General features: G+C 68.3%; 47 protein-coding genes and 1 tRNA gene (1 of these 48 running past the window's edge). 9 read left to right on the top strand and 39 right to left on the bottom strand.

The window, feature by feature from the left end; genetic code table 11:
* The 5 genes from P5P27_RS05935 to murA form a co-directional block, all read right to left on the bottom strand.
* Positions 1-771, bottom strand: the 5' portion of a protein-coding gene (locus P5P27_RS05935; RefSeq protein ID WP_062367568.1) for an iron-containing alcohol dehydrogenase. Its footprint begins 408 nt before the window's first position; 771 of the gene's 1,179 nt are visible here — the first part of the coding sequence; the start codon lies at positions 769-771; its stop codon lies off the left edge, out of view.
* A 35-nt stretch (positions 772-806) separates the two neighbouring features.
* On the bottom strand, positions 807-2,309 hold the full coding sequence (gene madC, locus P5P27_RS05930) for a MadC family VWA domain-containing protein (RefSeq protein WP_006896391.1): 1,503 nt from the start codon (positions 2,307-2,309) through the stop codon (positions 807-809).
* Positions 2,306-3,379 carry a MadB family AAA-type ATPase gene (locus P5P27_RS05925; RefSeq protein WP_081598107.1) on the bottom strand — a complete coding sequence of 358 codons (1,074 nt, stop codon included), beginning with the start codon at positions 3,377-3,379 and terminating at the stop codon, positions 2,306-2,308. The genes madC and P5P27_RS05925 overlap by 4 nt, the downstream gene beginning before the upstream one ends.
* Before the next feature lie 38 nt (positions 3,380-3,417).
* Entirely contained in the window at positions 3,418-4,689 is a 1,272-nt protein-coding gene (mdo, locus tag P5P27_RS05920; RefSeq protein WP_006896393.1) for an NDMA-dependent methanol dehydrogenase, read from the bottom strand.
* Positions 4,690-4,884: 195 nt separating this feature from the next.
* Entirely contained in the window at positions 4,885-6,141 is a 1,257-nt protein-coding gene (gene murA, locus P5P27_RS05915) for a UDP-N-acetylglucosamine 1-carboxyvinyltransferase (RefSeq protein WP_006896394.1), read from the bottom strand.
* Between the two features lie 37 nt (positions 6,142-6,178).
* Here murA and P5P27_RS05910 point away from each other — a divergent pair, with 37 nt between their 5' ends.
* Positions 6,179-6,769, top strand: coding sequence for a cob(I)yrinic acid a,c-diamide adenosyltransferase (locus P5P27_RS05910; RefSeq protein WP_006896395.1), 591 nt, complete (start codon positions 6,179-6,181; stop codon positions 6,767-6,769).
* Between the two features lie 20 nt (positions 6,770-6,789).
* Here P5P27_RS05910 and P5P27_RS05905 read toward each other — a convergent pair whose 3' ends face one another.
* The 16 genes from P5P27_RS05905 to rpmE all read right to left on the bottom strand — a co-directional run bounded on the left by P5P27_RS05905 (position 6,790) and on the right by rpmE (position 20,762).
* Positions 6,790-7,239 (bottom strand): DUF2550 domain-containing protein, encoded by a 450-nt coding sequence (locus P5P27_RS05905; protein WP_006896396.1) that lies wholly within the window; start codon positions 7,237-7,239, stop codon positions 6,790-6,792.
* A 136-nt stretch (positions 7,240-7,375) separates the two neighbouring features.
* Positions 7,376-7,753, bottom strand: coding sequence for a F0F1 ATP synthase subunit epsilon (locus P5P27_RS05900; RefSeq protein ID WP_006896397.1), 378 nt, complete (start codon positions 7,751-7,753; stop codon positions 7,376-7,378).
* Between the two features lie 9 nt (positions 7,754-7,762).
* On the bottom strand, positions 7,763-9,208 hold the full coding sequence (gene atpD, locus P5P27_RS05895; protein WP_006896398.1) for a F0F1 ATP synthase subunit beta: 1,446 nt from the start codon (positions 9,206-9,208) through the stop codon (positions 7,763-7,765).
* A gap of 38 nt (positions 9,209-9,246) precedes the next feature.
* Positions 9,247-10,200, bottom strand: coding sequence for a F0F1 ATP synthase subunit gamma (locus P5P27_RS05890; RefSeq protein WP_006896399.1), 954 nt, complete (start codon positions 10,198-10,200; stop codon positions 9,247-9,249).
* Position 10,201: 1 nt separating this feature from the next.
* Positions 10,202-11,836, bottom strand: a complete 1,635-nt coding sequence (atpA, locus tag P5P27_RS05885; RefSeq protein WP_278126855.1) for a F0F1 ATP synthase subunit alpha — start codon at positions 11,834-11,836, stop codon at positions 10,202-10,204.
* Positions 11,837-11,902: 66 nt separating this feature from the next.
* Positions 11,903-12,727, bottom strand: coding sequence for a F0F1 ATP synthase subunit delta (locus P5P27_RS05880; protein WP_006896401.1), 825 nt, complete (start codon positions 12,725-12,727; stop codon positions 11,903-11,905).
* Between the two features lie 124 nt (positions 12,728-12,851).
* Positions 12,852-13,406, bottom strand: coding sequence for a F0F1 ATP synthase subunit B (locus P5P27_RS05875; RefSeq protein ID WP_006896402.1), 555 nt, complete (start codon positions 13,404-13,406; stop codon positions 12,852-12,854).
* A gap of 14 nt (positions 13,407-13,420) precedes the next feature.
* Positions 13,421-13,663 (bottom strand): ATP synthase F0 subunit C, encoded by a 243-nt coding sequence (locus tag P5P27_RS05870; RefSeq protein ID WP_006896403.1) that lies wholly within the window; start codon positions 13,661-13,663, stop codon positions 13,421-13,423.
* 113 nt (positions 13,664-13,776) lie between these two features.
* Positions 13,777-14,505, bottom strand: coding sequence for a F0F1 ATP synthase subunit A (gene atpB, locus P5P27_RS05865; protein WP_231875735.1), 729 nt, complete (start codon positions 14,503-14,505; stop codon positions 13,777-13,779).
* 301 nt (positions 14,506-14,806) lie between these two features.
* Complete coding sequence (locus P5P27_RS05860) at positions 14,807-15,298, bottom strand: Cg1360 family ATP-synthase-associated protein (protein WP_278126852.1); 492 nt, start codon at positions 15,296-15,298, stop codon at positions 14,807-14,809.
* Between the two features lie 27 nt (positions 15,299-15,325).
* The gene (locus P5P27_RS05855; RefSeq protein ID WP_062367574.1) at positions 15,326-16,483 is read right to left on the bottom strand and encodes a glycosyltransferase family 4 protein; all 1,158 of its coding nucleotides are present in this window, start codon (positions 16,481-16,483) and stop codon (positions 15,326-15,328) included.
* Positions 16,484-16,485: 2 nt separating this feature from the next.
* Positions 16,486-17,709, bottom strand: a complete 1,224-nt coding sequence (locus P5P27_RS05850) for a serine hydroxymethyltransferase (protein ID WP_278126850.1) — start codon at positions 17,707-17,709, stop codon at positions 16,486-16,488.
* Complete coding sequence (locus P5P27_RS05845; protein ID WP_039867458.1) at positions 17,706-18,365, bottom strand: L-threonylcarbamoyladenylate synthase; 660 nt, start codon at positions 18,363-18,365, stop codon at positions 17,706-17,708. The genes P5P27_RS05850 and P5P27_RS05845 overlap by 4 nt, the downstream gene beginning before the upstream one ends.
* Positions 18,362-19,294, bottom strand: coding sequence for a peptide chain release factor N(5)-glutamine methyltransferase (prmC, locus tag P5P27_RS05840; RefSeq protein ID WP_278126848.1), 933 nt, complete (start codon positions 19,292-19,294; stop codon positions 18,362-18,364). The genes P5P27_RS05845 and prmC overlap by 4 nt, the downstream gene beginning before the upstream one ends.
* On the bottom strand, positions 19,291-20,364 hold the full coding sequence (prfA, locus tag P5P27_RS05835; protein ID WP_278126846.1) for a peptide chain release factor 1: 1,074 nt from the start codon (positions 20,362-20,364) through the stop codon (positions 19,291-19,293). The genes prmC and prfA overlap by 4 nt, the downstream gene beginning before the upstream one ends.
* 185 nt (positions 20,365-20,549) lie before the next feature.
* Complete coding sequence (gene rpmE / locus P5P27_RS05830; protein WP_006896411.1) at positions 20,550-20,762, bottom strand: 50S ribosomal protein L31; 213 nt, start codon at positions 20,760-20,762, stop codon at positions 20,550-20,552.
* A gap of 300 nt (positions 20,763-21,062) precedes the next feature.
* On the opposite strand from rpmE, the gene P5P27_RS05825 reads away from it, so the two are divergent.
* Positions 21,063-22,247, top strand: a complete 1,185-nt coding sequence (locus P5P27_RS05825; RefSeq protein ID WP_062367562.1) for a diflavin oxidoreductase — start codon at positions 21,063-21,065, stop codon at positions 22,245-22,247.
* A gap of 93 nt (positions 22,248-22,340) precedes the next feature.
* On the opposite strand, the gene rho is transcribed toward P5P27_RS05825, so the two are convergent.
* From rho to P5P27_RS05780, 9 genes are all read right to left on the bottom strand, one after another.
* A complete protein-coding gene (gene rho, locus P5P27_RS05820) occupies positions 22,341-24,284 on the bottom strand; it encodes a transcription termination factor Rho (protein ID WP_278127414.1) in 1,944 nt (647 codons plus the stop codon).
* Between the two features lie 212 nt (positions 24,285-24,496).
* Complete coding sequence (gene thrB, locus P5P27_RS05815) at positions 24,497-25,447, bottom strand: homoserine kinase (protein ID WP_039867429.1); 951 nt, start codon at positions 25,445-25,447, stop codon at positions 24,497-24,499.
* Positions 25,448-25,463: 16 nt separating this feature from the next.
* Complete coding sequence (gene thrC, locus P5P27_RS05810) at positions 25,464-26,549, bottom strand: threonine synthase (RefSeq protein WP_006896415.1); 1,086 nt, start codon at positions 26,547-26,549, stop codon at positions 25,464-25,466.
* A complete protein-coding gene (locus P5P27_RS05805) occupies positions 26,542-27,849 on the bottom strand; it encodes a homoserine dehydrogenase (RefSeq protein WP_222111053.1) in 1,308 nt (435 codons plus the stop codon). Before P5P27_RS05805 ends, thrC begins: the two co-directional genes overlap by 8 nt.
* Positions 27,846-29,270, bottom strand: coding sequence for a diaminopimelate decarboxylase (lysA, locus tag P5P27_RS05800; protein ID WP_197078091.1), 1,425 nt, complete (start codon positions 29,268-29,270; stop codon positions 27,846-27,848). Before lysA ends, P5P27_RS05805 begins: the two co-directional genes overlap by 4 nt.
* Entirely contained in the window at positions 29,267-30,919 is a 1,653-nt protein-coding gene (gene argS / locus P5P27_RS05795; RefSeq protein WP_006896418.1) for an arginine--tRNA ligase, read from the bottom strand. Before argS ends, lysA begins: the two co-directional genes overlap by 4 nt.
* Positions 30,920-31,016: 97 nt before the next feature.
* Positions 31,017-31,400: a VOC family protein gene (locus P5P27_RS05790; RefSeq protein ID WP_006896419.1), complete on the bottom strand. Its 384-nt coding sequence runs from the start codon at positions 31,398-31,400 to the stop codon at positions 31,017-31,019.
* 28 nt (positions 31,401-31,428) lie between these two features.
* Positions 31,429-32,139, bottom strand: coding sequence for a haloacid dehalogenase type II (locus tag P5P27_RS05785; protein ID WP_278126843.1), 711 nt, complete (start codon positions 32,137-32,139; stop codon positions 31,429-31,431).
* Positions 32,136-32,987 carry a shikimate 5-dehydrogenase gene (locus P5P27_RS05780; protein ID WP_278126842.1) on the bottom strand — a complete coding sequence of 284 codons (852 nt, stop codon included), beginning with the start codon at positions 32,985-32,987 and terminating at the stop codon, positions 32,136-32,138. Before P5P27_RS05780 ends, P5P27_RS05785 begins: the two co-directional genes overlap by 4 nt.
* A 302-nt stretch (positions 32,988-33,289) precedes the next feature.
* On the opposite strand from P5P27_RS05780, the gene P5P27_RS05775 reads away from it, so the two are divergent.
* Together P5P27_RS05775 and P5P27_RS05770 are read left to right on the top strand one after the other, a co-directional pair.
* Entirely contained in the window at positions 33,290-34,615 is a 1,326-nt protein-coding gene (locus P5P27_RS05775) for an NAD(P)-binding domain-containing protein (protein WP_423201252.1), read from the top strand.
* A 78-nt stretch (positions 34,616-34,693) separates the two neighbouring features.
* Positions 34,694-35,995, top strand: a complete 1,302-nt coding sequence (locus P5P27_RS05770) for a replication-associated recombination protein A (RefSeq protein ID WP_278126838.1) — start codon at positions 34,694-34,696, stop codon at positions 35,993-35,995.
* A 7-nt stretch (positions 35,996-36,002) separates the two neighbouring features.
* Here the strand turns inward: P5P27_RS05770 and acmB are convergent, their stop codons facing one another.
* The 6 genes from acmB to P5P27_RS05740 all read right to left on the bottom strand — a co-directional run bounded on the left by acmB (position 36,003) and on the right by P5P27_RS05740 (position 43,961).
* Positions 36,003-37,181 carry a methyl acetate hydrolase AcmB gene (acmB, locus tag P5P27_RS05765; protein ID WP_278126836.1) on the bottom strand — a complete coding sequence of 393 codons (1,179 nt, stop codon included), beginning with the start codon at positions 37,179-37,181 and terminating at the stop codon, positions 36,003-36,005.
* 136 nt (positions 37,182-37,317) lie between these two features.
* Positions 37,318-38,307: an AraC family transcriptional regulator gene (locus tag P5P27_RS05760; protein WP_278126834.1), complete on the bottom strand. Its 990-nt coding sequence runs from the start codon at positions 38,305-38,307 to the stop codon at positions 37,318-37,320.
* Between the two features lie 98 nt (positions 38,308-38,405).
* A tRNA-Arg gene (locus P5P27_RS05755) sits at positions 38,406-38,481 on the bottom strand.
* Positions 38,482-38,548: 67 nt separating this feature from the next.
* Positions 38,549-41,173: an AAA family ATPase gene (locus tag P5P27_RS05750; RefSeq protein ID WP_278126833.1), complete on the bottom strand. Its 2,625-nt coding sequence runs from the start codon at positions 41,171-41,173 to the stop codon at positions 38,549-38,551.
* Positions 41,170-42,459 (bottom strand): metallophosphoesterase family protein, encoded by a 1,290-nt coding sequence (locus tag P5P27_RS05745; RefSeq protein WP_278126832.1) that lies wholly within the window; start codon positions 42,457-42,459, stop codon positions 41,170-41,172. The genes P5P27_RS05750 and P5P27_RS05745 overlap by 4 nt, the downstream gene beginning before the upstream one ends.
* Positions 42,460-42,575: 116 nt before the next feature.
* Positions 42,576-43,961, bottom strand: coding sequence for a DHA2 family efflux MFS transporter permease subunit (locus P5P27_RS05740; protein ID WP_278127413.1), 1,386 nt, complete (start codon positions 43,959-43,961; stop codon positions 42,576-42,578).
* 314 nt (positions 43,962-44,275) lie between these two features.
* On the opposite strand from P5P27_RS05740, the gene P5P27_RS05735 reads away from it, so the two are divergent.
* From P5P27_RS05735 to P5P27_RS05725, 3 genes are all read left to right on the top strand, one after another.
* Positions 44,276-45,073 carry a hypothetical protein gene (locus tag P5P27_RS05735; RefSeq protein WP_006896431.1) on the top strand — a complete coding sequence of 266 codons (798 nt, stop codon included), beginning with the start codon at positions 44,276-44,278 and terminating at the stop codon, positions 45,071-45,073.
* Complete coding sequence (locus tag P5P27_RS05730; protein WP_278126830.1) at positions 45,070-48,888, top strand: ABC transporter ATP-binding protein; 3,819 nt, start codon at positions 45,070-45,072, stop codon at positions 48,886-48,888. The genes P5P27_RS05735 and P5P27_RS05730 overlap by 4 nt, the downstream gene beginning before the upstream one ends.
* Positions 48,889-49,117: 229 nt before the next feature.
* Positions 49,118-52,816 (top strand): multifunctional oxoglutarate decarboxylase/oxoglutarate dehydrogenase thiamine pyrophosphate-binding subunit/dihydrolipoyllysine-residue succinyltransferase subunit, encoded by a 3,699-nt coding sequence (locus tag P5P27_RS05725; RefSeq protein ID WP_006896433.1) that lies wholly within the window; start codon positions 49,118-49,120, stop codon positions 52,814-52,816.
* Positions 52,817-52,912: 96 nt separating this feature from the next.
* On the opposite strand, the gene P5P27_RS05720 is transcribed toward P5P27_RS05725, so the two are convergent.
* Positions 52,913-53,515 (bottom strand): TetR/AcrR family transcriptional regulator, encoded by a 603-nt coding sequence (locus P5P27_RS05720; protein ID WP_006896434.1) that lies wholly within the window; start codon positions 53,513-53,515, stop codon positions 52,913-52,915.
* A 78-nt stretch (positions 53,516-53,593) separates the two neighbouring features.
* Between P5P27_RS05720 and P5P27_RS05715 the strand changes: the two genes are divergently transcribed.
* Both P5P27_RS05715 and P5P27_RS05710 read left to right on the top strand, forming a co-directional pair.
* Positions 53,594-55,147: a flavin-containing monooxygenase gene (locus tag P5P27_RS05715; RefSeq protein ID WP_278126829.1), complete on the top strand. Its 1,554-nt coding sequence runs from the start codon at positions 53,594-53,596 to the stop codon at positions 55,145-55,147.
* A 55-nt stretch (positions 55,148-55,202) separates the two neighbouring features.
* On the top strand, positions 55,203-56,033 hold the full coding sequence (locus P5P27_RS05710) for an SDR family NAD(P)-dependent oxidoreductase (protein WP_278126827.1): 831 nt from the start codon (positions 55,203-55,205) through the stop codon (positions 56,031-56,033).
* A 78-nt stretch (positions 56,034-56,111) separates the two neighbouring features.
* On the opposite strand, the gene P5P27_RS05705 is transcribed toward P5P27_RS05710, so the two are convergent.
* Together P5P27_RS05705 and P5P27_RS05700 are read right to left on the bottom strand one after the other, a co-directional pair.
* A complete protein-coding gene (locus tag P5P27_RS05705; RefSeq protein WP_278126825.1) occupies positions 56,112-56,990 on the bottom strand; it encodes a glycine betaine ABC transporter substrate-binding protein in 879 nt (292 codons plus the stop codon).
* A gap of 22 nt (positions 56,991-57,012) precedes the next feature.
* Positions 57,013-57,630, bottom strand: coding sequence for a MarC family protein (locus P5P27_RS05700; RefSeq protein WP_039867436.1), 618 nt, complete (start codon positions 57,628-57,630; stop codon positions 57,013-57,015).
* Positions 57,631-57,671 lie beyond the last annotated feature (41 nt).

Raw genomic sequence — 57,671 nt, 5'->3', positions numbered from 1 at the left:
CGACGCCAGCGCCATCTCCTCGCCGGCTCCGGCGTCGCGCGGGTCGTCGACCAGCCGTTCCAGGTTATTCCACACTCCGCTGAGCGACTCGAGCGCGAGCGAGTCCGTGAGCCTACCGTGAGCCAGGGACACGTACGCCTCGACGCAATGGGTGAGCGTGTCCATCCCCGCCTGCGCGGTCACTTCCGGCGGTGCGGTGGTGAGCAGCGTCGGATCGATCACCGTCACATTCGGCACCAACGTGCGCCCGATGATGGTGACCTTGGTCCGCCGCTCGGGATCGTTGATGATGCAGAACTGAGAGACGTCGGCCCCGCTGCCGGCTGTGGTCGGCACTGCGACCAGCGGCGGCAGCGGCCGCACCGCACGGTCGATGCCCTCGTACTCGAGGATCACCCCGCCGTTCGACGCGAGCACGGCGACGCCCTTGGCCGTGTCGATCACCGATCCCCCTCCGAGGGCGATGAGGCCGTCGGCACCGTGTGCGCGATACGCGGCGAAGCCGTCGGCCACCTCGCCCGCCCGAGGGTTCGGCGTCACGTCCAGATACGACGCCGGACTCAGACCCTGGGCACGGAGGTCGTCGAGCAGTGCGCCGTACCAGGGCGCGGCCTCCAGGCGGCGGTCGGAGACCACCAGCGGTCGGCGGACCCCGAGCCCGGCGACGGCCACGGCGGCCTCCGGGAACGATCCGGGGCCGAGCACGATCTCCGGCGTGTGAAACTTCGCGACGCTGGTGGTGGCGCGCCGCGGCGCCCGGTCACCGTTCACCGATCACCTCCTGTTCGCCGGTGACGCTACCCCGCTCAGCGCAGCGCCGCGCCGAGTTCATCGCACCGGGTGAGGATCTCTTCACCGTCGCGCGCGCTCACGACACCGGCACAGTGTTCGGCGTAATCGCCTAGCGCACAACCGGTTTGGTTCCAGTATCGGGAGGGTTCCGGCGTCAGCCAGGCCACTCGGTAAGCGCGGCGCGCGATCTCGGCGAAGAGGTCCACCCGGGGATCGAAGGCGTTGCTCCGTCCGTCCCCGACCACCAGCACGCTGGTCCGCCGGGAGAGCAGGTCGCCGAAGCGGTCGAGCACGGCGGCCCAGGTGCGTCCGTAGTCGCTCGTCGCGGCGAGGTCGAGACCGTCGGCGGCCAGGACTGCCGCCAGAGCGTCGTCGGTGTCGGCGGCCCGCAGAGCCGGCGTCACAAGCACCGGATCGTCGACGAAGGCCATCACCTCGCATCGATCGCCGAAGCGGTGCAGGGTCTGAGCGAGCCGCAGGATGAAGCCGGCGACCGGGCGCACCGATAGGGAGACGTCCACGATCACCAACAGTCGCACCGGCCCGGGCACGGTCCGGCGTCGCCACAGGTCGACGGGAATCCCGTCGGTCGCGATCGCCGCGCGCATGGTGGCTCGCATGTCCAGACGGCCGGTGTCGGCGAGTCGGGGAACCCGTCTCGGAGCTCCTCGCATCCGCTGGACCAGCCGATGACAGGCCCGATCGAGATCGGCCTGGTCGCGGTGTTCGACGGCAGTCCCGGCCGGATCGGCCGCCACCGTCTCGATCCGCTCCGACAGTGCGTCGACGAACCGCGCGAGGGCTTCCTCCAGCGCCTCGCGCCGTTCGGCGCCGAGCCCGGCGACCTGGTCGCACGGACCGTCCTGCTCGTACGCCGTCCGGCCGTCACCCGCGCCGAGCGCGCGCAGCAGACTGGCCGCGTCGGCCAGCGACAGCGCGCCGCCCTGGACGCGCGCGGTGCTCGCGACCAGTTCTCCGACGTCCGCGGCAGCGGCGTGGTCGACATCGATCGTGTACGTCGCACCGCTGCTCACGTTGTCCGATTCGGTCGCGACCTGCAGTTCCTCGGTGCCGGACGAGACGGAGAAATCGTCGTCCTCGCGGTGCGAGCTCTCGCCCGTCCGTTCGGCGGCATCGGGATCGTCGATCATCAGATCGCCGATCTCCTCGGTGTGCTCGTCGGCACCGATCATCCGTCCGGCGCCGGTGAAGTCCTCGTCCCAGGCGACGTCGTCGGGCAGATCGTTGACGACGGTCCGCACCTTCGGCCGATCGGCGGCCGTCTCCTCGGGCCGGCCGAGACCGAAGTAGGTCGCGAACGCACGCTCGAACATCGGCTGCTCGTGCGAGTACTTCACGCTGGCGCACCGGAGCCCCGTCCGGAGGCGATCGAGATCGGCCGCTCCGACGATGTCCATCACACGCCGGATCTCGATCACCTCCGCGGGCGACGCCGGGAGGCCGTGGGCTCGCAGCGTGTGGCCGAAGGCCACGGCGAGACCGTCGAGCACGGTCATCGCCGCGCTCCGGCACCGGACCGGGCCCGGCCGGCACCGAAGGCGGTGGCGGTCCCCGAACCCGTCACGCCCGAACCCGCCGTCCCCGATCCGGCCTTCGCACCCGATCCGAGATCGGACGCGAGGAGCCGTCGCACCTGGTCGAGGTCGGTGCCGAACTTCACCAGCAACGACATCAACGCCGGGTCGCCGTCACCGGCTCGCCGATCACCCAGGAGTGCCGCGGCCCGCGCCGCGTCGATCACCTCGGCGATCGACGGACTCTTGCGGAGCGGGAGTTCGCGGAGCCGGCGCGCCAGATCGACGACGTCGGCGACCACCGCCTCGGGCACCCCGGGCGCCCGCACCGCCACGATGCGCTGCTCCCGCTCGGCCGTCGGGTACGACACCTGGAAGTGCAGACACCGCCGCTTGAGCGCGGGCGAGAGCTCCCGGGTGTCGTTGGAGGTGAGGATCACCCACGGCGCCGACCGCGCGACGAAGGTGCCGAGTTCGGGAACGGTCACCTGGCGTTCGGCGAGCACCTCCAGCATCACCGCCTCCATCGCCTCGTCCGTGCGGTCGATCTCGTCGACCAAGAGCACCGTCGGCGCCGTGGACATGATGGCCGCGAGGAGCGGACGCGGCACCAGGAAGTCCTCGGTGTACACGCCGACGTCGGTTCGCGCGAGCGCCGACGACGCGGCCGAGAGCGTCTCGTGGGCCGCCAGTTCGTCGCTGATGCGGTCACGGAGCATCTGCACGTGCAGCAGTTGGCGTGCGTAGTCCCACTCGTACAGCGCCCGCGCGTCGTCGAGGCCCTCGTAGCACTGGAGCCTGATGAGTTCCCGGCCCGACGCCGCGGCGAGGGCCTTCGCCAGCTCCGTCTTCCCGACGCCGGCCGGGCCCTCCAGCAGCAACGGACGGTCGAGCAGGGTCGCGAGGTGCAGCACCACCGCGAGGTCCGGCTCGATCAGATAACCCTGCGCCTCCAGCGACGCGGTCAGGTCGTCGACCGTCTCGAACTGCGCGATCGGTTCGCCGTCCCGCGGTTCGGCAGGCACAGGCTTCCTCGTCTTCGTCGTCTCCATCACGGCACGTATCTCCTCGTCCTGCTCGACCGTCGCGATCAGTAGCTTCCGGTCATCGCGTGGCGGATCATCGGAATCTGCGACTCGACCGTGCATTCGCGCGGATTGGCCGGCGTGCACCAGTCCTCCATCATGTGCTCGGAGATGGTGCGGATCATCTCGTCGGAGGTGTCGATCGACGAGCCGCGGCCTTCGTACTTGCCCGTGTTCATCCGGTTCTTCTGGTAGGTGTCGGGGTGCACCGAGCCGAAGTTGTCGGGAATGCCGAGGTCCTTCGACAGCCGGATCGCGGCCTCGACCGCGGCGTCGGCCGCCTGCACCGTCGTCATGTTGCGGGTGTCGACGCCCATCAGCGGAGCGATCTCGGCGAATCGCTCGTACCGCGCCGGCAGGTTGTACTCCCACACGCGCGGCAACGCGATCGCGTTGTTCAGTCCGTGATGCAGGTCGAAGTACGCGCTGACCGCATGCGACATCGAGTGGATCTGGCCGAGACCGCCCGAGTTGAACGCCTGGGCCGCGATGTACTGGGCGTGCATCATGCCGGTCCGTGCCTCCAGGTTGTGGGGGTCGTAGACGGCGGTGGGCAGGTGTTTCGCGATCAGCTCGATCGAGTACTTGGCGTTCCCCAGCGAGGGCGCGAAGTCCAGTCGCGAGACGTACGGCTCACTGGCGTGTGCGAGGACGTCGAAACCGCAGTACGCGGTGAACTCCTGCGGGCACGAGTAGTAGAGCAACGGATCGTCCATCGCCAGATCCACCAGGCAGGTGTCGTCGAAGGCCACCCACTTGTGCGGCTTGTCCATGTCGGAGGTGTCGGTGATGACGTACGCCCACGACGTCTCCGAACCCGTGCCCGCGGTGGTCGAGACCGCGATGTGCTTCGGGTTCTCCTTATTGGTGGCCTTGGAGAAGCCTTCGAACTCGTTGATGTTGCGGCCGTCGTGCGCGATCACCATTCGCGCGCCCTTCGCCGCATCGTGGCTCGAGCCGCCGCCGACCGAGATGATCCCGTCGCACTTCTCCGACTGGTAGCGAGCCGCGGCGTCCATCGCGTTGGTGTCCTTCGGGTTCGACTGCACCTCGTCGAACAGGACCACGTCGACGCCCTGGTACTCGATCTTCCCGGTCAGCTCCTCGATGATCCCGGAACCGCGCAGGCCGGTCGTCATCAACAGCACGCGGGTCATGCCGAGTTCCTTGGCTTCGACACCGAGCATGTCGTGCGCGCCGACGCCGAGCTTCGCCTTCGGGAACGGGTGGAACTCCTTGATCGGGAAGTCCCAGATCTGATTCAGCTCGATTGCCATGGGCTGGTCAACTCCTTCTGTCGGGGATGCGGTGCACCCCGTTGCCGAAACGGTCCCCACCAGCGTGTTCCCCGTCACATCATGGCGACAAGGGGCCCTGACCCGGCGCCGAGAGGATCAGCCCGAGCGGATGGGAGACGCACCTGGCCGTTCGGACAGGTTCTGCGTTGAAGGAGGGCGAACGACGAAGGGCGTTCAGCCGGAGACGCGCTCGATCTTGCCGCCGAGCGCGCTCAGCTGCTCTTCGAAGTTCGGGTACCCGCGGTCGATGTGCTCCACGTCGTGCACCTCGGTGACGCCGTCGGCGACCAGACCCGCCAGCACCAGACCGACGCCGGCACGGATGTCGGACGACCACACCGGCGCGCTCGAAAGCGTCTCGACACCGCGGATCACCGCGTGGTGCCCGTCGGTGCGGGCGTCGGCGCCGAGCCGCACCATCTCCTCGACGAACCGGAAGCGCGCCTCGAAGACGTTCTCGGTGATCATCGACATGCCCTCGGAGACGGCCGCCAGCCCGATCGCCATCGGCTGCATGTCGGTCGGGTAGCCCGGATACGGCAGCGTCGCGGTGTTCACCGCCACCGGCCGGCCTGCCTGCACCACGCGGAAACCGTCGTCGAACCGCTCCACCGTGGACCCCGCGTCTTCGAGCTTCTTCAACACGAGTCGGAGATGATCAGGGTCCACGCCGCGCACCCGGATGTCGCCGCGGGTCATCGCCGCAGCCACTCCCCAGGTTCCGGCGACGATCCGGTCGCCGACCACGTGGTGGCGGGTCGGGCTCAGCGACCGCACGCCGGTGACAGTGAGCGTGGGCGAGCCGACGCCGTCGATTCGGGCGCCCATCTGGATCAACATCTCACAGAGGTCGACGATCTCCGGTTCGCGAGCGGCGTTGTCGATGGTCGTGACGCCCTCGGCGAGCACGGCCGCCATCAGGATGTTCTCGGTGGCTCCCACCGAGGGGAACTCCAGCGCGACCGCCGCACCGGTGAGTTCCTCGGCCTCGGCGACCACGCAGCCGTGCTCGATCGCACTCTGTGCCCCCAGCGCGCGCAGTCCGGCCTGGTGCATGTCGAGCGGCCGGGAACCGATGGCGTCACCGCCCGGCAGGGCCACCACCGCCCGGCGTCGCCGGGCCATCAGCGGGCCCAGCACACAGACCGAGGCGCGGAACTGCTTCACCGCGTCGAAGTCCGCGTGGTACTCGGGCTCGGCGGGCACGTCGATCACCACCACGTCGCCGTCGATCATCACCTCGGCGCCGAGTCCGCGCAGCACGTCCGCCATCAGCGGGACGTCGGCGATCTCGGGCGCATTGGTCAGAACTGTGCGGCCCTCCGCGAGCAGTGCCGCCGCCATGAGCTTCAGAACGCTGTTCTTGGCTCCCCCAACCGTCACCTCTCCCGCCAGCCGTGCCCCACCAGTAACCAAGTAGCGATCACTCACGCACACAGCTTATCGCCGGACGCGTAGGTTGACAGACATGGCAGTCCATCTCACGCGCATCTACACCCGCACCGGCGACGACGGGACCACCGGTCTCTCCGACTTCTCACGAGTCCCGAAGACCGACTCCCGAGTGGTCGCGTACGCCGACTGCGATGAGGCCAACGCGGCCATCGGAGCCGCTCTCACGCTCGCCGCGGACGTCCCGCCCGATATCGCGGAGGTCCTGACCACGGTCCAGAACGACCTCTTCGACGCCGGGGCCGATCTCTCCACCCCGGTCGTCGACGATCCGAAGTATCCGCCGCTGCGGATCGAACCGGAGTACATCGACGCGCTCGAAGCCTGGTGCGACTCCTTCGGCGCCGAGCTCGCTCCCCTGGACTCGTTCATCCTCCCCGGCGGTACCGGGCTGTCGGCGCTTCTGCACCAGGCGCGGGTGGTGACCAGGCGAGCCGAGCGCTCCGCCTGGGCGGCGATCGCCGAACATCCCGACGATTCGTCCGTGCTTCCGGCCAAGTACCTCAACCGGCTCTCCGACCTGCTCTTCATCCTGGCACGGGTCAGCAACGTGCGCGCCGGGGTCGGCGACGTCAAGTGGGTTCCGGGAGGCGACCGGAAGCGGTGAGGAGCGGGGCGCGCCCGGTATCAGGCGGCCGGACGACGCCGCTTGGACCGCTTCGGGGCACGCGCCTCGATCCACGACTGGAAGGCCGTGGAGACCGCCGGGCTCATGCCGATTTCGTAGCGGCCACCGGCACCGGAGCGCCCTATCGACAGCTCGACGATGGCGAAGTCGGCGTCCATGATCTCCAGTTCGGTGCCGACCGGGGCTCGGCGTCCCACGATCTCGATCCGGCGGCGCGAGAGGCTGACGGTGGGGCCCGGACGCAGGGAACTGAGGCGGTAGTACGCGAGGGCGTCGTCGCCGTACTGCACCGACCCGTGCCGCCAGCCCTGATCGGCGTCGGCGGGCAGCGACCGCAGCAGCACCGGAGTCCCGGCGCGCCGGACCTCGATCAGCCGGTAGACGACGCCTGCGGCCACGAACAGGCCGGCCACGACGACGCCGACGATCACCCATACCCACATCGGCACCGCATCAACCTCCTCACATGCAGGTATACACGACCGCGGATGAGCCCTTCCTGAGACGACGACAGCCGCCCTGCAGAGCAGGACGGCTGTCGTCGTCTAAATCACATCTGCTGCGCGCAATGTCGCAGTCTCCCGGTCAGCCCACGGCTTCCGCGGCGCGGACCCGGGACTTGGCCCGGAGGAACTCCGCGCTGCCCTCGTCGGCCGACTCCAGCACCGAGCGCTCGGCGGCGACATCGATGTCGGAGGCGAACTGCGCGTGCTCGGCGAGCACGGTGACCGACTCGCCGGTCACCGACAGGAATCCGCCCTGCACCGCGAACGCGGTCCGGTTTCCACCGGACTCGGTCACGACGACGCAGCCGCCGGGAGCGAGCTCAGCCAGCATCGGAGCGTGGCTCGCGAGAATGCCGAGTTCGCCGACGGTGGTCTGAGCCACGAGGAACGTCGCGTCGCCGGAGTACAGTTCCGAGTCCGGCGAGACGACCTCGAGTCGGAAAGTCTTGTCAGCCATGAGCAGCGACTACTTTCCGGCGATCTTCTTGGCTGCAGCCTCGACGTCGTCGAGCCCGCCGCAGCTGTTGAAGGCCTGCTCGGGCAGGTGATCGAACTCGCCCTTGCACACGCGGTCGAAGGCCTCGATGGTGTCCGACAGCGGGACGACCGAACCCTTCTGGCCGGTGAACTTCTCGGCGACCAGGAAGTTCTGGCCGAGGAACTTCTGCAGGCGACGGGCGCGCGCGACCGTGACCTTGTCCTCTTCCGAGAGCTCGTCCATACCGAGGATCGCGATGATGTCCTGCAGCTCCTTGTACTTCTGCAGGATGCGCTTGACCTCGTTGGCGACGCGGAAGTGCTCGTCGCCCACGATCGAGGCCTCGAGGATTCGCGAGGTCGAGGTCAGCGGATCCACGGCCGGGTAGATACCCAGCTGCGAGATCGGGCGCGAGAGCTCGGTGGTGGCGTCGAGGTGCGCGAACGTGGTCGCCGGCGCGGGGTCGGTGTAGTCGTCCGCGGGGACGTAGATCGCCTGCAGCGAGGTGATCGAACGGCCCTTGGTCGAGGTGATGCGCTCCTGCAGCTCGCCCATCTCGTCGGCCAGCGTGGGCTGGTAACCCACAGCCGAAGGCATACGGCCGAGCAGGGTCGAGACCTCGGAACCGGCCTGGGTGAAACGGAAGATGTTGTCGATGAACAGCAGCACGTCCTGGTGCTGCACGTCGCGGAAGTACTCGGCCATGGTCAGGGCCGAGAGAGCGACGCGCATACGCGTGCCCGGCGGCTCGTCCATCTGGCCGAACACCAGCGCGGTGTCCTGAAGAACGCCCATCTCCTCCATCTCGAGGTGGAGGTCGGTGCCCTCACGCGTACGCTCGCCGACGCCCGCGAACACCGAGGTGCCCGAGAACTCGCGAGCGATACGGGTGATCATCTCCTGGATCAGAACGGTCTTGCCGACACCGGCGCCACCGAACAGACCGATCTTGCCGCCCTTGACGTACGGGGTCAGCAGGTCGATGACCTTGATGCCGGTCTCGAGGATCTCGGTCTTGCCCTCGAGCTGATCGAAGGCCGGCGGCTTGCGGTGGATACCCCACTGCTCGCCGTCGCGACCGGTGCCCGGCGCATCCAGGCAGTCGCCCAGCGCGTTGAAGACGTGGCCCTTGACGACGTCACCGACGGGAACCGAGATCGGCTTGCCGGTGTCGACGACGGCCGCACCGCGGACGAGGCCGTCGGTGGGCTGCATCGAGACGGTGCGGACGACGTTGTCGCCGAGGTGCTGAGCGACCTCGAGCGTCAGGGTCTTCGCGACCGCCGGAAGGGTGACCTCCGCGTGCAGGGCGTTGAACAGGGCGGGAATGGCGCCGCGCGGGAACTCGACATCGACGACGGGGCCGATCACCCGGGCGACACGACCGGCTGTCGCGGACGCGGCCCCCGGCGTATCAGTGACTGCTGCAGTCATTGTTCTTCACTTTCCTTCAGGTGTGTCTTGTGTCGCGATCAGTTCGCCAGCGCTTCGACGCCGCCGACGATCTCGCTGATTTCCTGGGTGATCTGCGCCTGACGGGCCGCGTTGGCCTGACGGGACAGGTTCCTCTCGAGCTCGGTCGCGTTGTCGGTCGCCGCCTTCATGGCGGTGCGACGTGCCGCATTCTCCGATGCCGCCGACTCGAGCAGCGCAGCGAAGATCCGCGATGCCACGTACTTCGGCAACAGCGCGTCGAGCAGTTCCTTGGCCTCGGGCTCGAACTCCACCTCGGCGCTCACCTCGGCGTTGGCGGAGTCCTCGAGGATGTCCTCCCCCATGTTCAACTGCTCGATCTCGAACTCGACGTCGATCGGCGCCATCCGGCGCACCACCGGCTTCTGCGTCAGCATCGACACGAAACGCGTGTAGACGATGTGCAGTTCGTCGACGCCCTCGATCTCGCCGCCCTCGGGCAGCGCCACCGACTCACCGGATCCGGCCAGGAAGGAGTCCACGAGATGGTGGACCGCGTCGGCGCTGTCGGAGAACTTCGGCTGCTGGGAGAACCCGGACCAGCCGGCGGCCACCGGACGGTCACGGAAGGTGTAGTACCCGATGCCCTTGCGGCCCATCACGTACACGACCGGTTCCTTGCCCTCGCTGCGGAGCAACGAGAGGAGTTCCTCGGTCTCCTTCAGCACGTTCGAGTTGTACCCGCCGCACTGACCGCTGTCGCTGGTGACGACCAGGACCGCGGCGCGGCGCGGGTTCTCCCGATCGACCAGCAGCGGGCTGTCCAGGGACGTGGAGGCGTTCGCCAGCGTCGTGACGACCCGGGTGATCTCCTGGGCGTAGGGACGGGCGGCAGCCACCCGTGCCTGAGCCTTGGTGATCCGCGAGGTCGCGATCAGCTCCTGCGCCTTCGTGATCTTCTTCGTCGATTGAATCGACTTGATCCGTGAGCGCAGCTCCCGAATGGTTGCCATGTTACTTCAGCTTCTTCGTCACTCGGATCGTCTCGGACTCGACGTCCTCGGACGCCAGCGGGTCGGCCTCGACCTCGACGACACGGCTGCCGTCAGAGGCGATGAAGCCGGCCTTGAAGTTGTTCGTGGCGGTCGCGAGCGCGGCCTTGTCCTCGTCGGTGAGCTTCTTGCCGCCGGCGATGTTGCTGTACACGCCGGAGGCGGTGTGCCGCAGATCGCCGAGGAGCTCGGCCTCGAAGCGACGGATGTCGGCCACCGGCACCGAGTCCATGAAGCCCTCGCCGCAGAGGTACAGCGAGACGATCTGGTCCTCGACGGCGACCGGGCTGTACTGATCCTGCTTGAGCAGTTCCACCCAGCGGGCACCGCGCTCGAGCTGTGCCTTCGACGCGGCGTCCAGGTCCGAGGCGAAGGCCGAGAAGGCCTCCAGCTCACGGAACTGCGCGAGTTCCAGACGCAGCGAGCCGGAGACGTCCTTCAGGCCCTTGGTCTGCGCGGCGCCACCGACACGGGAGACCGAGATACCGACGTTGATCGCCGGGCGGACGCCCTTGTTGAACAGGTCCGACTCGAGGAAGACCTGACCGTCGGTGATCGAGATGACGTTGGTCGGAATGAACGCCGAGACGTCGTTGGCCTTGGTCTCGATGATCGGCAGGCCGGTCATCGATCCGCCGCCGAGCTCGTCGGACAGCTTGGCGCAACGCTCCAGCAGGCGGGAGTGCAGGTAGAACACGTCACCGGGGTACGCCTCGCGGCCCGGCGGGCGGCGCAGCAGCAGCGAGATCGCACGGTAGGCCTCAGCCTGCTTCGACAGGTCGTCGAACACGATCAGGACGTGCTTGCCCTGGTACATCCAGTGCTGGCCGAGGGCCGAGCCGGTGTACGGTGCGAGCCACTTGAAGCCGGCCGAGTCGGACGCCGGAGCGGCGACGATGGTGGTGTACTCCATCGCGCCCGCCTCTTCGAGGGCGGTCTTGACGCCCGCGATGGTCGAGCCCTTCTGACCGATGGCGACGTAGATGCAGCGAACCTGCTTCTCCGGATCACCGGTGGCCCAGTTGGCCTTCTGGTTCAGGATGGCGTCGATGCAGAGCGCGGTCTTGCCGGTCTTGCGGTCGCCGATGACCAGCTGACGCTGGCCGCGGCCGATCGCGGTCATCGCGTCGACGGCCTTGATACCGGTGGCGAGGGACTCCTCGACCGGCTGACGCTCGAGGACGGTGGCTGCCTGCAGTTCGAGGACGCGGTCGCCCTCGGACTCGATGGCGCCCAGTCCGTCGATCGGCGAGCCCAGCGGGTCGATGACTCGGCCGAGGAACTTGTCGCCGACCGGGACCGACAGGACGTTGCCGGTGCGCTTGACTTCCTGGCCCTCTTCGATGTTCTCCGAGTCACCGAGGATGACGGCGCCGACCTCGTCCAGGTCGAGGTTCAGTGCGACGCCGCGGATGCCGCCGGGAAACTCCAGCAGCTCGTTGGCCATGGCACCCGGAAGGCCGCTGACGTGAGCGATGCCGTCGCCGGTGTCGGTGACGGTGCCGATCTCTTCTCGCGAGGCCTGGTTGCCCACGTCTTCGGTGTAACTTGCGATCGCGCTCCGAATTTCATCGGAGGAGATGGTCAACTCCGCCATGTTCCTGCTCTTCCTGGCTTTCTGGTTCTTGGTCTTGGGAATCGATTGTGGTGACGTGCGATGGTGTTACCGCAGGCCGCGACGCAGCGTCGCGATCTTGCCCGAGATGCTGCCGTCGATGCGTTCGTCACCGACACGCACCACGACGCCGCCGAGAAGCTCGGGATCGATGTCGACGTGCAGGGTGACGGGTGCCGAGTAGATCTCGGTGAGCTTGGCCGCGAGCGCGTTGCGCTGATCGCTCGACAGCTCGCCCGCGCTGGTGACGTAGGCGACCTTGCGGCCGTTGCTCGCCGCGGCGAGCTGCGACAGTTCGTCGACCGCGTCGCCGGGGAGCTCCTCGGTGGTCGCGACCGCGTTCACCGCCAGCCGCTCGGTGATGGTGTCCACCTTGCCGTCGATCAGCTTGCGCAGCAACGCGGTGCGATCGGCGGTGCTGCGTGCACGATCGGACAGTGCCTGCTCCAGAGCCGTGTCGCCCTTGATCACGCGTGCGAGGCGGAACAGCTCGTCTTCGACGGCATCGGACTTGCCCGCGTCCTTGGCAGCCAGCAGCAGAGCCTCTCGGCCCAGCCGGCGGAGGCCTTCGACGAGGTCGGCATCGCTCGACCACGCCCGCGCCGCCGTCGAGGAGACGATGGAACGGGTGGCGTCAGAGACCTTGCCGGTCAGGACCTTGTCGGCCACTGCCGCCCGGGTGTCGGGCGCAGTGCTCGAGTCGGCCAGCGCGATGCGCAGCGAGCGGTCACCACTGACGGCGTCGGACACCGACAGCAGTTCCTCGCCGACAGTCACCGCATCGGTGTCGGACGATGCGGAGGTTCCACGAAGGACGGTTTCCAGCTCAACGCGGGCCCCTTCGAGGGCTTCGCGGCTTGACGCTGCGTACATCTAGCTACATTCCTTGTCTAGGCGGACCCCGCCTGGGTGTCGGCTTGCCTCGGATGCGGCGGAGCGAGGGACGGAGATCTCTCCGACCCCCTCGCCGACCCGCACCATCGGTGTATCCATCGGATTACTTGGCGGTCTCGTTCGACACGCCGTCCAGCTCGGCGAGGAACCGGTCGACGGTTCCGGCCTGCTTGACGTCGTCCGACAGGGACGCACCGACCAGCTTCTCGGCCAGATCGACCGACAGCTTGCCGAGGTCACCGCGCAGTTCGGAGACGACCTGCTGACGCTGGGCGTCGAGCTGAGCCGCGCCGTTGGCGATGATCCGCTCGCTCTCGGTGGTTGCCTGAGCCTTCATGTCCGAGACGATCTGCGCACCCTGGGTGCGTGCCTCGTCGCGGATCGCCGCAGCCTCTTCACGAGCTCCTGCGAGCTGCTCGCGGTACGCCGCCAGCTGCTGAGCCGCTTCGGCCTGAGCCGCCTCGGCGCGGGCGATACCGCCCTCGATCGTGTCGTGACGCTCGTCGAGCACCTTGCGGTACCGCGGGATGACGAACTTCCAGAAGACGAAGAGGACGACGGCGAAGGCGACCAGCGACCAGGTGATGTCGTACCACTCGGGAAGGAGCGGGTTATGGCTCTCGCTCTCTTCGGCGAGAATCAGACTGGTGTTGATCATGTCGTGGTCTCGTATCAGAAGATGAAGCCGGCGACGATACCGATCAGCGCCAGAGCCTCAGAGAGTGCGATACCGAGGAACATGGTGGTGCGGATCTGACCGGCCAGCTCGGGCTGACGGGCGATACCCTCGATGGCCTTGCCGGCCACGATGCCGACGCCGATACCGGGGCCGATGGCAGCGAGGCCGTAGCCGATCGCGCCGAAGCCCTTACCCGTGATGGTTTCGTCGGCCAGAGTCTGGGCGATGTAGCTCATCTTTGCGATTCCCTTTCTTGGTGGCTCCCCACCCGGTCGGGCGAGCGAGTCAGTCTGTTTCGGTCCGGCGCTCGTGCCGGCCCGAAGTATTCAGTTGGTCAGGACGAGTCGTGTCAGTGCGCGTCTGCGTGGATCGACTGGTCGATGTAGACCGCGGTCAGCAGAGCGAAGATGTACGCCTGCAGCGCGATGACCAGAAGTTCGAAGAAGGTGAAGCCGACGGCGGCGACGAGCGAGCCCAGTCCGGCGACGCTCCAGATGCCGCTCTTGTCGATGATGAAGAACTGCGTCGCGGCGAAGAACAGCGCGAGCATGATGTGGCCGGACAGCATGTTGGCCATGAGTCGGACGGTCAGCGTGAACGGCCGCAGAATGAAGGTCGAGACGAACTCGATCGGAACCAGCAGGAAGTGGATCGGCAGCGGCACACCGGGGAGCACGATCGAGGATCGGATGAAGCCGAAGAAGCCGAACTTGGCGATGCCCACCCAGCAGTAGGTGATGTAGGCGACCGCCGCCATCACCAGCGGCATGCCGATGCGTGCGTTGGTGGAGATGTTCAGGAACGGGATGATCGAGGTCAAGTTCAGGAAGATCGTCGCGAAGAAGATCGAGGCGATTATCGGCAGGAACTTGCGGCCGTTCTGCTTGCCGAGGATCTCCTCGGCGATGTTGATGCGCACCCAGTCGATGAAGCTCTCACCGACGTTCTGAAGACCACTCGGGACGATCTTGGGGCTGCGCAGAGCGAGCGCGAAAAACGCCGCGACGAGCACCGCCACGACGACTCGGATCAGCATGAGCCGGTCCATTCCCCACCAGGTGTCTTCTCCGAACAGCATCGGGGGGTAGAAGTCATCCAGGGACGGTGCGTGGAACTCGGCTGCGAGGGTGGCGCTCAGCGTTCTCTCCCGTTCTCGGGCCCGCACAACTTCTCAGCCGGCGGGTTCCATCGTTCAGTGTGCGAGGTGCCGCAGTGCATTGAACTGCACATTGCCGCATCGACCCGCGGTGAGCAGACTAGCAAGTCAGGATGGTCAGCGACCAATCCGGGGCGACAATATCTGCATATCGTCCCGATGCAATCGTTCTACTATCAGTCGTAGTAGCTGGTCAGGCGACCCTTCGTGATACTCGTCACAATCAGACCTCCGAGTCGGCGTCCGGACCCACATAGGTCTGCCGTGTGGTCAACACTCCCCACAGTTCGCTGCCCAGAACCAGAACGATCGCGCCGATCAGCATGCTGACCAGCGCGCCTTTGCTGTAGAAGGTCATATCCTTCAGAAGCGCGGTCACAGCGATCACGATCACCACCTTGACGAGGTATCCACCCATGAGGGCCCCCATCACCACGCTCGGTGAGGCCTTCGCGGTGAGCAGGATGGTCAACACCGTGATGAGGATGAAGCCACCGCCGATCGCTGCGCCCACCAGCACGCCCCACAGTCCGGGGAGACCCTTCCAGGGCCACCAGATCAGCAGGCCCGCGACGAGCAGCGCCCCGAGTCCGTAGAGGCCGTACTTGAGGCCGGCCCGCAGCGGCGCGGTGGGATCGGTGGCCTCGTCCAGCGCCCCCGAGTCGATGCCGCTCGCGGCCGGTTCGGGTGATTGGTTCTCGTCATTGGTCGACACGAGAGACCAGGTTAGCCAGCCGCCCCGCTATCGGGCGAACCGGCGGCTCAACCGCGGAGCGAAGGTCGCCGCCAGCGCGATGACCAGACCACCGAAGAACAGCGGCATCACCACCTCGAGAGGCAGCAGGCTGCCCGCCGCCACGGAGAATGCCAGCACGCCGACCCACAGGTAGATCAGCAGCGCCACGCGTCGCTGCGAATGACCGAGTTCGAGCAACCGGTGGTGAAGGTGCATCTTGTCCGGCGTGTAGAACCCCACTCCGGCGCGAGTCCGCCGGATCACCGCCATGATCATGTCGAGCATCGGAATGAACATCACCGCCGCCACCAGGATCAGCGGCGAGAGCAGGGTGAACATATCCGCGGGGCCGTATGCGCTGCGGGCGACGCGGCCCGAGGCGCTCGTCGACGCGGCGGCGAGCATGAGTCCGATCAGCATGGCGCCCGAGTCGCCCATGAAGATCCGCGCCGGCGAGAAGTTGTGCGGCAGAAAGCCCAGGCACGCGCCGGCGAGAGCCACGGTGATCAGGGCCGGCGGGTAGTAACTCACGTCGCCGCCCTGGTCGTGGAGGAGTCCGAGGGAGAACAGGCAGATCGCACTGGCGGCGATGAGCCCGAGTCCGGCCGCGAGGCCGTCGAGTCCGTCGACGAAATTGATCGCGTTGATCGTGGTGACCGTGATGGCGACGGTGAGCAGGCCGGCCTGGAGCGGATCGAGGACCACCGTGCCGATGTCGGCGAACGGCACGTAGAGCAGGTACCAGCTGACGCCCATGATGACCAGGACGCCGGCGGCGGTGAGCTGTCCGACGAATTTGGTCAGCGCATCCAGGCCCCAGCGGTCGTCGATCACGCCGACGAGCACGATCACCAGTCCCGCGGTGATGACGGCCAGCATGTCGTGGGTGTACGAGAATCCGCGGTTCAAAGCGGGCAACTGTGCGGCCAGGCCGATCGCGCAGACGATGCCGATGTACATTCCGACACCGCCGAGCCGCGGCGTCGGGATCACATGGACGTCACGCTGCCGGGGCACGGCGACGGCGCCGAAGCGGACCGCACAGACCCGCACCAGCGAGGTCAGGAAGTACGTGATCCCCGCGGCGGTGAGGCCGACGAGCGCGAGTTCGCGCAAGGGCACGCCGGCACCGCCGCCGGACGACTCCAGCGCGTATCCGAGCACCGTCACCCCTCCCCCACGGCCGCCACGGCGGCGGTGATCGCCGCGCGGCGGGCCTCGTCGGATGGATCGGTCCGCATCGCCTCGAGCATGAGGTCGGCGATCTGCGGCATGTCCGCGGGCCGCAGTCCGTCGGCGGCAAGTACGGCCGTGCCGAAGCGGATGGCCGAGCCCTCGGAGACCGGCGCCTCGTCGAACGGGGTGACCGCCTTGTCGACGATGATCCGGCAGGCCGCCAGCCGCTTGGCCGCTTCCCGTCCGGTGATGCCGAGCGACGAGACCTCGATCACCGCCAGATGCGTGTCGGTGCCGCCCGAGACGGTGCGCAGCCCGCGCGCGCCCAGTTCGGTGGCCAGGGTGGCGGCGTCGTCCGCCACGTCGCGGGCATAGGCCGCGTACTCCGGGCGCAGGCACTCGCCGAACGCCACCGCCTTGGCCGCGATCGAGTGCATCGCCGGAGCGCCCTGCATGAACGGGTACACCGCCCGCGAGAGCGAGTCCTCGTGTTCGGACCTGGCGAGCAGCAGTCCGCCGCGCGGTCCGCGCATCACCTTGTTGGTGGCGACCGTCACCACGTCGGCGTACGGCACGGGCGAGTCGAGCACCCCGCCGACGGCGAGACCGGCCAGATGCGCCGCGTCGACCCAGAGGATGCAGTCGGCCTCGTCGGCGATGGTGCGCATCGCCGCGAAGTCCCACGACCGGGAGTAGGACGTACCGCCCGCGACGAGAATCCGCGGCCGGTGAATGAGGGCCAGATCCCGGATCTGGTCGTAGTCGATCCGCTCGTTGTCGCGGCGGACCTCGTAGTTCAGGACACTGAACCAGCGTCCCGACAGGTTCGCGCGCGAGCCGTGTGACTGGTGGCCGCCGTGCTTGAGGTTCAGGGAGAGCACCTGATCGCCCGGCTGCGAGAACGCGGCGTACACCGCGAAGTTCGCGAGCGCCCACGACAGCGGCTGGACGTTGACGTAATCGGCGCCGAACAGCGTGTGCGCGCGGCTGATCGCGAGCTGCTCGACCTCGTCGACCACCTCCGCTCCGCCGTGGTACCGGTGGCCGGGATAGCCCTCGGCGTACTTGTCCGCCAGAATCGATCCGACCGCGGCCCGCACCGCGGGGGTGGCCGTCGACTCCGCGGCCACCATCTGCAGGCTGCCGCGCCGGCGCGTCTCCTCGCGCCGAAGCAGTTCGGCGATCTCCGGATCACTCGCCAGCGGATCGGTCACGGCCGTCCCCGGAGCTCATCCGCGTCCACGTCGAGCACTTCGGCGATGTCCTCGGCGGTGATCGCGCCCTCACGCAGAATACGAGGGTCCGGGCCGGTGAGGTCGACGATCGTCGAGGCGACGGCATGGTCGGCCGGACCGCCGTCGAGATAGACCGACACCTTCTCCTGCAGCTGCTCGCGGGCCTGGTGCACCTGCACCGCGGGCGGATGGCCGGAGATATTGGCGCTGGAGACGGCCATCGGCCCGATCTCCCGCAGCAATTCGATCGCGACCGGATGCAGGGGCATGCGGATCATCACGCTGCCCGAGGTGTCGCCGAGATCCCAGGCGAGAGACGGGGCCTGCTCCACCACCAGGCTCAAACCGCCCGGCCAGAAGGCCTGCACCAGCTCACGGGCCTGCGGCGACACCGACCTGACTAGACCGTCCACGGTATGCCACGAGCCCACCAGGACCGGTACCGGCATGTCCCGCCCGCGGCCCTTCGCCGCCAGCAGCGACGCGACCGCTTCGCTGTCGAATGCGTCGCACCCGAGTCCGTAGACCGTGTCGGTCGGCATCACGATGAGCCGCCCGGCGCGCACGGCTCCCACCGCCGCCCGGATTCCGGCTTCCCGCTCGTCTGGATCACTGCAATCGAACACCGCGCTCACGTATTCCATCCTTCCACGCCGTCGGCCCCCGATCGCGCAGGGTCACCGACGGCTGCTCGTACAGCGGTCACGAACCGGGGTCGCCCGGCGAGGTCGTCATGGGTGCGGACGGCGGCGAACCCGCCGGTCGCCGTCAGCGCGTCGCGCACCAGATCGGCGGTCGTGTCGTCGTGCTCGACGGCCACAAATGCGCCCACTCGCAGAGCCGAGGCGAGGATCGGCGCCAGTTGATCGATCAGGTCCATTCCGCAGTCGCCGGAGAAGACCGCCTCGGGCGGATCATGCGCCACCTCCGGTGAGACCTCGGCGCCGGACGGAACGTACGGCGGGTTGCTCACGACGACGTGCGCCGAAGCCAGCAGGGGCGCGACCGCCGCGACATCGGTGACGTCGGCCCGCACCACGGCGACCCGTTCCGTGAGTCCGGTCGCCTCGAGGTTGCGTCGCAGATACGACAGCGCCCGCTCCGAGCGCTCGACGGCCGTCACCGTCGCGTCGGGTGCGCCGGCGGAGATCGCCAGGGCCAGCGCGCCGCTCCCGGAGCACAGGTCGACCACGCGGATCGGGTCGCCCGCACTCTCGCGGAGTTCGGCGATGCGGGCCAGCGCCCACTCCGCTAGCAACTCGGTCTCCGGCCGCGGAATGAAGACTCCCGGTCCCACCGTCAACTCCAGGCCCGCGAAGAATGCGCGAGAAGTGATGTGCTGCAAAGGAACCCGCGAGCAGCGTTGCTCCACGGCGGCAACGACGCGACTGCGCAGCTCGGCAGGCACCTCATCGACGAGAAGCAGCCGTCCGGGATCCACCCCGAGCATCTGCGCCACCAGTTCGGCGGCCTCGGCACCGGCCGAGTCGATCCCGGCCTCGGCCAGCCGCACCGCCGCCCACCGGCGCAGAGCGTTGGCCGAACCGCCTTCGGGTGCCGTCACTGCTGCAGGCGTGCCTGCTTGTCGGCGTCGACGAGCGCGTCGAGCAGCGCGTCCATCTCACCGTCGAGCACCGAGTCGAGGTTGTTGGCCTTGTAGCCGATCCGGTGGTCGGTGATGCGGTTCTCCGGGAAGTTGTACGTGCGGATCCGCTCCGAACGGTCCACGGTCCGGATCTGCGCCTGCCGGCCGGCGGCGGCCTCGGCCTCGGCCTCCTCCTCCGCCAGGGCCTTGAGCCGCGCCGCGAGCACCTGCATGGCACGGGCCTTGTTCTGCAACTGCGAGCGCTCGTTCTGACAGGTCACGACGATGTTCGTCGGCAGGTGCGTGATGCGGACCGCCGAGTCGGTGGTGTTGACGCCCTGACCGCCCTTCCCGGAACTGCGGTAGACGTCGATCCGGAGGTCGGACTCGTCGATGTGGATCTCCTGCACCTCGTCGGGCTCCGGGTAGATCAGCACCCCGGCGGCCGATGTGTGGATCCGGCCCTGGGACTCGGTGACCGGAACCCGCTGAACCCGGTGGACACCGCCCTCGAACTTCAGCCGCGACCACACACCGTCGCGGAGCGTCTCCCGCGCCTTGATCGACACGGTGGCCTCCTTGTAGCCGCCGAGATCGGACTCGGTGACGCCCAGGACCGTCGCCTTCCAGCCGCGCTTCTCGCAGTACTTCAGGTACATGCGGACGAGGTCGGAGGCGAACAGCGCCGACTCCTCGCCACCCGCTCCCGACTTGACCTCGAGCACGACGTCGTCGGAATCGTGTGGATCGCGGGGCGCCAGCAGGTCGGTCAGCGCGGCGTCTAACTCGGCGACGGTCGACTCGAGCGCCGGGATCTCCTCGGCGAATCCCGGATCTGCCTCGGCGAGTTCCCTGGCCGCCTCGAGGTCGTCGCGCGCGGCCGTGAGCTTGGTGTAGGTGGTCATCACGGGTGCGAGTTCGGCGAACCGTTTGCCCACGCGGCGCGCGTTGGCCGGATCGTCGTGCAACGACGGGTCGGACAACTGAGCCTGGAGTCCGGCGTGCTCGGCGAGGATGTCGTCGATCGCGGACGGTTCCTGCGTACTCACCTGATGATTCTCTTTCGTCCTAGGAGGCTCCACCCAGACACTCCGGCGCGGCGCGCCGCGGCAGACGGCGGCGTCGAACGACAGCGGGCGTTAACCGACGGTGGGCGTTAAACGACGGTGGGCATTAAACGACAGACGCCCGACTCGAGATCCGCTGGGATCTCTCGCCGGGCGCCGGATGCAAGCTACTTGACGCGCTTGCCGTAACGCTTCTCGAAGCGAGCCACACGACCGCCGGTATCGAGGATCTTCTGCTTGCCGGTGTAGAACGGGTGGCAGTTGGAGCAGACTTCCACGGTGATGTGGCCGCCCTTGGCGGTGCTGCGCGTGGTGAACTCATTGCCGCAACCGCAGTTGACGGTGGTCACCTCGTAGTCGGGATGGATTCCCTGCTTCATTGATGTCCCTTCATCATGGTCGCCGGGTCACCTCTGATTTTTCAGTGGTGTGAACCGGAACCGGACTGACCGAAGAATTATTCCACAACCCCGGTCACCCCGGCCAATCGCGCAGGTGCGAGGCCTGGCGGTCCTCCGGCGCGACAGCAGTCCGATCGCAGTGAGACCGGTCTCTCTTCCTGTCGGGCCGAACCGGAGCCGACCGCCGGACGGTCTACCCTCGTACTCGGACCGGCCCGGTCGAGGACGCCGTCCACCCCGCACCACGTCCCTGCGAGCCTCCGGGAGCACCGAGTACACATGACGACCGCGAATCCGACGAGTGATGCCGCAACCGCCCGCGCCTCGAAACGGCCTCGCTGGTCCCGCCGGAATCCGTACCCTGCGACCGTGGTGCGCAACAGCCTCCTGACGGCACCCGACAGCGACAAGGAGGTGCGCCACCTCGTACTCGACATCTCCGGCTCCGGGCTGGAGTACCTGCCGGGCGATGCCGTCAACGTCACCCCCGCCAACGAGCCGGCGCTGGTCGCCGCGATCGTCGACCGGCTCGGCGTTCCGGGCGACACGGTGATCACCGACCGCAAGGGTGAGCGGACGCTCACCAATGCACTCACACACGGTTTCGAGATCACCTCGGTCTCGCCGTACCTGCTCGATCACCTCGCGAACGCCCGCGGCGTCGGAGAGGTGGCCGACCTGCTGGCCGGCGACCGTGCCGCACTCGAAGAATGGTCGCGCGGCAGGGACGTCCTGGACCTGCTCAACCTGGACCCCACCTGGTTTCCGACGCCCGAGGCCTTCCTCGGCGAACTGCGCCCCCTCGCCGCCCGCACGTACTCGATCTCGTCGTCGCCTGCCGTCCACGAGGGAACCCTGCACCTGACGCCCGCCACCGTGCGACATTTCGCGACCGAGTTCTGGGGCGATGGCCGCGACCGCGGCGGCGCCGCGTCCACCTATCTCGCCGACCGCGTGGAACCCGGCGACACCGTGGGGATCTACGTGACGGCCAACAAGTCGTTCCGGCTGCCCGAGCCGGACACCGACATCATCATGGTGGGCCCGGGCACGGGCATCGCCCCGTTCCGTGCCTTTCTGCACGAGCGCCGCCAGGACAACGGCCGAGGACGCAACTGGCTGTTCCACGGTGCTCGACATCGCGACCAGGACTTCCTGTACCGCGACGAGATGTGGGCGATGGAAGCCGACGGGACCCTCCGGCTCGACGTCGCCTTCTCCCGCGAGCAGGACGAGAAGGTCTACGTCTCGCACCTCATGGGAGGACGGGGCGAAGAACTGTACAGCTGGATCCGCGACGGCGCGGTCCTCTACGTCTGCGGCGACGCCACCAAGATGGCACGCGACGTGGAGGAGACCCTGGTGGCGATCATTCGCGAGTACGGCGGCTTCGACGATGAGGGAGCACGCGCCGAACTCCAGCGGCTGCGCGAGTCGGGTCAGTACCGCCGCGACGTCTACTGACGCCGCACTCTCCCGAAACGCCCCTGTGCCGTACCCCGTGACCCGATTCGGGTCACGGAATACGGCACAGTGCACCACTCCGCGGTGGAGGCCTCAGTCGTTGTCGACGACGCTGGGCGCGTTCTTGCTCACCTGCATCAGGAACTCGACATTGCTCCGCGTCTTCTTGAGCTGCGCGACGAGCAGGTCGATCGCGGCCTGCGAGTCCAGTCCGGAGAGCAGACGGCGCAGTTTGTGGACGATGGCGAACTCATCCGGCGACAGCAGGAGCTCGTCCTTGCGCGTGCTCGACAGGTTGACGTCGACCGCGGGGAAGACGCGCCGCTCGGCGATCTTACGGTCGAGCTTCAGTTCGGCGTTGCCCGTGCCCTTGAACTCCTCGAAGATCACCGTGTCGCCCGTCGACCCGGTCTCGACCAGCGCCGAAGCGATGATCGTCAGCGATCCGCCGTTCTCGATGTTGCGCGCGGCACCGAGGAATCGCTTCGGCGGATACAGCGCCTGGGAGTCGACACCACCGGAGAGGATGCGGCCCGAGGCGGGCGATGCGTTGTTGTACGCGCGGCCGAGACGGGTGATCGAGTCGAGCAGCACGACGACGTCCATACCGTTCTCCACCAGCCGCTTGGCACGCTCGATCGCGAGCTCCGCGACGCTGGTGTGATCCGACGGCGGGCGGTCGAAGGTCGACGCGATGACCTCGCCCTTCACACTCCGCTGCATATCGGTGACTTCTTCGGGACGCTCGTCCACCAGCACCACCATCAGGTGGCATTCCGGATTGTTGGTGGTGATCGCGTTCGCGATGTCCTGCAGGATCGTCGTCTTACCGGCCTTCGGCGGGGAGACGATCAGCGCACGCTGCCCCTTGCCGATCGGCATGATCAGGTCGATGACGCGGGTGGAGATCCGTTCGGGCGTGGTCTCGAGCCGCAGTCGCTGATTCGGGTAGAGCGGAGTCAGCTTGGTGAAGTCGGGACGCTTGCGCGCCGAGTCGACGTCGGTGCCGTTGACGGTGTCCAGCCGCACCAGCGGATTGAACTTCTGCCGCTGGTTGTTGGGGTTCTCGCCCTCGCGCGGCACCTTCACGGCACCGGTGATCGCGTCACCGCGGCGCAGTCCGTTGCGGCGGACCATGTTCATCGATACGTAGACGTCGTTGGGTCCGGCCAGGTAGCCGGACGTCCGCACGAACGCGTAGTTGTCGAGCACGTCGAGGATGCCCGCCACCGGCGCGAGGACGTCGCCCTCGTTGACCTGGGGCTCCCCCGCGTTGCCGCCGTCGCGGTCGCGTCCGCGACGACGCTCGCGGAACCGGCGTCCGCGGCGACGACCACCGCCCTCGCCGTCGTCGTCATCGTTGTTGTTGCGGTTCTGGTTCTGACCGCCGCCCTGGTTGCCGCCCTGGCCCTGGTTGCCGCCCTGGTTCTTCTGACCCTGGTTCTGGTTCCCGCCCTGGTTCTGATTGCCCTGACCCGACTTATCGCCGCCGTCCTGGCTCTTGTCGCCCTGGTTCCGCTCTCCCCCGCGGTTCCGGTTGCGGTTGCGCCGGTTGCCGTCGCCGTCCTGCTCGCCGCGCTGCTGGGCGGGCTTCTCGTCGCGGCCCTGCTCGGTGTTGCGCTGCTCGGAGCCCTTCTGGTCGGAGCTCTTCTGGTCAGCGCTCTTGTGGTCAGAGCTGTCAGTCTCCGGAGCCTTCGCGGCCCGCGACGATCCATCATCGCCCGCAGCATCGGCGCCGCGCCGGGCGTTGCGCCGTCCCCCGGGCTGCTGATCGTTCGCGGCATGCTCGCCGGCCTGCGGCTTCTCCGGCGCAGACTTCGCTGCGTCGGACTTCTCTGCGTCGGACTTCTCTGCGTCGGACTTCTCTGCGGGCTTCTCTGCACGCTTGTCCGCTGCGGCCTTCTCTGCGCCCTCGGCGGAGCCTGCTCCGCCGTGCTGATGAGCCCTGATCACGTCGATCAGATCGCCCTTGCGCATTCCCGACGTGCCCTTGATGCCCAGCTCAGCAGCCAGACTGCGGAGTTCGGGCAGCAGCATGGCGGAAAGTCCGGTACGGGCCCGCTTGGGTGCCTGCACATCCGTTTCGGTCACGGAATTCCTTTCGTTCCCCGGCTTCAGATGCCGGGGGCCCCACCCAGAACACGGGTGGAGGAGCAAAAATTGTTGGTTCGCCGGACAATCGGGTGGAGATCAGACACGCCCTGGGTCCCGGTGAAGCACTCTCAGCGTACCACCGGGTAGCCGCTGCGTCAGGAGACCACCTCGACGCCGTCCGCCACCGCGACGGGGATCATCGCGAAACCCAGATCGGCGGCGAGGTCTGCCTCGTGCGTTCCGAGGGGACTCGTTCCCAGCACCAGAACCGAAGGCCCAGCACCCGATACGGTAGCGGCGTGTCCGCGTTCGCGCAATGAATGCACCAGGCGAGTCGTCTCTGGAAGCGCCTGTTCGCGATAGCCCTGGTGCAGACGGTCCTCGGTGGCGTCGATCAGCCAGGCGGGATCGGTGGTCAGTGCCACGACTCCCAGTGCCGCGCGGCTGACGTTGAAGACCGCGTCCGCTCGCGGCACCGCGTCGGGAAGCAGGCCGCGCGTGGTCTCGGTGGACGACTCGGTCTGCGGCACGAATACCGTGGCCACCACCGCCGGATGCAACTCCAACCGGCGGGCGTAGAACGACTCCTGACCGTGCGACCACGTCACCACCGCCGAGCCCAGCACGGACGCCGCCGCATTGTCGGGATGGCCTTCGAACTCACTGGAGAGCTGCACCAGCGCAGCGTCGTCGAGGGCCGGGCGCCGACCGTCGAGGGCCACCAGCGCCGACGCCGCCGCGAGTCCGCCCACCGCTGCCGCGGCCGACGACCCCAGCCCGCGCGAGTGCGGGATCGCGTTGCGGCATTCGAGGTGGAAACCGCCGACTGCGACGCCGGCGCTCTCGAACCCCCGGACCACCGCGCGCGCCACCAAGTGGCGCTCGTCGAGCGGAACCTGGTCGGCGGCTTCGCCGGTCACCGCGACGGTGATGCCGGTTCCGGTGACGGTGACCGCGACCTCGTCGTAGATCGCGAGGGCCATGCCGAGGCAATCGAACCCCGGACCCAGATTCGCACTCGACGCCGGGACCTTCACTCGGACCGAAAGCCCCTCGGGCAGAATGCATTCCGCGTCGGGATGCCCGATCAGCGCGTCGTTGGTCATCGCCGTTTCCACGTCGTCAGTTCACACCCAGCGCAGTCGCCACGGCGACGGGATCGACCTGGATCGCATCCACCTTCGGCATGCCGAGCAGCGCCGTGTCCGGGTCCTTCAAACCGTTGCCGGTCACGGTGCACACCACGGTCTCCCCCGGCTTCACCCAGCCCTCCTCGCGGCTCGCGAGCAGGCCGGCGACGCTGGCGGCCGAGGCCGGCTCCACGAAGACGCCTTCGCGTCCGGCGACCAGCTTGTACGCCTCGAGGATCTTCTCGTCGGTGGCCGCCCGGAACATGCCGCCCGACTCGTCCTTGGCGGCGACGGCCTGGTTCCAGCTGGCCGGCGAGCCGATGCGGATCGCGGTCGCGATGGTCTCCGGGTCGCTCACCGGGGCTCCGTTGACCAGCGGCGCGGCACCGGCGGCCTGGACGCCGAGCATGCGCGGCAGGGAGTCGATGATCCCGTCGGAGTGGTACTCGCGGTAACCCTTCCAGTACGCGGTGATGTTTCCCGCGTTACCGACCGGGAGTGCGTGCACGTCGGGGGCCTTGCCGAGGACGTCGACGATCTCGAACGACGCCGTCTTCTGGCCCTCGATGCGGGCCGGGTTCACCGAGTTGACCAGCTCGATCTCCGGGTAGTCGGCGGTCACCTTGCGCGCGAGCTCCAGACAGTCGTCGAAGTTGCCCTGCACCTGGATCACCTTCGCGCCGTGCATGACGGCCTGAGCGAGCTTGCCCATCGCGATCTTGCCCTCGGGGATCAGCACCGCACAGGTGATTCCCGCGCGCGTCGCATACGCCGCAGCCGACGCCGACGTGTTGCCGGTCGAGGCGCAGAGGACCGCCTTCTTGCCGTTGTTGACGGCATTGGTGACGGCCATCGTCATACCGCGGTCCTTGAACGACCCGGTGGGGTTGAGCCCCTCCACCTTGAGGTAGACCTCGCAGCCGGTGATCTCCGAGAGCACCGGAGCCGCCACCAGCGGCGTCGCGCCCTCCAGGAGGGTGACGATCTTCCAGTCGTCGCGCACCGGCATGCGGTCGCGGTAGGCCTCGATCAGGCCCGGCCATCCGCGGTGGACGGGCTGGTACTCGGCGTTAGTCATTGGTTCCCTCCAGACGGAGCACGCTGGACACCTTGATTACGGAGTCCATCTGTTCAAGTGCGGCAACGGTTTCCGACTGTGCGCGGTCGGAGGCGCGATGTGTGACGACGATCAGCCGGGCGTCGGTGCCCGCGCCCTCCTGGCGTACCGCGGCGATGCTGACGTCGCGCGCCGCGAACTCGCCCGCCACCTGCTGAAGGACTCCGGGCTTGTCGGCGACCTTCATCGAGACGTAGTAGCGCGTCGGGACCTCGTCGATCGACGCGATCGGCAGCGAGGCATACGTGGATTCCAGCGGACCGCGCCCGTGGTACACCCGGTTCCGGGCGGCCATCACCAGATCACCGAGCACCGCCGATGCGGTGGGTGCGCCGCCGGCGCCCTGACCGTAGAACATCAGGCGGCCGGCATTCTCCGCCTCCACGGCGACGGCGTTGAACGCGCCGTTGACGGTGGCGAGCGGGTGCTCCAACGGAACCAGCGCCGGGTAGACGCGGGCGGAGATCTTCTCCCCGTCGGCGGTCTGGATGCGCTCGCAGATGGCCAGGAGCTTCACCGTGCAGTCGAACTTCTTCGCCGCCTCGAGATCCTTCGAGGTGATCTTGGTGATCCCCTCGCGGTAGACGTCCGACGCGGTGACCCGGGAATGGAAGGCGATCGAGGCGAGAATCGCGGCCTTCGAAGCCGCGTCGTATCCTTCGACGTCCGCGGTGGGATCGGCCTCGGCGTAGCCCAGCCGGCCGGCCTCGGCGAGTACCTTGCCGTAGCCCGCGCCGGTCTCGTCCATCTCCGAGAGGATGTAGTTGGTGGTGCCGTTGACGATTCCGGCCACCCGATTCACCGAGTCGCCCGCGAGCGACTGGGTCAGCGGGCGGATCACCGGGATCGCGCCCGCGACCGCCGCTTCGAAGTACAGGTCGACCCGGTTGTCCTCGGCCGCCTTGGCCAGTTCGCCCGAGTGCGCGGCGATCAGCGCCTTGTTGGCGGTGACGACGGACTTGCCCGACTCCAGGGCGGTCTTGATGAGCGCGCGGGCCGGCTCGATGCCGCCGATCAGCTCGACCACCATGTCGACGTCGTCGCGGGCGACGAGGCTGTGCGGATCGTCGGTCAGCAACGCCGGATCGACGCCCTCGCGCGCTCGGGAGGCATCGCGCACCGCGACGCCCCGGAGCACGAGCGGCGCGCCGATCCGAGCCCGCAGGTCGGCGGCGTTCTCGGTCAGAATCCGAACGACCTCGGTGCCGACATTGCCCATGCCCAACACGGCCACGCCGATCGGACGGGATGATTCGCTCATTCCGGGTCCACCTCCAGGCTCAAGAAGTCCTCCACCGTCTCCCGCCTCAGCATGAGCCGGGACCGGCCGTCATTGACTGTCGCGACCGCCGCACGCGGCACCATGTTGTAGCGGCTCGACATGGAATAGCAGTAGGCGCCGGTGGCGCCCACCACGAGCAGATCGCCCGGGGCCAGGTCGTCCGGCAGCCAGCAGTCGCGGATAACGATATCGCCGCTCTCACAGTGCTTGCCCACCACCCGGCAGACGACGGCCTTCGCGTCCGAGACCCGCGAGGCGAGCCGGACGTCGTACTCGGCGTCGTAGAGCACCGTGCGGATGTTGTCGCTCATGCCGCCGTCGACCGAGACGTACCGGCGCACGGTGTTCCCGTCGAGTGCGACGTCCTTGACGGTTCCCACCCGGTACAGCGTCACGCCCGCCGGCCCCGCGATCCCGCGACCGGGTTCGACCGCGATGGTCGGCATCGGCAGGTTCAGCGCGGCCGACTCGCGGCGGACGATCTCCGCCAGCGCCTCGGCCAGCACACTGACCGGCGGCGGGTCGTCGCTCTCCAGGTATGAGATGCCGAGACCGCCGCCGAGGTCGAGCACCTTGAGCTGCGAGGTCTTCTCGACCCCGAACTCGGCGACGATGTCGGCGAGCAGGCCGATCACCCGGCGTGCGGCGAGCTCGAATCCGTCGATCTCGAAGATCTGCGAGCCGATGTGGCTGTGCAGCCCCACCAGACGCAGGTTGTCGGCGGCGAAGACCGCGCGAACCGCGTCGAGCGCCACACCGCCGGCGAGTGCGAAACCGAACTTCTGGTCCTCGTGCGCCGTCGAGATGAACTCGTGAGTGTGCGCCTCGACGCCCGGAGTCACCCGGACCAGCACGTCGGCGACCACTCCCCGTTCACCGGCGAGACGGTCCAGACGCTCGATCTCGATCATCGAGTCCAGGACGATGTCCCCGACACCGGCGTCGAGTGCCGCCGCCAGTTCGTCCTCGGCCTTGTTGTTGCCGTGCAGCGCGATGCGCTCGGCGGGGAATCCCGCGTGCAGCGCTACCGCCAGTTCGCCTCCGGAGCAGACGTCGAGCGAGAGGCCCTCGGACTCGATCCACTTCGCGACCTGCGAGGAGAGAAACGCCTTCGACGCGTAGTGCACGCGGCCGTACGGCCCGAACGCCCGCTGCATGTCGGCGCAGCGCGACCGGAAGTCCGCTTCGTCGTACACGAACAGCGGGGTGCCGTACTGCTCGGCGAGCCGGTCGACCCGGACTCCGCCGATCGTCACGACGCCGTCCTCGTCGCGGACGGTCCCGCGCGGGTAGACGTTCTCCGGGATACGGGAGAGCTCTTCGGGGCGGTTGGGGCGCTCCGCGAGATGCGGAGCGGCGAGGATCTCGGCGTGGCGGGGGCCGGCGGGGTGTGCCATCACATTCTCTCCGGAGCGCTGACGCCGACCAGCTCGAGGCCGTTGGCGAGGACTTGGCGGGTGGCTTCGCAGAGCGCGAGCCGGGCGGCGTGCACATCGCCCGCCTCCTCGTCGCCCTGCGGGAGGACGCGGCAGCGCGCGTAGAACCGGTGATAGGCACCGGCCAGCGACTCCAGGTAGCGGGAGACCCGATGCGGTTCGCGCAGTGCGGCGGCGGTGGCGACCACCTCGGAGAAGTCGCCGATGGTGCGGATCAGATCGCCCTCGGACTCGTCGTCGAGAAGCTCCAGACGCGCGGTGCTCGCCGACAACCCGAGCTCGGCCGCGTGACGGGCCAGCGCCGACAGCCGGGCATGCGCGTACTGCACGTAGTAGACCGGGTTGTCGGAGGACTGCTTGCGCAGCAGATCGAGGTCGATGTCGATGTTGACGTCGATCGACGAGCGGATGAGCGCGTAGCGGGCGGCGTCGACTCCGACCGCCTCGACGAGGTCGTCGAGGGTGATGACGGTTCCCGCGCGCTTGGACATCCGGACCGGCTGTCCGTCCCTCACCAGATTCACCATCTGCCCGATGAGGACCTCGACGGCTTCGGGGTCGTATCCCAGCGCGGCGGCCGCGGCCTTCAGCCGAACCACGTAGCCGTGATGGTCGGCGCCGAGCATGTAGATGAGGTGATTGGCGCCGCGGTCGTGCTTGTCCTTGAGGTAGGCGATGTCGCCGGCGATGTAGGCGGCGTTCCCGTCACTCTTGATGACGACGCGGTCCTTGTCGTCGCCGTAATTCGTCGACCGCAGCCACCAGGCGCCTTCGGCCTCGTACAGATTCCCGTTGGCCTTGAGCTCGTCGATCGCCTGCTCGACGAGGCCTCGATCGAACATCGAGTTCTCGTGCGTGTAGACGTCGAAATCGGTGCCGAACTCGTGCAGCGTCCGCTTGATGTGCGCGAACATGAGCTCCACGCCCTCGGCACGGAAGACCTCCCGCGCCTCCGCGACCGGCAGCTCGAGGACTCCGGGCGACTTCTCGACGACGGTCGCGGCGATCTCGTCGATGTACTCGCCGGCGTACCCGTCGTCGGGGGTCGGCTCGCCCTTGGCCGCGGCCAGCAGCGAGTTCGCGAACCGGTTGATCTGCTCGCCGTGGTCGTTGAAGTAGTACTCGCGCGTCACCTTCGCGCCGCGTGCGGTGAGCACGCGCCCGAGCGCGTCGCCCACCGCGGCCCAGCGTGTGCCTCCGAGGTGGATGGGGCCGGTGGGATTGGCGGACACGAACTCCAGGTTCACGTTCAGCGCCGAGAGCTCGTCACCGCGGCCGTACGCATCCCGCTGTGCGAGGACGGCGGCGACCGTCTGATTCTGTGCGGCCGCGGCCAAGCGCAGATTGACGAATCCGGGTCCGGCGACCTCCGCGGAGTCGATGCCGGGGTCGGTCGCGAACTCGTCGGCCAGCCACGTCGCCAGTTCGCGCGGATTGGCTCCCGCGCGCTTGCCCAGTTGCAGGGCGATGTTGGTGGCGTAATCGCCGTGCTCCGGGCTGCGCGGACGCTCCACGACCACGGTCTCCGGAATCAACGACGTATCGAGGTCATGAGCGTGGAAGACCTTCTGCGTCGCAGCGCGAAGCAGAGCAGCGAGTTCGGTGGGAGTCACGGGAACCTATCTTATTGTCCCAGGTGCGGTTCACGACAATCGGACCTCGGTGCCGGGAATCGGCGCTGTCCGAGGCCCCACCCGCCGGGCGAAGTGCTCAGGGCAGGTTCAGCTGCCAGGACACTCCGAATCGGTCGTTGACCCAGGCGAAGGCCTGCGAGAAGCCGTAGTCGCCGATCGGCATCAAGACCCCTCCGCCTTCGCCGAGAAGTGCGGCGAGACGCTCGAGCTCGGCGCGATCGTCGACGTCGACGAACAGCGAACTCGACGGGGTGAAATCGAAGGCGTGGCCGACGGCGCTGTCGCTGACCAGCACCCGCAGGCCGGCGAGATCGAGTTCGGCGAGCATGATGCCCTGGGCCGGGTCGGCGTGCGGCGTGGACGTGACCACGCGTCCGCCGGGGAATGCGGAGAGGTACAGGTCGATCGCGTCGGCGGCGACGGCCCCCTGGAACATGAGGAACGGACGGATCTGCGTCATGACGCGAGCGTAGTGGCGGTAGCGCGGTTCAGCAGCCGAGCAGGGTCGCGAGTTCGTCGATGCCGCGAACGTGGAAGCGATCGTCGGGGCAGTGCGCCTCCGGCTTGGGCTCCGGACCCCATTCCGCGGGCCGCTCCACATACGCCGTCTGCAGGCCGAATCCACGCGCCGCGGCGAGATCGGTCACGTGCGTCGCGACCATCAGGACCTCACCGGGATCCACCCGCATCAGCCGCGCGAGCCCGAGGTACACCTCACCGGACGGTTTGTAGTGGTGCCAGAGGTCCGAGCCGCCGATGAAGTCCCAGGGCAGACCCGCGGACTTGGCCATCTCGGTCAGGAGTGCCACGTTGCCGTTGCTCAGGGCGCAGATCGTGTACCTCTCCTTGAGGCGCCGGAGTCCCTCGGGCGAATCCGGCCACGCCGGGAGGACGTGCCACGCGTGCACCGCGGCGTCCAGCTTATCGGCACCGGCCCGGATTCCGTGCTCTTCGCGCAGCAGCCGGTCGAGTGCTTCGCGATGCAGATCGTCGAGCAGCGTCCAGTCCCGGCTCCCCTGTTCCACCTCGGCCAGTGCCGGCGCGTAGGTTCGTCGCCAGGAACGCGCCAGCGCCGAGGCGTCGATCTCCGGAAAGATCTGAGCCAGAACACGACTGACCCCGGTATGCCAGTCGGCCACCGTCCCGAAGGTGTCGAAGGCGATCACTTTCACCGAGGGCGCGCCGGTAGTCGAAGTCACCCGGTCAGTGTCGCATCGCCGGCACGTGAGTACTCGGACGCCTCCCGGATCTGTTCCGGCGTCGGCGTCACTCCGGTGTAGAGCGCGAACTGTGCCGCGGCCTGTCCGGCGATCACCGCGTCTCCGCTGATCGTCTCGAGTCCGCGGGCCCGCATCGCCCGCACCATCGGCGTGTCGGGCGGCATCGCCACCACGTCGAGACAACCGGTCGCCGCGTCGACGAGAGCCTCGTCGAACGGCAGCGCGTCGGCGTCCGGTCCCCCGGCCATGCCGATCGGCGTCGCGTTGACGAGAGTCGCGGGGGCGAGTCCCGCTGCGTTGACCGCATGCCGGTAGCCGTATCGCGCGGCGAGCACGGCACCGGCGGCCCGGTTGCGCGCGACCACGGTCACATCGGTGAAGCCGGTCGCACGCAGCGCCGCGACCACCGCCTTCGCCATTCCGCCGCTTCCGGCGACGGCCACCGGCGCGGTGCGATCGAAGCGCGAGGCGGCCAGCAGGTCGGCGACCGCCTGATAGTCGGTGTTGTACGCGTGGAGCACGCCGTCGTCGTTCACGATCGTGTTCACCGAGTCGATGGCCGCGGCCGACTCCTCCATAACGTCGATCAGGTCGATCACCGCCTCCTTGTACGGCATCGACACCCCGGCACCGCGGATCGGGAGGCCACGGATCCCGGTCACCGCCGAGGCGATGTCGGTCGGCGCGAAGGCCTTGTAGACGAAGTTCAGGCCCAACCGGTTGTAGAGATAGTTGTGGAAGCGGGTCCCGATGTCGGACGGCCGCGCCGCCAGCGAGACGCACAGCACGGTGTTTCGGTTGAGAGCGCGGGAATGCGGGGCGGTCATGGACCGACCGTAGCGGGCAGCCGGTGCCACGAGCCACCGAGCCGGCGACCGATTCGCTCTGAAGAATGCGAAACATGCAATTCTATCACGCCGCTGAAATCACTCCCGACGAGTTTGACATCGGTCGGACAATTCACCATCGTGACCCTTGGGACGACCATCGATCGTTTGACCACAGATGGGCCGGTACACGGCCCGGGACCGGCGGATTCCAACGACATCCCTCAGTCCAGTCTGGCGTGAAAGGTAAAATGTTGAATAGTGTGAAAAGAGTTGCGATCATCGGCGCGGGGCCCAGTGGAATGGCAGCCCTGCGCGCTTTCAAATCGGCGGAGAAGTCCGGCTCCGAGATCCCCGAAGTGGTCTGTTACGAGAAGCAGGACGACTGGGGTGGACAGTGGAACTTCACCTGGCGCACCGGAACCGACGGGTACGGCGAACCCGTGCATTCGAGCATGTACCGGAATCTGTGGTCCAACGGCCCCAAAGAGGCGCTCGAGTTCGCCGAGTACACATTCGACGAGCATTTCAACCGTCCGATCTCCTCTTATCCTCCTCGCGAAGTCCTCTGGGATTACATCAACGGCCGTGCCGTCCAGTCGGGTGTGAAAGAACTCGTCCGATTCGCTCACGTGGTGCGTCGGGTGGAATTCGACGATGAGACCGAACAGTTCACCGTCACCGTCGACGATCTGCGCGAGCATGTGACCTCCACCGAGGTCTTCGACGAAGTCATCGTCTCGACGGGTCATTTCTCATTTCCCAATGTCCCCGACATCGCGGGAATCGAAACCTTTCCCGGCGAGGTGATCCACGCGCACGAGTTCCGCGGCGCCGAGCGATTCGCCGGTCAGCGCCTGCTGCTCGTCGGGGGGTCGTACTCCGCCGAGGACATCGGCATCCAATCTCACAAGATGGGGGCCCGGCACGTGACGATGAGCTACCGGTCGCGGCCGCAGGGATTCGCGTGGCCCGACGGTGTCGACGAGAGACCGCAGATCGACCGGATCGACGGCGGTGTCGCCACCTTCATCGACGGCTCATCCGGAGAGTTCGACGCGATCATCCTCTGCACCGGGTACCTGCACCACTACCCGTTCCTCCCGGAGCATCTGCATCTGCGTTCGCCCAACAACCTCTACCCCGGCGGTCTCTACCGGGGCGTGACGTGGCAGGCGAACCCGCACCTGCACTACCTCGGCGCGCAGGATCAGTGGTTCACGTTCAACATGTTCGACGCGCAGGCCTGGTATGTACGGGACCTCATCCTCGGTCGAGCCCAGCTCCCGTCCGCCGATGAGCGTGCCGCGCACATGCGTCAGTGGGCCGATCGTTACCGCGGCGTCGAGGACGACGCCGCCGCGGTGCGTTTCCAGGCCGACTACATCCGCGATCTGATCGAGCAGACGGACTACCCGATGTTCGACCTCGACGAGGTGGTGCGGATCTTCCTCGAATGGAAGGCCGACAAGAAGCGGAACATCCTCACCTACCGGGATCAGGTGTACCCGTCGGTGATGACGGGAACGATGGCCGCCGTTCACCACACCCGCTGGATCGACGAGCTCGACGACTCCCGGGAGCGCTACCTCGAATCCCAACCCACGGCCGACCGTGTGACGAGCTGACGGCCACCGGCGCAGACGGCCGGATGTCGGAGGGCGCACCTACAATCGGGGCAGCATCCGCGCGACGAGGAGCACAGCGTGCAACAGCCGTCACTCTTCGAGCCCGACGACACCGGCCGTCCGCTCGCCGACCGAATGCGGCCTCGGTCGATCACGGAGGTGGTCGGGCAGGACCACCTCCTCGGCCCGGACGGAGCGATCGGCCAGATGGTCGCCGAGAAGCGGCTGGCGTCGATGATCGTGTGGGGTCCCCCGGGCTGCGGCAAGACGACGATCGCGCGGCTTCTCGCCGAACAGACCGACCTCGTCTTCGAACCGCTGTCGGCGACATTCGCGGGAGTCGCCGATCTGCGGAAGGTGTTCCGCGCGGCGGAGAAGCGCCGCGAGCTCGGCCGCGGCACCCTGCTGTTCGTCGACGAGGTGCATCGGTTCAACCGCGCGCAGCAGGACTCCTTCCTTCCCTACGTCGAAGACGGCACCGTCGTCCTGGTGGGCGCGACCACCGAGAACCCCAGCTTCGAGCTCAACGCCGCCCTGCTCTCCCGCTGCCGAGTCTTCGTTCTCAAACGACTCGAGGAGGCCGCGCTCGTCGAGTTGGTCGAACGAGCCGAGACTCTGACGGGACGGGAGCTGCCCCTCGACGGCGAGGCCCGGCAGGCGCTGATCGCGATGGCCGACGGCGACGGACGCTATCTGCTCAACCTCGTCGAGCAACTCGGCCACATCAGCACGCCGATCGGCGTCGACGAGTTGGTCCGGCTGGTGCAGCAGCGGGCTCCCCTGTACGACAAGTCGCAGGAAGGGCACTACAACCTGATCTCGGCCCTGCACAAGTCGATGCGCGGCTCCGACGCCGATGCCGGCTTGTACTGGCTGGCCCGGATGCTCGACGGCGGAGAGGATCCGCTCTACATCGCCCGGCGCATCGTGCGCTTCGCCGCCGAGGACGTGGGCATGGCCGATCCCCGGGCGCTCGCGCAGGCGCTGGCCGCGTGGGACACATACGAGCGGCTCGGCTCACCCGAAGGTGAGCTCGCCATCGCACAGGCGGTGGTGTACTTGGCCACCGCGCCGAAGTCGGTCGCCGTCTACCGGGGGTTCGGGGCGGCCCGGGCCCTCGCCCGGCGCACCGGATCGCTCATGCCGCCGAAGCACATTCTGAATGCGCCCACCGGATTGATGCGCGAGCTCGGCTACGGTGCCGGCTACCGCTACGACCCGGACACCGAGGACGGATTCTCCGGGGCCGACTACTTCCCCGAAGGCCTGGAGCACGAACCGCTGTACCGGCCGACGGCCAACGGTTTCGAAGCCTCCGTCCGCGAGCGCATCGCCGAATGGGACCGGTTGCGTCTCCGCCGCCGCGGCGAGGGACGGTGACCGCGCCTCAGCGGATCGAGCGGTACACCGCGGTCTCGAAGTCCAGGAAGGCGGCGACCGACGCGGGATCGGCGAACGGCAGCACTTGCGAGCCCCACATCCCGGCGACGTCCGCCTCCCTGTCGATCCAGTAGTAGAGGTTGGCCAGTCCGGCCCACGCGAGCGAGCCTGCCGACCGGCCCGTCGGTGCGGGCTCGTCGTTGACCATGAACGAGTAGGCCCACGACTTGGACTGCCCGGGGAAGAACTCCGCGTCGTGAGTCAGGGCCGGCGCCGACCCGACGAGCTTTCCGACCTTCAGCTCGCCCAGCCCGTTCCGGGATGCCGCCCGCACGGTCTCGGGCGCGAGCACCCGACCGCGCTCGCCCTCGCCGTCCCGCAACCACATCCGCAGGAAGCGGGTGTAGTCCGGGATCGTGGCGTACACCCCCTGTCCGCCCATGTCGACCTCCGGGTCCTGCGGAAGCACCAGGCCGGTGGCGACCAATGACCCGTCGTCGACGCGCTGGTGGACCTCCGCGCGACGATCCGCCATCGACCGGCTCATGACGAAGGCCGAATCGTCCATGCCGAGGGGCTCGAACATCCGCTCCCGCATCACCTGCGACAGCCGTTGTCTCCGAACGGCTTCCACCACCAGCCCGGCCCAGTCGATGTTGGTTCCGTATCCCCACCGAGTCCCGGGGTCGAAGAGCAGTGGCGAGGTGAGGCATTCGCGGGATGCGGTGAGAATGTCCGGCTGTCCCGTCGACTCGAGCAGGCGGGCGTACTCCGGTGAGAAGAAGGAGTACGACAGGCCCGCCGTGTGGAGCAGCAGCATCCGGGTGGTGATCTGCGTCGACGGTGCCCGCAGTCGCGGTGAGCCGTCCGGGGCGAAGCCCTCGAGCACCTGCAGCCGGCTGATGTCCGGTACATAGTCCGCAGCCGGGGCGTCGAGGTCGACCAGCGCCTCCTCCACGCATTGCAGCACGGCGGTGGACGTGAGCGCCTTGGTGCACGAGAAGATCGCGAATACCGTGTCGGCGGTCATCGGCCGACCGTCGTCCACGGACCGGACGCCCGCGGTGCCGAGGTAGGCGTCGCCGCCGCTGCGGGTGACGGTCGCGACGACGCCGGGCACGCGCTGGGCGTCGTCGGCGGAGGCGGCTCGGTTCAGAATGTCGTCGAGGCGAGTGAGGTCGGGCATCGGGATCTCCTGTGCAGCAGTTGATGACACCAGTGATCCTGGCCGGTGTTCACGGCCGGGTACGTCTGCGAACGGCAGGCACCGTCTCTGAGCGGCGACCTTCTCGTAGCGGAGACTCGTCCTTACCGGCGGCGGGTCACGACCGCGCGCGAGCGAGCGTCTCGGAGGGGTTCTCGCCGAACCTGCGTCGATAGGAGGCCGCGAAGACGCCGAGGTTCACATAGCCCCAGGCGTGGGCGGTCGCCGTCACCGACTCGACGCCGGAGCGCAGTTCGCGGTAGACGCCTTGGAGGCGCTGCTCGACGAGATAGGAGCGCACCGACGTTCCCAGATAGCGAGCGAATCCACCGCTCAGCGACCGCACGCTCACGCCCGCCGCGGCCGCGATCTCGGCCACCGTCGGCAGGTCGCGGGCGTGGGCGTCGATGAAGTGCGCCGCGGTGCGGACATAGCCCGGTGCCGCCACGGCGGGCCGACGTTCGAGGTCGACGGCGGCCCGCAGCGCCCAATCGTGCAGGAGTTGCGCGGCGATGAGCTCCTGCAGATGGAGCCCGATTCTGCCCGAGGCGACTGCCTCGGGCGAGATGGCCGCCGTACTCGTCGCATACCCGAGCAGATTCCACCACGGGCTCCCCGATCCGCCGATCACGGCGCCGCGGGACCACAGGGCGTCGTCGGGGACGTGGCCCCACCACTGCAGCGAGAGGTCGGCGAGCAGTCGGTGCGGCACCGTGAGATTGAGCTGCAGATGGTCGTCGTCGGCGGCGAGCCGGAAGTCGGTGCGGCTGCAGTCCGCGACGAACGTCTGCCCGGCCCCGAGTTCGGTCCCCTCGGCGCGCCCCACCCGGTGCCGCGTCCGTCCGCGCAGCGTGGTCAGAACCAGCACGTTGCCCGCTTCGGCGTCGAAGTCCCGCAGTGCCACCTCGGTGCCGTACCGGAAGTGAGTCATGGTGATCTCACCGACGTCGATCGAGAACATCGACGAGCAGGGCGACGTCGAACGGCCAGACGGCCGGACGTCGAACGACATGTACTTGTCGTCGGTCCACGCCGCGATCGCATCCCAGTCGGTCTCCGTCACGGACGAGAGGACACCGTTCGGGCGCGGATCGAGCTGTGTCGGCATGGTCGGTAGGCTACTGACACACTGCGACGTTCGGCAGGGATTCAGCAGGCCGGGCGAGGTCTGGGAAGACCGCTGAGAATGATCAGCGCTGACAGATCTGGTGCCCCCCGTAGGATTCGAACCTACGACCTTCTGCTCCGGAGGCAGACGCTCTATCCCCTGAGCTAGGGGGGCTCATCGGGCGAAAGCAACATTAGCGCACAGGGACCTCACCGCCCAACACCGGGGTCACCGCAGCGCGTCAGACGGCGATCAGCTTGGCTCCGGCCACTTCCCGGTACCGGTCGGGCGTGCAGGTCAGGACGATGATCTGCGCATCGCCACCCGCGGTGCCGAGCACATGGGCCATCGAGGCCAGGCGCGTCGGATCGGTGTAGCCGAGCGCATCGTCGAGGATCAACGGCACCCCGTCGGCCTTGTCGACCAGAGTGGCGCAGGCGAGCCGGGCGAGCAGACCGAGCTGCTCCTTGGCACCGCCCGAGAGCGAGTCGACGTCGACCGTGACGCCGTCGAGGGTGCGGGTGGCGATGACGAAGTCGTCGTCGATGTGGAACGACACGCCGGAGCCGAAGACCGGGGCAGCCAGCTCCTCCAGACGCTCGGCGAATGGATCCACGTACCGCGCGCGGCTCTCGTTGCGCTTGCGCTGCAGCGTCTCGTGCAGCACACGCGCTCCTGCGGCGCGCTCTCGGACGCGTTGCAGGTGCGCCTGCGCGGCGTCGTTCGCCGCGACCGCCTCCGACAGTTCATCGAGACGTCCGTCGCTTCGGCACACCTCGAGTCTGGTCGACAGCTCGGTCTGGATTCGCTTCTGCTCCGACACCTGCCTGCGCAGCCGGTCCTGCGCGGCCTCGGCCTGCGCGAGCTTCTCGCGCAAACCGTTCAGATCCAGCTGCTCGAGGCGCTGCGTCAGCCGAGCCAGATCCGCCTCCGCGTCGTCGACCTCGGCCGCGTGCTCACGGACCCGCTCCGCGAGCGTTTCGTCGGACGCCGCGGCGGCGGAGTCGCTGAGCTCGGACTCCAGCGCGGCCGACTCTTCGGCGATGCGGACGCCGGTCTCCTCCAGCGCCGATGCCCGCGACTCGTACTCACGCACCGCTGCCAGCCGCGCCTGCCGTGCTCGGTCGGCTTCCGCGGCGAGATCGGACGCGTCACGCTCGATCCGCCGGAGCTCGGCGAGGTCGGCGTGAGCGCGCTCTCCCTCGTGCCCGTTGCCTGCGTCTGCTCCCGCCTGCTGAGTGAGGCGAGACAGCAGGTCCAGGCGCTGCCGTTCGAGGTCCTCCGCCTCGGCTCCGCCGAGCTCACGCGCCAGGGCACGCTCGGTGTCCTGAATCCGCCGAAGGATCTCCGCTCGTCGCGCGGCCGCCGATGCGACGAGCGACAGTTCGGCTACTCCGCACCGGCGACGAAGCTCTGCGGCCCGCTCGCGGAGCGTCTCCAGTTCTGCGGCCGGCTCGGCGGAATCGGCGCCCGGCCGGACCTCGACGCGCACCGATCCCGGCACCTCCACGACTGTGGGCCGCGCCGCCGAGACCTGCGCACCGTCCGCCGCCGTCTCACCGTCGAGGAGGACCTCGTCCGCGCCCAGGCGAGTGATCGTGACCGTGGGTGCGGCCGCGTCGAGCCGAGCCGCGGTGGCGGCGAGATCGCGCTCGAGTGCGGCGGCGAGCCGGACGTCGTCCTCGCTCACCGGGACGGCCGCGGCTTCGGCACGCGCCGACGCCAATTCCGATCGCAGCCGCCGGACCTCGTCGAGTGAGTTGTCCAGGCGGGCCAGACGGGCCCGATCCGATGCGACCACCGCCGCCCTCTCGGCCGCCCGGAGTTCCGCGCCGAGGTCGTCTCGCCGCTTCTGCGATTCCGCGAGCGCCGACGCCAGCTCGGCCGCCTCGCCGGCGGCGGCCTCGGCCTTCGCGCGCGCCTGACTCACGGCTCGGCGATTCTCCGCGAGGGACTCGCGCAGCGCCGCGGCTCGTTCCCGGTCGCGCCGACGGCTTCGCAGCGCGTCGGCCGCGACCCGGTGCGACAGCTTCCTGCTCTCGACTGTGGCCAGAGCCGCCTTGACCTGCTCGCTCACCGCTTCGGCCTCCGCCAGCGCCGCGGCGGCGGTGGAGACCTCGACGTTGCCCGACTGCTCTTGCGCCACCAACTGCCGGATGGTCTCGGCCACGCGGGGAAGCCGATCAGCGGCGTCCTGAACCCGCGCCAGGATCTCCTCGCGCTCGGCGACCGCGGCGGCTGCCCGATCGGCCGCATCGGCGGCCGCGGCGAGTTCACCGGTCGGCCGTCCTTGGGCGAGGGTGAAGTACTTCTTGTACTCCGCGGCCACCGCCGCGACCAGTTCCTGGGTCTGCGGCGTCTCGCCGCCGTCCGACTCGGACTGTCCCGCCGCACGGTCGAGCGCCTGCGAGAGCGCCGAACTGTTCGCGAGGTCGCCCAACCGCGGGTCGGCCGACTGCAGCAACCGGAGCGCCCCGAACAACGTCTTGTCGAGCGCCTCCGCGAGAATCTGGTCCACACGCTCGTGCGCCTCGCGCCCGGTGAGTTGCTCACGCACCGGCCGCGTGATCGTCAAGGTGGTCTCCGGCTGCCGATTGAAACGTTTGAAGTACTCGAAACGCCAAGAGCCGCAAGAGATATCGGCCCAAACCTCGGTACCGACGTCGCGCCCCGCGGGCTGGACGGCACGGACGTTCCTCGCCTTGCTGCTCGCCTGAGCGGTCAGCAACAGGTCGAAGGCCTCCATCATCGACGACTTGCCCGCCTCGTTGTCGCCCTCGATGACGGTGACGCCCGTGTCGGCGAACTCCACCTCGCGGGCGGCCACTCCGCGAAAGTTCGCCACTCGGAGTCGGTGCAGTCTCATCGGCCCGCCCCCGCCAGCCGGTACAGCAGGGCGAGGGCCGCGCGCGCGTCGGCGGCGTCCGCGGCGTCGGAATCCGACGCCGCCCGCTCGGCCAGCTCGGCCGCGGCGAGCGCCGCATAGCCTTGGAGATCGAGCTGGGCGACATCGGAAGGATCGGACGCGACGGTCAAGTCGTGGTGCCGCTCCCAGATCTTCAACGCCGCGAACCGGTCGCCGAACTCGTCGAGCAGGTCGGCCAGTGCGACTTCGTCGGTCACGCTGATGGTCCCGGTCAACGCCAATTGCACCACTGTGCGCGACTTGTCCGGGATCTCGGAGAACAGTCCGCGCAGCCGCGCGATGTCGTCAGCACCGTTCATGTGCTCGCGGATCGTGCGAAACGACCACTGCCCCACGCGGTGCGGGGTCACCTCGATCGAGGACTCGCCGCCCCGGCTCAGGGTCACCTCCAGAACGTGCCCCGGCGCGGACTCGACATGATCGAACGCGGTCACCTCCGGCGCACCGGAGTACCACACGCGCCCCGAGTCGCCGACCGAAGTGAGCGAATGACGATCCCCCAGAGCGACGTAGTCGACGAGCTCCGCGGCCACCGCGACATCCAGGGCGGCGCTGCCGACGATCGACGGGTCGTCGTTGGGACTGAGCGAATCGACCCCGCCGTGTCCGACCACGATCCGAATGTCGTCGGACTCGGTCAGCTGGGACAGTTGATCGCTCACCAGGTCGGTCAACGGCCGTTTCGTGGTCCACGGGGCCGCCACCAATGCGACACCGTCGCGCACCGCCACCACCCCGGGCTCGTCGAGGACGATGACGTTGTCCGGGCAGGCGGCGACGAACTCGCGCGAGCGGTACACGCTGGTGGCATCGAGCGGATCGTGATTGCCGGGCAGCAGGTACACCGGGACCGGATACTCACCCAGCGCAGCGAGCGTGCGGCGGATGATCCGGGTCGACACCCGGGGGTCGTCGAAGACGTCTCCGCAGACCACGACGAACTCCGCTCCGGTGGCGCGTGCGAGATCGCCGATGCGCACCACTGCGTCATCGCGGGCCGCACTGTACGTCGACTGCGCGTCCCCGGACAGGAAGTGCCGGGTCATGCCGAGTTGCCAGTCGGCCGTGTGCAGGAAGGTGACGCTCCGTGCCGCGGCGGGCTCGGGCGCCGATTCCGCAGCGTCGGCGGGGACGGAGAACAATGCCAGCGGTTCGAGGTCGAACAGCGGTTCCGTCACGCACGACGCGCCGTCGAGCACCGAATCGTCGTAGGCCGGCCGTGACATGCTCCCGCTCCCTCCAGATCGTCTGTCGGACCGGAGTCGGCCCGTCGTGACGATGGTACGAGGCACCTCCGACAATCCGGGTCAGACGCGGCCGCGGCTCAGTCCGCCGAACCGACTCAGGTCCGTACGAGGAAGAGCGTGGCGACGGCACCCACCAGCAGGACGGCGGCGCCGAGATAGATCGACTCGCCCATCGCTCTCGCGAATCCGTCGCGCAAGAACTCCGGCAGCTGATGAACCTCGCCGCTGTGGCCGGCGGTGTCGACTCCCGGCAGGTGCGCCGAGAGCCGTGACATCATCAGCGCACCGATTCCCGCCGAACCGATCACCGAGCCGATGACCCGCGTGGTGTTGTACACGCCGGCGCCCGCCCCCGCCTGATGCCAGGGCAGATTCCGCGTCGCGGTCGCCGCCAGCGGCGCCCAGATCCCGGCGCTCGCCAGACCCATCAGGAGCGTGGGCGCGACCAGGAGCCACACCGGGCTCTCCGGCCGGAACACGGCTCCGGCCCAGAAGGACGCCACCGCATAGACGCACAGTCCGAGCGCGACCACGTTTCGCGGATGGACCCGGTCGAGCACGCGCCCGACGATCGGCGCGAAGATGCCGGTCAGCACGGCCATCGGCACCAGGACGATCGCCGACCGCAGCGGCGACATCCCGCCGACCAGCTGGAGGAAGAACATGATCGGGATCATCGAACCGGAGACGGCGAATCCCATCGTGGCGATACCCACGTTCGACACACTGAAGTTGCGGTCGCGGAACAGCGACAGGGGCACCAGCGGCTCCCCCCGCGTGCGGCTCTCCCAGAAGACGAACACCCCCATCACCGCGACTCCGGCGCCGATGAGCACCCAGATCCATGCCGCCCAGTGGTACGACTCTCCCTCCTGGATGCCGAAGACCAGCGCCGTCAGACCCACCGCGGACAGCGCGACGCCGACCCAGTCGAACTTGTGGTCGTGGGTCTCCACCCTGGGCACCAGCATCTGGGCGAGCACCAGTCCGACCAGCCCGACGGGGAGATTGACGAAGAAGATCCACTCCCACCCCAGCGAGTCGGTGAGGACGCCGCCGAGAAGCGGACCGACCAGTGTGGCGACACCGGCGACCGTGCCCCAGACGCCCATCGCCGCACCGCGCCGCTCGGGCGGGAAGATGCGGGTGATGAGCGCCATGGTCTGCGGTGTGATCAGCGCCGCGCCGAGTCCCTGCACGCTGCGGGCCGCGATGAGTTCGCCGATGCTTCCCGACAGTCCGCACCACACGCTCGCAGCGGTGAACAGGAACAGGCCGGCCTGGTACACCCGCTTCGGCCCGATCTTGTCGCCGAGACGGCCGGCGACCAACAGCGGCACCGCGTAGGTGAGCAGATAGGCGCTGGTCACCCAGACGATCCCGTTCACATCGGCGTCGAGCGCCTCCATGATCTGCGGCTGGGCGACCGCGACGATCGTCATGTCGACGAGGATCATGAAGAAGCCGACGCACAGCGCCATCAACGCCGCCCACGGCCGATCGGTGACCGATTTGAACACCGGAGTCTGCAGGGTTGTGGTCACGTGCGCGTCCTTTCGGATCCGGACATCGGCGCGAGGCCGAGCGAGGGCATCAGGTTAACACCGCTCACCGACCTGTTCCGGACGCCGCCGGGCTCTCTGGCGGACGCTCGGCGCACCACCGATGTCAGTGGTCGCGCATATTGTGGAGTCGTCGCCCGGCCATCGCGTCGCGCACCGGTCGCGCGGAATCCTCGCGCGGAATCGGAGTACACGTCCGCGCCGACAGCCCGGCCGACAGGGAGGATCGACACATGCGCAAGTCGAAATCCGTCGCGCACAGCGACGACAACCGCCGCAGTGGCGCGCCCGCTCCGGTGACCTACGTCGACGGCCGGGCCGCCCAGAACGCGGGCAAGTCGTCGCTGGCGATCTTGACCGTGCTCGTCGACAAGGCCCAGCGACTTCAACAACCGGCGGTGGCGAAGTACGTGCGCCGCGTGCGCCGCAAGCATCCCGACGAGGGTCCCGAGCAGGTGATCCGACGGCTGGAGAAGCACTACCTGCGCTCGGTCACCGCATCGGGAGGCGCGGTCGGCGCGGCCGCGGCGATTCCCGGCGTGGGCACCCTCACCGCCCTCGGCGCGATCACCGCGGAGAGCGCCGTGTTCATCGAGGCGTCCGCCCTGCTGGCCCTGGCGGTCGCCGAAGTCCACGGCATCTCGCCTGCGGACACCGAACGCCGCAAGACGCTGGTGCTCGCCGTCGCGCTCGGCGAAGAGGGCACGTCTGTCGTCGGGAAAGCGCTCGGAGCGCGAGGCGGTGACGCGATCGCCAAGCTCGGCGTGCCCGGGATGCCCGGGGTCAACCTCTCGACGCTCAATAAGACGCTCGGCAACCGGTTCATCAAGAAGTTCACGATCGGCAAGGCACCCGTCGTGATGGGCAAGCTCATTCCGGGCGGCATCGGCGCGGTGGTCGGCGGCGTCGGCAACCGGGCGCTGGGGTCGCTCGTGGTCCGCAATGCGCGCGAAGCCTTCGGTCCCCCGCCCCGCTTCTGGGACGTCGACGGGGAGGTTCTCGCGCACCAGCGCACGATCGAGGCCGGTTGACCGGCCGCGCGGCGCCGGCCGCGCAGGGCTGGATTCGCCGCCTGGTCGGCGAGTGCGGACGACACCGCCGCCTCGCCGTGGTGCTGGTCGCCGTCACCCTCGGCGCCGTTGCCGTCGATCTGGTCACTCCACTCATCACCAAGGCCGCCATCGATTCGGCCACCGGTCAGCAGGCGGCCCGTGTGGGATTTCCCGTCCTCATCGGTGCCCTGCTGGTGGCCGCGGCACTGCGCTACGCGTGTCAGTTCGGCCGACGGATGACCGCCGGTCGCATGTCGGTCACGGTCCAAGACGGTCTGCGCCGCCGGCTGCTGGACACCCTCCATCACGTCGACGGACCGGCGCGCGACACGATTCGCACCGGCCAAGTGGTGTCCCGCTCCATCTCCGACCTCCAGGTGGTCCAGTCACTGCTGGCCATGGCACCGCTCTCGCTCGGCGGCGCGGTCCAGGTGGTGCTGTCGCTGGGTGTGATGGCCTGGCTGTCGCCGCTGCTGACGCTGGTCGCGATCGCCATCGTCCCGCTCATCGCGGTGATCGTGTACCGCAGCCGCAAACGGCTGTTCGCCGCCACCTGGTCGGCGCAGCAGGCCTCAGCCGAGGTGGCCGGCCACGTCGAGGAGACGGTGACCGGCGTGCGTGTGGTGAAGGGTTTCGGCCAGGAACGCAGGGCCACCGACGAACTCGCCGCCCTGGGCGAGCGGCTGTACCGCTTCAAACTGCGCGCCGCAAACCTGAGCGCGCGCTTCACGCCGACCATGGCATCGATTCCGCAACTCGGGATGGTCGCCGTCATCGGTCTCGGCGGATACCTCGTTTATGCCGGCGACATCACCGCGGGCACGTTCCTCGCCTTCTCCACCTATCTCGCCACCATGACCGGCCTCGCGCGCATCCTCACCAACCTGGTCGTGAACGCGCAGCTCGCCGCATCGGCGGTGACTCGCGTGTACGAGGTGGCCGACCACCCGCGCGATCGCGCCTTCGAGAACACGACGACCGTTCCCGACGGCCCGCTCGGCCTGAGCTTCGACGGCGTCGGACTCACGCTCGGCGGACGCCGGGTTCTCCGCGGCGTCGACCTGCGCGTGGCGCCGGGGGAATGCGTCGCCGTGGTCGGCGCGCCCGGATCCGGCAAGTCGACCCTCGCCGAACTCGTGACCGGCGCCTATCGGGCCGAGTCGGGGACGGTCGCGCTCATCGGCGCCGAGGGAAGCGGTCTGGACGTCACAGAGCTGGCGCCGGACGAACTGTACCGAGCAGTGGCGTTCGCCTTCGACGACCCGTTCCTGTATTCGACGACGATCGCCGCGAACATCGGCCTCGGCCCGCAACCGGTGCCGCCGGACGGGGTCGACGATTCCATCCGGGCCGCCGCACGCGCGGCGGCCGCCGACTTCGCCGCGGAACTGCCGGACGGATACGCCACTGAGGTGGGCGAGCGAGGCCTCACTCTGTCCGGAGGACAGAGACAGCGAGTCGCCCTCGCCCGAGCCCTGTATCAGGGCAGCCGGGTACTGGTCCTCGACGACGCGACGTCGGCGGTCGATGCCGCGACCGAGGCGCGGATCTTCGCTCATTTCCGCGCTCTCGGGACCACGATGCTGGTGTTGGCGCACCGCGATTCCACGCTGGCGATCGCCGATCGGGTCGCGGTCCTCGACGACGGCGTGGTCAGCGACGTCGGAACGGTCGCCGAACTCACCGAACGCAGTGCGCGTTTCCGCGCGCTGATGTCGCCGACCGACACCGCGGAACAGCGGGCGGCGGCCTCCGCGAGCGTGCGCGCGCAGAACGACATCGGCATCGAGGAGCTGTGGCCCGGCGGCGTCGACGCGCCGGCTCCGAAAGCCCGCCGTGAGGCCGCGCCCCCGATGCGCATCGGTCCCGGCGGCGGCGGTCGGGCCGGAGTGCTCGGCGCCATGCCCGCCACCGACGAGATCCGTGCCGCGGTGGCCGCACTGCCGCCCGCCGACGACGATCCGAAGGTGGACGTCGAGGCCGCCCGCGCCGAACGCACCGACTTCAGTCTCAAACAGATTCTGCGTCCGGTGGCCGGTCTGCTCGCCGTCGTGCTGGCGACGATCGCTGCGGACACGCTGATCGGACTGGCCTTCCCGTCGCTGGCGCGCACGGTTCTGGACGCCGCCTCGCGTTCGGATGCCGACGTGATCGGGGTCGCCGCGCTCACCGGCTTCGCGCTCGTCGCCGCCGCCTGGATCGCGGGGGCGGTGAACGTGGTGGCGGCGGCCCGCGCGGGAGAACGCGTCCTGTACGGCCTCCGCATCCGCAGCTACGCCCACCTGCAACGACTCGGCCTCGACTACTACGAGCGCGAACTCTCGGGCCGCATCATGACGCGGATGACCACGGACGTCGATGCCCTCTCCGGATTCGTCCAGAACGGGCTGTCGTCGGCCGTGGTCGCGGTGCTGACCCTGGTCGGTGTCTTCGGTGCCCTGATCGCGACCGACTGGGAGCTCGGTCTGGTGATCGCTCCGGTGTTCCCAGTCCTGCTGATCGCGACCGTCGTGTTCCGCCGGATCAGCTCGCGCGCCTACACCCGCACCCGCGAACTGGTGTCTGCGGTGAACGCGGACTTCCAGGAGAACATCGCGGGTCTGGCGACCACACGCGTGTACCGGCACATCCCGGTGGCACGGGCCGAGTTCGGCCGGCGCAGCGACGAGTGGGTCGACGCGCGGATGGACTCCCAGCGCGCCATCTCGGTGTACTTCCCCTTCATCACGTTCTGCTCCGACGCGGCCACCGCCGTCGTCCTCGGGTTCGGCGCCCATCAGGTGGCCTCCGGCGCGATGTCCTCGGGCACCCTGATCGCGTTCGTGCTCTACCTCGCGATGTTGTTCGGGCCCGTGCAGCAGCTCACGACGGTCTTCGATTCGTATCAGCAGGCGGCGGTCGGTCTGCGTCGCATCCGCGATCTGCTGCTGACCCCGAGTTCCCTGGTGGACGCACCGCAGGCCGATTCGGAGGCCTCGCCCGCCGAACTGGCGGCGCCCGCGTTCGACGGCGACGTTCGGCTCGACCGCGTGGACTTCCGTTACGCCGGGGCCGACCGCGACGCGTTGAGCGGGATCGACATGCACATCCCGGCGGGCACCTCGCTGGCGCTGGTCGGCACCACGGGCGCGGGCAAGTCGACCATCGTCAAACTGCTTGCGCGCTTCTACGACCCGACGGCCGGCAGCGTGCGGATGGACGGTATCGATCTGCGGACCATCGATCTGCACCGCTATCGCAGCCGCCTGGGCGTGGTCCCACAGGAACCCCACCTGTTCGCGGGGACCGTTGCCGACAACATCGCCTACGGCAGGCCCGGTGCCTCGCGCGAGAGGATCGCCGAAGCCGCGCGACGAGTGGGCGCGGCGCAGATGATCGCCGGTCTCCCCGGAGGCATGGAGTTCGGCGTGTCCGAACGCGGGCGGGGACTCTCCTCCGGGCAACGCCAGTTGATCGCGCTGGCCCGCGCCGAACTGGTGGAGCCGGATCTGATCCTGCTCGACGAGGCCACCGCGACTCTCGATCAGGCCACCGAGGCGCAGGTGCTCGCGGCCGGCGAGGCACTCTCCCGGCGCCGCACGAGCGTGATCGTCGCGCACCGCCTCGCCACCGCCGCACGAGCGGATGTGATCGCGGTGGTCGAGGGCGGCCGGATCGTGGAGAGGGGCACGCACCACCGACTGCTGGCGGCACACGGCGAGTACCGGCGTCTGTGGGACGCCGGCGTCTCCCCCGACGACTGCGAGGCGCCGGCTGCCGGGCCGCGCCCGGCCAACCGCTCCAGCGTCGGCTGAGCCGCTCGGCGTTCCGCTGACCGAGACGATCCCCGCTGTCACACGGTGGTCAGCACGTGAGATTGACCACTTACCGCGGCGTGTCACCGTCTGTGCGGCACACAGCGCCCGAGCCGCGAGCGGTCCGCGTACCATCGATTGATGGCAGGTCGGCCGCGGTTCACGAGACCAGCGGTTCACCCGCCACGCGATCGAAGAACACCTGGGTGAATTGAGGCGAGACAGCGCTGTGAGCAGTTCGATTTCCGAATCCGACTTCGGACAAAACGAATGGCTGGTCGAGGAGATGTACCAGCGATTCCAGACCAACCCCGAATCAGTCGATCCGAGCTGGCACGAGCTTCTCAAGAACTATCGCCCGGGTTCGACGGCGACCGCCCCGTCCTCGAACGGTGCGGCCCAGGCGACCCGGGTGGCTCCGAAGCAGGCGGTCACGCTCGACACCGAACCGACCAAGGCCGCACCGGCGCCCACCCGCGCCCCCGCACCGGCACGGGAGTCGGCCGCGACCAAGGCCGCATCCGGCACCAGCCTGGCGGCGTCCGCCGCCAAGCCTGCCGCCGATGCCGGGACCGACACGAATAAGGTGCTCCGCGGCCCCGCCGCTACCATCGTGCGCAACATGTCGGCCTCGCTCGAGGTCCCGACCGCGACCAGCGTCCGCGCGGTTCCCGCGAAGCTGATGATCGACAACCGCGTCGTGATCAACAACCACCTCGCCCGCACCCGCGGCGGCAAGGTGAGCTTCACGCACATCCTCGGCTATGCGATCGTCCAGGCGATCAAGGCGTTCCCGAACATGAACCGCCACTTCGCCGTCGTGGACGGTAAGCCGAACGTCGTCACGCCCGCCCATACCAATCTCGGTCTCGCGATCGACCTGCCGGGAAAGAACGGGAACCGCACGCTGGTCGTCGCCGCGATCAAGGGCTGCGAGACCAAGAACTTCTCCGAGTTCGTCGCGGCGTACGAGGACATCGTCCGCCGGGCCCGCGACGGCAAGCTCGGCGCCGAGGACTTCGCCGGCGTCACCATTTCGCTGACCAACCCCGGCACCATCGGCACCGTCCACTCGGTGCCGCGGCTGATGCAGGGCCAGGGCGCCATCATCGGCGCCGGAGCCATGGAGTACCCGGCCGAGTTCCAGGGCGCGAGCGATGAGCAGATCGCCGAGATGGGCGTCGGCAAGCTGATGACGCTGACGTCCACCTACGACCACCGGATCATTCAGGGCGCCGAATCGGGCGACTTCCTCCGCAAGGTCCACACGCTGCTGCTCGACGACTCCTTCTGGGACGAGCTGTTCACCTCGCTGCAGATCCCGTACGAGCCCGTCCGCTGGCGTCGCGACGTCCCCGCCGGACTCGTCGACAAGAACACGCGCGTCCTCGAGCTCATCGCCGCGTACCGCAGCCGCGGTCATCTGATGGCCGACACCGACCCGCTGATGATGAACGCGGCCGCCAAGGCCTCGCATCCGGACCTCGACGTGCTGACCTACGGCCTGACCCTCTGGGATCTGGACCGCACCTTCAACGTCGGCGGCTTCCACGGACAGCGGAACATGAAGCTGCGCGACGTGCTGTCGATCCTGCGCGACGCCTACTGCCGCCACGTCGGCGTCGAGTACACGCACATCCTCGACCCGGAGCAGCAGCGCTGGCTCCAGGAGCGGGTGGAGATCAAGCACGCCAAGCCGTCGGTCGCCGAGCAGAAGTACATCCTGAGCAAGCTGAACGCCGCCGAGGCGTTCGAGACCTTCCTCGCGACCAAGTACGTCGGCCAGAAGCGCTTCTCGCTCGAGGGCGCCGAAGCCGTCATCCCGATGATGGACGCGGTTCTCGATCAGAGCGCCGAACACCAGCTCGAAGAGGTCGTCATCGGCATGCCGCACCGCGGCCGGCTGAACGTCCTGGCCAACATCGTCGGCAAGCCGTACTCGAAGATCTTCACCGAGTTCGAGGGCAATCTCGGGCCCGCTGACGCGCACGGCTCCGGCGACGTGAAGTACCACCTCGGCGCCGAGGGCAAGTACTACCAGATGTTCGGCGACAACGAGATCACGGTCTCGCTCACCGCCAACCCCAGCCATCTGGAGGCCGTCGACCCGGTCCTCGAGGGCATCGTCCGCGCCAAGCAGGACGGCATGTCGGAGGACCGCGAGTTCGACGTGCTGCCGCTGATGCTCCACGGTGACGCCGCCTTCGCCGGTCAGGGCATCGTCGCCGAGGTGCTGAACATGTCGATGCTGAACGGCTACCGCACCGGCGGCACCGTCCACATCGTGGTGAACAACCAGGTCGGTTTCACCACCGCACCCGAGCACTCGCGCTCCACGCAGTACTGCACCGACATCGCGAAGATGATCGGCGCACCGGTCTTCCACGTGAACGGCGACGACCCGGAGGCCTGCGTCTGGGCCGCCAAGCTCGCCGTCGACTACCGCGAGGCGTTCCACCGCGACGTCGTGATCGACCTCGTCTGCTACCGCCGCCTGGGCCACAACGAGGGCGACGATCCGTCGATGACCCAGCCGGCGATGTACGACGTCATCAACAACATCCGCAGCGTCCGCAAGAGCTACACCGAAGCGCTGATCGGCCGTGGTGACATCTCCACCAAGGAGGCCGAGGACGCACTGCGCGATTACCAGGGACAACTCGAGCGCGTCTTCGTCGAAGTCAAGGAACTCGAACGGTTCACACCCGAGGCGTCGCCGTCGGTGGAGGGCGAGCAGACGCTGCTCACCAAGCTGGTGACCGCGGTGCCGCAGGAGAAGCTCGCGGAGATCGGCGACGCCTTCGGCAATCTGCCCGAGGGATTCAACGCCCATCCGCGCGTCAAGCCGGTCATCAAGCGGCGCCACGAGATGCCGGTCAAGGGCGACATCGACTGGTCGTTCGCCGAGATCCTCGCCTTCGGCACCCTGGTTCAGGAAGGCCGCACGGTGCGGCTGTCCGGTCAGGACTCCCGCCGCGGAACGTTCACTCAGCGTCACTCGGTGCTGATCGACCGCGAGAACGGCTCGGAGTACACACCGCTGAACCACCTGCCCGACGCGACCGGCCGCTTCCTGGTCTACGACTCGCCGCTGAGCGAGTACGGCGTGCTCGGCTTCGAGTACGGCTACGCCCTCGCCGACCCCGACGCACTCGTCCTGTGGGAGGCGCAGTTCGGCGACTTCGTCAACGGTGCGCAGTCGATCATCGACGAGTTCATCAGCTCCGGCGAGGCCAAGTGGGGTCAGCGCAGCGACGTCGTGCTGCTGCTGCCGCACGGTCACGAGGGCCAGGGTCCCGACCACACCTCGGGCCGCATCGAGCGCTTCCTGCAGTTGTGCGCCGAGGGTTCGATGACCGTCGCGCTGCCCTCGACTCCGGCGAGTTACTTCCACCTGCTGCGGCGCCACGTGCACGATGGCATCAGCCGGCCGCTGGTGGTCTTCACCCCGAAGTCGATGCTGCGCAACAAGGCGGCCGTCTCGCCGGTGGAGGATTTCACCGAGGGCAAGTTCCTCTCCGTGATCGACGATCCCCGTTTCGCCAAGCAGGGCGGCGACCGCGACAAGGTGCAGCGTGTGCAGCTGGTCAGCGGCAAGCTCTACTACGAGCTGGCCGCACGGCAGGCGAAGGACGGTCGCGACGACGTCGCGATCATCCGCGTCGAGCAGCTGTACCCGGTGCCCTACCGCAGGCTCGCGCGCACGCTGGAGCAGTACCCGAACGCGAAGGACTTCGTCTGGGTTCAGGAGGAGCCGGCGAACCAGGGTCCGTGGCCGTTCCTCGGTCTCTGGCTGCCGGAGATGCTCCCCGAGTTGCTCGGCGGCCTCCGCCGGATCTCGCGCCGGCCGATGTCCGCACCGTCGTCGGGCTCCAGCAAGGTCCACGCGGTGGAGCAGCAGGAGATCATCGATCAGGCCTTCCGCTGATCTGATGCGACTCTGACACGACACACGAGAGGGGCCGCCCCGCTTCGGCGAGGCGGCCCCTCTCGTGTGTCCGCGGCCGGCGTCGCCGGCGCCGGCTCATGTCTGAGTCACGTTCCCGACCAGCCCGGCGAGGGTGGGCAGAGCGGCGACGAAGATCTGTACGAGCTGTTCCCGGGTGATCACCGGGTCGTCGAGCCAGCGGACGAGCGTCTCCTCCACGAAGGCGATCCAGCCCGCCACCGACAGTTCGATCGCCGGGCTCCGTTCGATCCCGATGGCGGGCGCGTGCGTCAGAATCCGCTCGGTCATCGCCGCGCGCGTCCGGTCGGCGACCGCTCTGATCGCGTCGTCCGCACTCGCCGCGCCGCGGATGACGCCCACGAACCCGCGCCCGTTGTCGGCGACGTAGTCGACGTAGGCGGTCATCGAGGCCTGGAGCATCGCGATCGGATCGCCGAGCTCGGCCTGCGGCTCCGTGCGGGCGAGCATCTCCTCCGCCTGCTCGGTGATGACGCTCAGATGGAAATCGGCCTTGGACTCGAAGTAGTGGAAGATCAGTGCCTTCGACACTCCCGCCGCTTCGGCGACCGCTTCCATCGTGACCGACTCCAGGGGACGGTCGCGTGCCATCTGCACGCCCAGATCGATGAGCTGACGACGGCGTGCAGCGGGGCTCAAACGGGTTCTGGCGGTGGTCATGCACCAACCGTAAGCGCTTATTGACCTGAATTCAATTGCCTATTGACTCGCGGTCAACACGCGCTTATCGTAGGCACCATGACAACGCATGATGTAGAGATCGCGATCATCGGAGCCGGGTTCTCCGGACTCGGTGCAGCCATCAAGCTCAGCCAGGAGGGTGTGGACGATTACGTCCTGCTCGACCGCGGCCAGGACTTCGGCGGCACCTGGCGCGACAACGTGTACCCGGGTGCCGCGTGCGACGTCCCGTCGCACCTGTACTCCTACTCGTTCGCGCTCAACCCGGACTGGTCCCGGTCGTACTCTCATCAGCCCGAGATCCACCGCTACATCAACGCCGTCGCCGACGAGCACCGCATCGGCGAGCACGCTCTGTTCGGCTCCGATGTGCGCCGTGCGGAGTGGGACGAGACCGCCGGACGCTGGAAGCTGGACTACGAGCGGGACGGCGAGAGCCACACCCTCACCGCGCGCACCCTCATCGGCGGCGTCGGACCGCTGTGCGAGCCGAACCTCCCCGATATCGAGGGCTTCGGCGACTACCGGGGCAAGATCGTGCACTCGGCCCGCTGGGACACCGACTACGACTTCACCGGCAAGCGCGTGGCCGTCATCGGCACCGGCGCCTCGGCGATCCAGATCGTGCCGCAGCTGGGCAAGGTGGTCGGACACATGGACGTGTACCAGCGCACCGCGCCGTGGATCATCCCGCGCAACGAGCGCCCGTACCTGAGCGTGGAGAACTGGGCGTTCAAGAACGTCCCCGGTCTGCAGGCGGCCATCCGCGGCGGCATCTACTCGTTCAACGAGGTGGTCGCGGCCGGGATGACCTACGCCCCGAAGGCGCTCAAGCCCGTCGAGGCGCTCAGCCGAGCCAACATCTTCCGCGGTATCCGCGATCCCGAGCTCCGCAAGGCGGTGACCCCGCGGTTCGCGGTGGGCTGCAAGCGCATCCTGAAGTCCAATGAGTGGTACCCGACCCTCGACCAGGACAACGTGGAACTGGTGACCGACGGCATCGACCGCATCACCGAGACCGGCATCGTCACCGCGGACGGCACCGCCCGCGACGTCGACGTGATCGTCGTCGCGACCGGATTCCACGTCACCGACTCCCCTGTCTTCGACACCATCGTCGGAGCGAACGGCGAGAGCCTGGCACAGGTCTGGGAGCGCGAGGGCATGCAGGCCTACAAGGGCTCGTTCGTCCACGGTTTCCCGAACCTGATGCTGCTGATCGGACCGTCGACCGGCCTGGGCCACACGTCGATGGTGTACATGATCGAGTCACAGCTGAACTACCTGGTGGACTACGTGCGCAAGACACGCGCCCGCGGCATCACCAGAGTGGACGTGCGCAAGGACGCGCAGGACCGTTTCAACGCGGGGATCCAGCGCACGCTGCGGTCCAGTGTCTGGGTGAACGGCGGGTGCGCCTCCTGGTACAAGGATCACAACGGCGATATCACCGTCCTGTGGCCGGGGTTCACCTTCAACTTCCGCAATCAGACGCGTTCGTTCGACCTCGACGCGTACGACGTGCGCACCGCGGACCGGCCCGCCGTCGTCGCAGAGTCCGTGCAGACCGCTGACGAGGCCCCGGCCGAACCCGTCGGCACCGACGCCTGACCCGACCGGCACCCGACTTCCCGACACCGCAACTTCCCGACTTCAGGAGAGAACTATGAAGGATTTCAACAACAAGGTCATCGTCATCACCGGCGCCGGTTCCGGGATGGGCCGCGACCTGGCGGTCAAGCTCGCCAAGCGCGGTGCCAAGATCGCCATCTCCGATGTGAACCCGGACGGTCTCGCGGAGACCGAGCGGCTGGTCGCAGCGACCGGTGCGCAAGTGCACAGCCAGTTGCTCAACGTCGCCGAGCGAGAGGCCGTCCTCGCGTACGCCGACACCGTGGCCGGCCACTTCGGCACCGTCAACGCGATCTTCAACAACGCCGGCATCGCGCACCACGGTGAGGTCGAGACCATGGAGTTCAAAGACATCGAGCGTGTCATGGACATCGACTACTGGGGCGTCGTCAACGGCACCAAGGCGTTCCTGCCGTACCTGATCGCGTCGGGCGACGGCCACGTCGTCAACACCTCGTCGCTGTTCGGCCTGCTGGCCGAACCGGGTCAGGCCGCATACAACTCCGCCAAGTTCGCCGTCCGCGGCTTCACCGAGGCGCTGAATCAGGAGATGATCATCGCGAAGCACCCGGTCAAGGTGACCTGCGTGCATCCGGGCGGAATCAAGACGGCGATCGCCCGCAATGCGACCACGTCGGGCGATCACGACCAGGCGAAGACCGCGGAGCTGTTCGACAAGTACCTGGCGAACACCAGCTCGGAGAAGGCCGCCGACATCATCATCAAGGCGGTCGAGCGCGACCGCGCACGCGTCCTCGTCGGCGCGGACGCGAAGGTTCTCGATGTGTGCGTCCGTCTGGTGGCCTCCGGCTACCAGGGCATCGGCGCCCGCGTCACCGGTTGGGCGCTCAAGCGCACCAAGTAGCCTCCCGGACCACGGCCGGGGCCGCCGCGACGAGACGATCGTCGCGGCGGCCCCGTCTCGGTGTACGAGCCCGGCGGATCAGACGCCGTGCGTGCCGATCCATTCGTTCGCGACGGCCGCGGGGTCGGCGCCCCGCTCCACGCGCGCGGCGAGCTCGGCCAGATCCGCGGTGGTCAACTCACCGGCGACACGGCTGAGCGCCTTCATCTGCGGCTTGCCGATCAGGGATGCGCGGAATACGGGCACGAGATCCTGCGCCATCGGCCCGGATTCGGCCGACCGCAGGGCCGTCACGTCGTCGCGGCCGGCCAGCGCCGTCGCCGCCTCCAGCCCGGTCAGCGTTCCGAGCGCCTGCCCGCCGCGGACGCGGTCGGCCACCTGCTGCGGCGTCAGGCGCTCCGTGATCGCACCGAACCGGCAGACGCTGAACGCCTGCTTCTCCTCCGCGGTCAGCTCGCCGGTGCTCACCAACGGCAGTCCGGGCGGCACCGCCCCGCATTGCGCCAGGTCGGTGAGGTGATCGGCGTCGGAGACGGTCTGGGCGAGGATCAACTGCCTGCGGTCGTTCACCGCTGCCGGATCGCCGATCGTCACGCCCTGCGGCAGAGCGCGGTTCACCGCCTCCTCCACGTCTTCACTCGACACGGCGTCGGGCCCGGGCATCAACGCGGTCAGCAGTTCGCCGGTGAACGCCGGGAACAGGTCCACATCGCCCTGCGCCGCCTCGTCGAGGAGCCGTCTGTCGGCCGATGCCCGGCCGCCGACGTCGACTCGGACCCCGGTGCGCGCGAGCGCTCCCGCGTAGATCTGCGCTGCCACCTGCATCTCGGGGGTGCCGTCGGTACCGACGCGCAGAGGTGCCGGTACATCGGATCCGCACGCCGTGATCAGGGTCGCAGCCGCGCCGATCGCGGCCGCGAGAGCGGCGGCGCGGTGGGAGAATCGTCGAGTAGACATCGCCGACCAGACTAATCGACGCTCACGCCGTGGCCGCGAAACCGATCACCGACGTCGCGATCAACTGGACCGCGATGGCCGCCAGAAGCAGACCGGCGATCTTGGCGAGCAGCGTGATGCCGCTGACCCGCAGCACCCTGATGATGCCGGTCGAGAAGAACAGCGCCAGCGCCACCACGGCATGGACGGTGAGAATGGCCGCGGCGATCGCCGTGTACCCGGGCACGTCTCCGTGTACCTGGCTGACGGCGACGATCACCGCGGCGATGGCTCCGGGGCCGGCGAGCATCGGTGTGCCGAGCGGTACCAGCGCCACGTTGACGTCGTCGGACACCTGTGCGGCGGTCGAACCGCCGAGTCCCATGAGCAGTTGCAGCGCGACCAACAACAGCAGCAGTCCACCCGCGCCCTGCAGCGCCGGTATGCCGATGTGCAGGTAGGCCAGGATGGCGCGGCCGCCGACCGCGAACAGGCTGATGACGAGCAGCGACACCAGCGGTGCCTGCCAGGCGGCCTTACGCCGGTACTCGGCTGAGCGCCGGCCGACCAGGGACAGGAACACCGGAACCTGCCCGGGCGGGTCCATGATGACGAGCAGGGTGATCGCGGTCGTCGTGTACACGGAGACGTCGAATGGCACGGACTGAGTGTAAGCGGGCGGCCCGGCGGCTCGCTAAGGTC

The organism is Gordonia sihwensis, from assembly GCF_029632925.1.
Classification (GTDB): Bacteria; Actinomycetota; Actinomycetes; order Mycobacteriales; family Mycobacteriaceae; genus Gordonia; species Gordonia sihwensis.
This window is presented reverse-complemented; position numbering and strand designations above follow the sequence as displayed.

Excerpts from the sequence above, each read along its gene's own strand:
- madC (WP_006896391.1), bottom strand. The coding sequence starts at position 2,309 with ATGACCGTGCTCGACGGTCTCGCCGTGGCCTTCGGCCACACGCTGCGA.
- P5P27_RS05925 (WP_081598107.1), bottom strand. The coding sequence starts at position 3,379 with ATGGAGACGACGAAGACGAGGAAGCCTGTGCCTGCCGAACCGCGGGAC.
- mdo (WP_006896393.1), bottom strand. The coding sequence starts at position 4,689 with ATGGCAATCGAGCTGAATCAGATCTGGGACTTCCCGATCAAGGAGTTC.
- P5P27_RS05910 (WP_006896395.1), top strand. The coding sequence starts at position 6,179 with ATGGCAGTCCATCTCACGCGCATCTACACCCGCACCGGCGACGACGGG.
- P5P27_RS05900 (WP_006896397.1), bottom strand. The coding sequence starts at position 7,753 with ATGGCTGACAAGACTTTCCGACTCGAGGTCGTCTCGCCGGACTCGGAA.
- atpD (WP_006896398.1), bottom strand. The coding sequence starts at position 9,208 with ATGACTGCAGCAGTCACTGATACGCCGGGGGCCGCGTCCGCGACAGCC.
- P5P27_RS05890 (WP_006896399.1), bottom strand. The coding sequence starts at position 10,200 with ATGGCAACCATTCGGGAGCTGCGCTCACGGATCAAGTCGATTCAATCG.
- atpA (WP_278126855.1), bottom strand. The coding sequence starts at position 11,836 with ATGGCGGAGTTGACCATCTCCTCCGATGAAATTCGGAGCGCGATCGCA.
- P5P27_RS05880 (WP_006896401.1), bottom strand. The coding sequence starts at position 12,727 with ATGTACGCAGCGTCAAGCCGCGAAGCCCTCGAAGGGGCCCGCGTTGAG.
- P5P27_RS05875 (WP_006896402.1), bottom strand. The coding sequence starts at position 13,406 with ATGATCAACACCAGTCTGATTCTCGCCGAAGAGAGCGAGAGCCATAAC.
- P5P27_RS05870 (WP_006896403.1), bottom strand. The coding sequence starts at position 13,663 with ATGAGCTACATCGCCCAGACTCTGGCCGACGAAACCATCACGGGTAAG.
- atpB (WP_231875735.1), bottom strand. The coding sequence starts at position 14,505 with ATGCTGTTCGGAGAAGACACCTGGTGGGGAATGGACCGGCTCATGCTG.
- rpmE (WP_006896411.1), bottom strand. The coding sequence starts at position 20,762 with ATGAAGCAGGGAATCCATCCCGACTACGAGGTGACCACCGTCAACTGC.
- P5P27_RS05825 (WP_062367562.1), top strand. The coding sequence starts at position 21,063 with ATGACGACCGCGAATCCGACGAGTGATGCCGCAACCGCCCGCGCCTCG.
- rho (WP_278127414.1), bottom strand. The coding sequence starts at position 24,284 with ATGCTGCTGCCCGAACTCCGCAGTCTGGCTGCTGAGCTGGGCATCAAG.
- thrB (WP_039867429.1), bottom strand. The coding sequence starts at position 25,447 with ATGACCAACGACGCGCTGATCGGGCATCCCGACGCGGAATGCATTCTG.
- thrC (WP_006896415.1), bottom strand. The coding sequence starts at position 26,549 with ATGACTAACGCCGAGTACCAGCCCGTCCACCGCGGATGGCCGGGCCTG.
- P5P27_RS05805 (WP_222111053.1), bottom strand. The coding sequence starts at position 27,849 with ATGAGCGAATCATCCCGTCCGATCGGCGTGGCCGTGTTGGGCATGGGC.
- P5P27_RS05790 (WP_006896419.1), bottom strand. The coding sequence starts at position 31,400 with ATGACGCAGATCCGTCCGTTCCTCATGTTCCAGGGGGCCGTCGCCGCC.
- P5P27_RS05780 (WP_278126842.1), bottom strand. The coding sequence starts at position 32,987 with ATGACCGCCCCGCATTCCCGCGCTCTCAACCGAAACACCGTGCTGTGC.
- P5P27_RS05775 (WP_423201252.1), top strand. The coding sequence starts at position 33,290 with ATGGCAGCCCTGCGCGCTTTCAAATCGGCGGAGAAGTCCGGCTCCGAG.
- acmB (WP_278126836.1), bottom strand. The coding sequence starts at position 37,181 with ATGCCCGACCTCACTCGCCTCGACGACATTCTGAACCGAGCCGCCTCC.
- P5P27_RS05760 (WP_278126834.1), bottom strand. The coding sequence starts at position 38,307 with ATGCCGACACAGCTCGATCCGCGCCCGAACGGTGTCCTCTCGTCCGTG.
- P5P27_RS05750 (WP_278126833.1), bottom strand. The coding sequence starts at position 41,173 with ATGAGACTGCACCGACTCCGAGTGGCGAACTTTCGCGGAGTGGCCGCC.
- P5P27_RS05745 (WP_278126832.1), bottom strand. The coding sequence starts at position 42,459 with ATGTCACGGCCGGCCTACGACGATTCGGTGCTCGACGGCGCGTCGTGC.
- P5P27_RS05740 (WP_278127413.1), bottom strand. The coding sequence starts at position 43,961 with ATGGCGCTGTGCGTCGGCTTCTTCATGATCCTCGTCGACATGACGATC.
- P5P27_RS05735 (WP_006896431.1), top strand. The coding sequence starts at position 44,276 with ATGCGCAAGTCGAAATCCGTCGCGCACAGCGACGACAACCGCCGCAGT.
- P5P27_RS05720 (WP_006896434.1), bottom strand. The coding sequence starts at position 53,515 with ATGACCACCGCCAGAACCCGTTTGAGCCCCGCTGCACGCCGTCGTCAG.
- P5P27_RS05715 (WP_278126829.1), top strand. The coding sequence starts at position 53,594 with ATGACAACGCATGATGTAGAGATCGCGATCATCGGAGCCGGGTTCTCC.
- P5P27_RS05710 (WP_278126827.1), top strand. The coding sequence starts at position 55,203 with ATGAAGGATTTCAACAACAAGGTCATCGTCATCACCGGCGCCGGTTCC.
- P5P27_RS05705 (WP_278126825.1), bottom strand. The coding sequence starts at position 56,990 with ATGTCTACTCGACGATTCTCCCACCGCGCCGCCGCTCTCGCGGCCGCG.